Consider the following 57,671-nt stretch of genomic DNA (forward strand, 5'->3'; position numbering starts at 1 on the left):
GTGCTGGCGCGTGTGCATTCAGAATGCTTAACCGGCGATGCTTTATTTAGCCAACGCTGCGATTGTGGCCCGCAACTTGAAGCGGCAATGCGCAAAATCGCCAATGAAGGCCGCGGCATTATCGTATATCTGCGTCAAGAAGGCCGTGGTATTGGTTTACTAAATAAAATTCGTGCATACGCTGAGCAAGATAAAGGTCTCGATACAGTAGAGGCTAACGAGATCCTGGGTTTTGTGGCCGATGCTCGGGAATATGATATCGCCGCAGGCATGTTGGCCGAGTTGGGGGTGCAATCAATTCGCTTGATGACAAACAACCCCAAGAAACTAGAAAAACTAGCTGAGTGTGGCGTTAAAGTTGTAGAGCGTATTCCTCACCGCACTGAAGGTACACCGCACAACGAGTACTATCTTGCCACAAAAACGAAGAAATTCGGCCACCTGCTGTAATTTGCGACCAACACGCCGTGAGTGCGGCGTGAGAACTTTGCCAAAGTACCCTGAAAGCCTTAAACTGTATGTGTTGTAACACTCTTATTACATAATTTAGGTGGATACGAAATGAAGAAGGTAACTTTGGTAGCCGCAAGCATTGCCTTGGCATTAGGCCTAGTAGCTTGCTCACCAGCAGAACAACCGCAAAATAACGCTCAGCAGAACCAGCAGGAAAATCAACAACAGAGCCAACAAGCTGAACAACAGCTCACCTCTGGCTTAATGCTTGAAGATTTCGATATGGACGTGCGTCCGCAAGACGATTTGTTCATGTTCGTAAATGGTACTTGGTACAACAATACCGAAATCCCTTCAGATCGCTCCACTTATGGTGCGTTCAATATGCTCGCCGAAGAAAATGAAATACGGCTACGTAGCATCATTGAAGATGCCGCAGCCACCTCGGCCGAGCCAGGTTCAAACGAACAAAAAATTGGTGATTTCTTCGCCAGCTTCATGAATGAAGATCGCATTGAAGAGCTAGGTATAACACCAGTTCAGCCTATGCTAGACCGTATTGCTGGTATCAAAAGCCACGCTGAATTAACGACAACCATGGCAGATATGCGCCGCAGTGGTTTAGGTGGGCCTTTTGGGTTTTACGTTTCAACCGATGCCAAGAACCCAGAAATCTATGCCCTTCACCTAAGCCAAGCCGGTTTAGGTTTACCCGATCGTGATTATTATTTCCGCGATAGCGAAGATTTCGAGAATATTCGTCAAAAATACGTGCAATACATGAGCGACATGCTCACTGCAGCCGGCCACACTGATGCCGAAGCCGCAGCACAACGCATATATGATTTAGAATACACGCTAGCCGGACATCATTGGACCCGTGCGGAAATCCGCGACGCAGAAGCCCGCTACAACAAAATGACCATCGACGAAGTACGAGAGTTAATGGGTAGCGTAGACTACGACGCCATGGCCGAAGTAGCCGGTATCGATCATGCCGAATACGTGATTGTAAATACACCATCATACATTGAAGCGCTCGGCGAACTTTACACCGAAACCGATCTGCAAACCTGGAAAGATTACCTGCAAGTTCGCTTAATGGGTTCGTTCGCATCGCGATTACACAAAGAAGTGGCTGATATCCAATTTGATTTTTATGCCACAACACTAAACGGTACGCCAGAACAACAAGAGCGTTGGAAGCGTGGCGTACAAGCCACAAATGGGGCCCTCGGTGAAGTATTAGGCCAAGAATACGTTGCTCGTCATTTCCCACCAGCAGCCAAAGAACGCATGGGTGAGCTAATCGATAATCTTCTCGAAGCTATGGAAGAATCTATCGAAGGCCTCGAGTGGATGACCGCCGAAACGAAAGAAAAAGCGCTCGACAAGTTAAACAACTTTACGCCGAAAATCGGTTATCCCGATGAGTGGAAAGATTATTCAGCACTGCAAGTTTCCGCCGACGATTTAATCGGCAACACAATTCGTGTATCGCAATTTAGCTACGACGAAAATATCGCGGATTTAGGCCAGCCAGTAGATCGCACACGTTGGGGTATGACGCCGCAAACCGTAAATGCTTACTACAGCCCAACCGCGAACGAAATTGTGTTCCCAGCCGGTATTCTGCAACCACCGTTCTTTGATATGAACGCAGAAGACGCCGTAAATTACGGCGGCATCGGCGCCGTAATCGGCCACGAAATTGGCCACGGCTTTGATGATCAAGGCTCTCGTTACGACGGCGGTGGCAACCTAGCCAACTGGTGGACCGAGCAAGACCGCGAACAGTTCGAAGCCAAAGCCAACATCCTCGTTGAGCAATATTCGCAATTCGAGCCGCTTCCAGGTATGAACGTCGACGGCCGCGTATCGCTCGGTGAGAACATTGGCGATCACGTAGGCCTCCTAAGTGCCTATCGTGCTTATCAGAAATCGTTAGACGGCGAATCATCACCAGTAATGGACGGTTTCACCGGTGAACAACGGTTCTTCATCAGCTGGGCACAAATCTGGAAAATCAAGTTCCGCGACGACGCCATGCGCGCGCAATTAGCCCGCGGCCCGCACTCACCAGGCAAATATCGCGCCCTAGGTGCACCGCGTAACATCCCAGGCTTCTACGAAGCGTTTGATGTGCAGGAAGGTGATGGGATGTATTTGGCTCCAGAAGAGCGTGTAATCCTCTGGTAGGAGGCTTGCCAGAATCAACGCTAGCGGCGTTATAATCGAAGCTCAATCGGTCACGTACTATTTGTACGCTCCCTCAATCGCTTCAATTATGCCTTGCTAGCCCCGATTCTGGCTGCGCCCTCGGGTGTGAGAAATCGACGCTAGCGGCGTTATAATCGAAGCTCAATCGGTCACGTACTGCATGTACGCTCCCTCAATCGCTTCGATTATGCCTTGCTAGCTCCGATTCTGGCTGCGCCCCTCGGGTGTGAGAAATCGAACAAATAAAAAAGGCCCCGCGGGGCCTTTTTCAGTGGGTGAGGGGAAGTTTAACTCTCCATCGCCCGATTGATCATCATGCGAAGATAATCGTAATGTGCAGTAGCTTCGAAATCCGAGCGACGCGGCGCGCGCATTGCTTTAATACGATTCAATTGCGCAGTTGCCGCAACCTTACTCATATTATCGTAGCTTGAGCTACCCTCAATACCAGCAACAGCGAGCAAGCGAGTGACATACTCGATTTGTAAGTTCTTCGCTGTTGTGGAGAGCGCTTTATCAGCTTGGAATACTGCATCGGTAAGATCACCCATCACTTCATGCAATGGATATTCATTGCCGTAACGCGTGGAATCAGTAATCCGTTGCAACACCGCCGGGTGCAACAAGTGATTAAAGGTATTGCGCTGCATATTCAAGATCATTTCATGGAATTGTGGATCTTCATTATTGCCATAATGGCTGAAACCACGGCGCTGGCGCTGCATGTATGCCAACACAGGTTCCATGTTAGTGAGTACATCAGGCGAATATACATAATCTTTCAGCGCTTGAATGGCCGCTTTTTGGCGTTCACGTGGTACCGGTGTAAATGGTTTCACATCATCCGCTTGTCCTACTACAGCACGTTCAATATAAACACCACCAACCTGGCGCGTAATCACACCCGCTTGGCTTGCGTACTGGCCAAACAAGCGGCTTGCTGAAGTAGCTGTACGCTGATGTGATTCGCCTTCTACGCGTGAACGCTCTAGCAAGTTACTCAGCGTATCATTTACCACAGCAAAACGGCCCACAGCGTAAGCCACTGGGTTCGAAGACATATCACCAATCATAATGTTCGGATCGATGTGGCGGCCCGGTGCACGCATATCATCGGCATCATTACCAAAGGCTAACGCATGCTCATGAGAACGGCTCAAAATTGCCTCTAAGCGCGCTTCTTCCGCTTCTGGATCATCCAGACCTTGTGAGTAACCATATTCGATAGCCCACTCATCATAAGGCCCCACTACGTATTGATAATAATCACCTTGCTCAGTGCCCGGCGGTGCAATATTCACTGGGGCATAATCCATCACTGAACCGGTAAGCACACCTTGGGTTAGTTCAGCATCATGAACTTCATTTTCATCCCAAAGGATAGAGGCCTTCATGTTGTGGTTTAAGCCCAGCGTGTGGCCCACTTCATGCAAAATCACATGAATCATACCTTGGCGAAGTAATTCATTTTCTTCAATTGATTCTGCGCCTAATAAATCCGCCATTGCGCTGCCAGCGATTAGGTTTTGATGAATCAAGTGGCCTTGGCTACAGTAAAGTTCTTGGCCTTGATGGTTGTGCTCTGCTTCACCGTGAAGTTGATCTTCTAACCAACGGTTCGTCATGTACACGTATTCCATCATGATATCAGCGCCAATTAGCTGGCCTGTTAATGGGTTTGCCAATGATGGGCCGTAACCGCCAAACGGTGGGCGTGGGGAAGAAGTCCAGCGCACAACATTATAGTTAATGTCGCCAGCATCCCATTCGGCATCGTCAGGTTGTACACGTACTTCAATGGCGTTTAGGAAACCAGCGGTTTCGAATGCTTTATTCCAAGCCAAAATACCTTCAGCCACTACATCGCGCCACTCTTCTGGCGTAGTGTTTTCAATCCACCAAACAATAGGTTCCACCGGCTCAGATAGCTCGGCAGAAGGATCTTTTTTCACTAAGTGCCAACGATTAATCACATCGTTAAAGGGGGCCCAATCGGCAGTGGTCATATTCGTGAACTGCTGACCAAAGTAGCCTACGCGAGCGTCATCACGGCGAGGTTGGAAATCGTTTTCTGGGATTTCAATAAAGGAATGTTGTAGTTTAATGGAGATAGAACGCGGATCGGTAACCCCACCGCTGCCCCAAACCACAGGATTAGGATTATTGAAAACATAATCCACTACGATATCCATATTATCTTCGTAAGCGCGTTGATTCACAATGCGTGATTGGCCTTGGCTTAAGCTACCTAGCGAAAACGATGGGCCTTGGCTATTTGGATTCGCCCATGGCGCTACCCGATGCAAAGCTTCACTCACGAATAATTCGTTACCATCGAGCAAAATCCGGCCTTCGCTTTCTTCTTTAATTTTTAAGCTAGCTACGGTGGCTTCGCTGATATTGGCATCTTTAGCGCGATATAAAGCGCTCTCGTCGTTGAAGTAGAAATTGTTGTTGAGCACTACCACATCAATGCGATCAAAATAACGGCGAAACTCAATCAGTTTGGTATCGCGATAGTTTCCCCGGAAATGTCCGGCTTCTACTACACCATCTACAGTGGCGGCGAAATAGATGAATGGCTTATCTAACTGCTCTTCTGAAATCGAAAACTGCATTGCGCCAGTTTCTTCATCTTGATAAAAGTTAAATAAACCTTCAGCTTTAGTTAAATCTTGTACGATTTCACTATACGTTTTGTCTTCTTCTTCAGCTTCCTTTGCTTCTTCAGCGTAAGTAAGCGATGAAAAAAGAATGGCAGCTAGGCTGCTTGCGATCAGTGTTTTTTTCATGATTAAGGGTTCCCTGATTAGTTAACACTCTGATTCTATCTATTCTTACGGAAAATTAACAAAGTGAAAACGGAAAAAAGTGTGTATTTGCGATAAAAGGGTACGTAAAACCCACAAATAACGGGTTAAAGCTAAAACAAATATAGCTAAAGATTTATTTTCAAGGCTTAGCCAAGCAAGCTACACTGAGCGCATGATTTCATTGCGCGCCATGCCTCGACATATTTTAGCGGCGATTCGGTATCACCGAAGGCCATTACTCGCGTTCCATTTATACTTCGCACTCCTTTCTATTTTGCTGTTGGCACCTTTTAGTGCTTGGCTACTGGCAGGTTTAATCCATTTAACCGGTAGCGATATGATCGGCAACGAAGAGTTACTGCTTTTTGCCATAAACCCAGTAGGTGTGTTGTGGCTATTGCTCTCTGCCACCTTGGCAGCCATGCTTATTTTTTTGCAACACGCCGGTATGATGTTAATCGCCACACGGGATGCTAGGGGGCGCTTTCACACCGCAGCGGGCGCCTTATGGGTGATTTGTAAGCGGTTACCGCAGCTCTTGAAACTCTCTGGCATGCAAGTGGCCGCGCACCTTGCGCTGTTGGCGCCGGTGCTCTTGTTATTAGCTTGGGCGTTCGAACAATTGCTTGGCGGCTATGATATTTATTTTGTGGTGAATAACTATCCACCAGAACTCTGGCAGTTTTTAGCCCTGTTAATAATTGCCGGCATTGTTGTAGCTCTAGTGAATGGTAGCCTGTATCTGCGGTGGATTTTAGCGTTACCCGTAATGCTTCTGGAAAACCTCAAACCCATTGCAGCCTTAAAAAGAAGCGCCGAACTCACTTGTGGTGCGCGCCGAAAAATAGCTTTCACGGTTCTCAGCATCGCTGGTGTAGTAGCAACTATTCCGCTACTCGTATCGTTTTTATTCGATAATCTTGGTTGGCTTATATTTCAATTTTTACCCCCTCAGCATCTGTTGGTGCTCGCTGTGATTGTGGGCCTTTTATTCAGTTATGCTTTGGTGAATTTAGCGGCGGGTTTCTTAGGTGTTAGCGTGAATAGTTTGCTGATTCTTAAGCTTTATCATCGCCGTTGTAAACGAAATCGCGGTGTTACCATAGACGATGAACCGAGGCATGTAGGTTATTTCGCTGTTGGTATTGAAGCGGTATTAGTGATATTTGCTGTGGTTCAGGTGGTTGTTGCCTTGCAGGTGTTTTCGCCACAAGATGATGTACTGAATATTGCCCATCGCGGTAATGCATGGGATACGCCCGAGAACACCGAATTTGCAATTAAACGTGCAATTGCCGATGGCGCACACTATGTTGAATTAGATGTGCGCCATACGGCGGATGGTGAATTGGTTATTTTGCATGATCGGGATCTCTTACGAATTGCCGGCGATAGGCGGCCGATTTGGCAAATACAGAGTAATGAATTAGCGGATCTAGATGTGGGGAGTTGGTTTCGCGATGATTTTCGTGCCGCTCGTATTCTCACCCTGGCCGAGGCGGTGGAACTACTGCGTGGTAGGGCGGGTCTGTATTTAGAGATAAAGGGCGCACCACAAATGCCCAATTTAGTAGCAAAAGTAATGGCGGAGTTGGATCGCTTAGAATTTACTGAAGAAACCGTGATCGCTTCGTTAGCGGGCACTGATTTACTGCAAGCGAAAGCGATAAATGCCGATATTCGCACCAGTTTATTAGTGCATACCTCGGTAGGGCGGGTTGAGGGGCAACCGTTTAATACGCTGGCGCTGCGCCAAGCTTTGGTGACACCGAGCAGGTTAAACAGAATTCGCCAATATGATCATGAGCTTCATGTATGGACATTGAATGATAGTGCAAGCATGGCCCGCATGGTTGATTTTGGGGTAGATGGTATTATTACCGATAGGCCCGATCTACTTGCCGCTGTGTTGGAAGAACGGGCTGAAATGAGTACGGTTGAGAGATGGTTATATCGTTTAAAACATTGGATTTGGTAGTTTAGTGGTTTGGGCGTGTTTCAATAACAGGGAAATGTATCATGATTACACAAGCTGAACGTTATATTCGCAGCCCAATTGGCACGCTGCACCTGCAGGCCAATCAAGAAGGGATTTTGGCGGTAAACTTTGTGAAAGTAATGCCGCAAGTAAACCATGGTTACCATACTCACAATCAAGCAAATCAGTGGCTTGATTCGCTAGAGCAGCAATTAAGCGAGTATTTTTCTGGTGATTTAGAAATATTTGAGTTGCCTTTAGTTGTTTCCGGTACTGAGTTTCAACAACGCGTTTGGGCGGCTTTAAGGGAAATACCTTATGGCGCCACTTGGTCTTATCGGCAACTTGCCGAACGCGTAGAAAGGCCTCGCGGCTATCAAGCTGTAGGGCAAGCGAATGGCCGTAATCCTCATGCCATTGTTGTACCCTGCCACAGAGTGGTACAAGCAAATGGCAGTATTGGCGGTTACGCCGGCGGTATCGAACGGAAAAAATGGTTATTAGCACATGAAGCAAACTGAATCTTGTTATTTATTGCCCTTGTTAGTGGGTGTTGCGGTATTGAGTTTAACGGGGTGTAGTGAGGCACCAAACAGGGCTGAATCGAATTGGCCCGAGGGTGAACTGCCCACCATTCAGCATCAGTTAGCGGCACTTACTGAGTTGCAAATGTCGGATTGGGATGGCTGTAATACTGATTTTGAAACTGGGCAAATTCTCGGTTCTCAAGGCTATCAAAATTATTGGGTGTGTTGGGGTACCACATCCTCAGAACACCGTTATGCTTTTACGCTATTAGCGGCTCCGGGGAATGAAACCGGTGGTCAATTAACACTTGAGTTTTTGCGTGGCCATGAGCAGGGTATGAACGCTTTGATTGGCACATATCTGGAGATGGCGGGCGTAGATGATGCGGATCAACGGCTGCGCATGCGCTCGGATATTAGCCGCTATTTAATTACGCCGCCGGATGTACGAACCATGATTCAGGCAAGCATGACACCGAACCGGTTACCGTTAGATATGGGCTATAATATGCCGCGCTCAGGTTACACCACCTTGCAGATTACCGCTCGTATGCAAAATAGCGAGCAACCAGAGCCGCCAGCCCATGAAGAATTGGGAGAACAAGAGCTGCGGCAACAAGAGCTGCCAGCAGCTGATGAGGGCGAAGAAACCAACGAATAGCACCGTTTCGGGTGCTATTTGCTGTACTCCGATTTGCGCATGATTAGGCTATACATTACAGGCACCACAATCAGCGTAAGCAGGGTGGCAAAGCCCAAACCGAACATGATAGTAACCGCCATACTGGCAAAAAACTCATCAAACAGCAGCGGAATCATGCCCAAAATAGTGGTTACCGCCGCCATACCTACCGGCCGTACCCGGCTTACCGAAGCATCAACTAAAGCCTGATACCCTGATTTACCACTTCGCTCTTCGGTAAGCACTTGCTCGAGCAAAACGATACCATTTTTAATGAGCATGCCGCTGAGGCTTAAAATTCCCAGCAGTGCCATAAAACTGAACGCTTGATTAGTGAGCAGTAAGCCCATAGTAACGCCGATAATCGAAAGCGGCACCGTTGTCCAAATTACCGCTGCGCGGCGCACTGAGCTAAATAACAGTACGGTAATAATAAACATGGCCAAATAGCCAAGCGGTAAGGTTTTAAACACCGCGGCTTTGGCATCACCAGACGCTTCATGCTCACCGCCCCAAGCCATTTCATAACCTGGAGGTAGTTCAATGGCGCTAATATCCATGGCAATGTTGGCAAATATCTGTGCGGGCGTGCCAGAAAAAAGCGGATCTGGATCTGCCATAACCGTTAACGTGCGCTTTCGATCGCGGCGATGAATAATTTGATCTTCCCACTCCAAAGGCATGGCATCCACCACTTGTGGCATGGGCACATAACGATTCAATGAATTACTGAACACCTGAATATCCTGCCATTGCTCTAAAAACACCCGTTCATTTTCCGGTGCACGAACAAGAATCGGCAGTAGCTCAGTGCCATCACGATAAATGCCAACGCGTTTTCCGCGGAAATTAGCAAGCAATAAATCATCAACATCTTGCTTGCTGATACCCACACGGCGGGCATGGGTTTCATTAAATTGGGGGCGCAATACTTTGGCGCGCTCGCGCCAGTTATCGCGCACATAGGCGAGCGCTGGTTCAGCGTTCAGAATCTCCTGTGCTTGTGCGGAAAGTTGGCGCAGAATATCCGGATCGGCACCACTAAAACGCACTTCAATCGCGGCCTTCACAGGCGGCCCTATTTCCATTCGCCGAATTTTCGAACCCGCATCGGGGTGAGCATTCGCCAAATAATCACCGGTTTTCCCCATTAAGCTCGGCAAAATATCGGTATTTTCCGTGCGCACAATTAACTGCCCATAGTTTTCATATTGCATTTCTACAATGTAAGGCAAGGTAAATCGAGGGGCACCTTGGCCAATGGTGGCAGCCACTTGGGTAATACCCTCTTGGCTACGCAACCATTCTTCTGCGCGCGCCATATCTTCCGCGGTTGCCCGAATATCGGTGCCTTGGGGGTACCATAAATCAACATAAAACACAGGGGTGTTCGAACTTGGGAAAAAGCTCTGTTTAACTTGCGTAAAACCAAACACAGAAACAACCAGCAATACAGCCATTAAGCCCATAGTAATGAAGCGAAAACGTAAGGCGGTTTTCAGTAAGCGCCGATACCCCGCATAAACTGGATTACTATATAAATCATTATCACTTTCAGCTTGCTTCACACTTTTTCGGAACAGGCGGTCGCCAAGAAACGGAATAAGCAACAATGCCGTGAGCCAACTTAAACTGAGCGAAATTAATAGCACCCAAAATAATGAACCGGCAAACTCGCCTGTGGCATCACTTGATAAACCAATTGGTGCAAACGCCAAGATGGCGATTAGCGTAGCGCCGAGTAAAGGCCAAGCATTTTGCCGTAATACGTTTTGTGCTGCCCGTAACCGTGTTTGCCCGCGCTGTACTCCAACGAGCATACCTTCAGTAATCACTATGGCGTTATCAACCAACATACCAAGCGCGATAATCAGTGCCCCGAGGGAAACCCGATGTAAATTAATGCCGGCCATGGCCATAAAGATAAAGGTGCCGAGCACGGTGAGCAGCAACACTAAGCCGATTAAAAAACCACTGCGCATACCCATAGTGAGCAATAAGGCCACAATTACTATCACAACGGCTTGCGCAAGATTATTCAAAAAGCCCGATACCGAGTTTTCCACTTCGGCAGGTTGATCGTAAATGGCATTTAGCTCCATACCAACGGGCGTGGCATAGGTAAGCTCGTAGATACGTTCGCGCAGTAGGGCTCCCACCTCAACCACGTTAACATCCCGAGTGAAGGAAACGCCGAGCCAAAGCGAGGCTTCGCCATCAAAACGGAGCATGTGGTTGGGAATGGGCTCTTGTTGCCGGTAGATATTGGCTACATCGCCCAAATAAATTTGTTCGCGAGCGCCGGGGTTGCTAATGATTAACGTATTGAGTTGCTCTACTGAGGTAAATTCACCACTGGTAGCAAAGCGCACGGCATCGTTTCCCAAGCGAACACGGCCCGCGTTGGAAATGGTGTTTTGGGTAGAAAGAAGATTATAAATACGTTCCGGTGGAATGCCTAAATTAGCCAAGCGAGCACGTGAAACTTCGGCAACAACTTGCTCTTGTTGCTTGCCGCTAATCACAACCTTGGCAACTCCAGGCACAAGCGCCAGTTCACGGCGCAAATATTTGGCATGATCATAGAGGGCAGGCAGGCTATAACCATCGCCAGTGAGTGCCAACAATACCCCATACACATCGGAGAAATCATCTTGCACCATGGCAGGGCCCGCGCCAGGCGGCAAATTGCGAGATTGATCGTTCACTTTCCGGCGCAGTTCATCCCAAATTTGCGGTAAGGCATCGGAGCGATAGGTTTCCCGCACCTCAACCATGATCTGCGAACGCCCGGGCATTGAACTTGAAGTAATATGCTTAATGTAAGGGAGTTCGTGGAGCGCGTTCTCCATTAATACCGTTACTTCTTCTTCTACTTGTTGGGCGGAAGCACCGGGATAAGGGGTGATCACTAAGGCTTGTTTAATGGTGAATTCAGGGTCTTCTAATCGCCCTAAACTCTGCAACGCCAAAAAGCCACCGATGAGCAGAACCAATAGTAAAATCCAAGAGCTAGTAGGGCGCTCAATGCTATAACGCGCAATATTCATGGGTTAAAGGCCCCGCTCACGAATCCAAGGGCGCACTTGCTCACCTTCTTCGAGCTGATGAACACCGGCGATAACCACGTGCTCGCCGATATTTAAACCATCTAAAATAGAAATGCTCGATGAACTCGCAGCACCAATGGTAACCTGTCTTGCTGTGAGCTCACCTCGGCTGCCTTCTGCCGCTGGTTCATACACCCAAACCATGCGGATATCTTCAGCTAGTGCACGATCAGGTGGCGTAAATACTGCGCCAATAGGAATATTTATTGAGTTTCCGTTCGTTGGCAACACTTGGTTACTATCGATCATCACTGAGGCGGTCATGCCGGGTAGAATATTGCCCGTTTCTGGTTTTGGCAGGGTAAATACAACGCGGTAAGTATTGGTTGCTGAATCTGCGATACGATCCCACTCGCGAATTTGGCCTTTAAAAACTTGGTTGGGTAAGCTTTCGAAGGTTATGTCTGGTTGATAGTTCAAATCCCGGCGTACTTGGGCGAAAAGCTGTTCCGGCACCTGAATGCGCACGTCCACCATATCGTCTACTTGCAGGGTGATAATCGGTTGTTGCGGGCCGATGTTTTCGTAGAGCTCAACATGTAAGTTGGCAATCACACCGGCAAAGGGCGCGTGCAATTCGGTGTAGCTCAAATTTGTTTCAGCGGTATTTAAATTCGCTTGAGCAACCTGTAATTCCGCTTTTGCTTCATCAAATTGGGAACGTGAGATGATATTTTGCTCCGCGAGTTGGGCGATACGATCGTATTGAGCTTGAGCGAGCTCCGCACGTGCTTTTGCTTGCTCTGCAGTTAGCCGATAATCAGTGGGGTCTAAGGCCGCAATTAAATCGCCTTTTTCTACCACATGGCCCGGGCGCCAAGGCAGCTCTATCAGCTCACCACCAACACGGAAAGTTAAATCAGCGGTTTGTGTAGCCTCAACAACGGCGGGAAAACTGCGAATATCTGCGTTGTGATCACTTCCCACGGTAATCAACTTCACCGGCCGTAAAGGTTTCTCGGTTTTTTCGGCTGTGGGCTCACTACAAGCGGAAAGGCCGAGTGTTGCGATAAGCAAAACGGCGATTGCGAATGGCCGGAAACAACGTGTAGAGAACTGCATGAGCAACAACCTTCCAACTAGTTAAGAAATCACCTACAGTGTAGTTTATTTATTTGTAAAGGAATATTTAAATTAACTTGCTATAATGTTAAGAAATACTGAATAAGTTTCTTTGTGTAATGAGTTTAGAAATATTAATTAAGCCATTAGGTATCGAATCGTTAAGGTAAGTAGGTGCATTCTTGAAGATATGGCCGTTAAAAGTATTGTTTACTGTGCTTGAGAAAGGTAGCTTGCATGAAGCCGCAAAAGTTTTGCACCGTACAGCACCTGCGCTCAGTATGACACTACAAAAACTCGAGGATGAAGTGGGGTTTGCCATTTTAGATCGCAGTGGTTACCGCTTGCAGCTCACCGCTCAAGGCACCCAGTTTAAGCGGCATGCAGAAGAGCTGATGCGGCAACACGAACGCTTAAACTCGGCAATAGGCCAGCTTCGTGAGGGCGCAGAGCCGCAATTACGCATCGCCTATGATTACACCTGTAACCCAGAACTATTAATCGAGGCACTGCGTGAAGTGCAGCAACACTTTCCTTTCACAGAAGTCATTGTATCCGGCCATTCGCAGTTAGAATCACTACAAGATATTCAATCGGAACGGGCTGATTTAGCTCTCACACCATGGTTGCCTACATTTCAGCAATTAGCAGATTTTGAAAGCTTGCGCATTGGCGATTTTCAGCTGGTGGTAGTGATGGCGCAAAGTTTAATCAACGAACATGGGCTACCAAGAACACGAGATGCGTTGAGTGCGTTGCCCTATATTCTGCCGAAAGAACTGAACATGGGTATCAACCCAGAACAGATTTACCGTGTTTCGGGTAGTTCGCGATTACGGGTAAACGATGCGCATACCTTGGTACAGTACGTTAAGGCCGGCATGGGTTGGGGCGTGGTGCCGAGGGATTTAATTAGCCGTGAGTTGAAAAATAAAAAATTAGTGGAAATTGATATTCCCGGCTTTCTTGATCATATTCATGCGGAGATTCATGTGGTAAAAATGGCCGCAAAACTTCTAGGCCCAGCGGGCCAGTTAGTTTGGGATACGTTCGCCCAACAGCACAGGCGCTAGGTTACTAAAAACGGAGATACAGCAGGCCAAGCAGTAAACTGTAAAGGAGGCCTGCTAAGGTGTGAGTTACGGTATAAACCGCGATAAAGATGAAATAGATATGAATTTTAGGGCATAAACAATGAGTGTAGCGAGTAACGAAAGCAAGGCGCCGGAAAAGAATTCAAATCAAGCTCATGCCATTCCATTTGCTGAGGCCTTAGCGATTTGGTGGCGTATCGGCTTACTTAGTTTCGGTGGGCCAGCGGGGCAAATTGCTTTGATGCACCGGATGATTGTCGAAGAAAAAAAATGGCTCGATGAATCACGTTTCTTGCATGCACTGAACTACTGCATGTTATTGCCCGGCCCAGAGGCGCAACAGCTTGCAACCTACGTGGGTTGGCTGCTGCATGGAGTGAAAGGTGGTTTGGTTGCCGGTATTTTGTTCATTTTACCGGGCGCGGCGATGATTTTGGCGCTTTCTTGGGCTTATGTGTTATTGGGTGATGTGAGCTTGGTGGCGGGCCTTTTGTTTGGCCTGAAAGCAGCGGTGTTGGCGATTGTATTTCAAGCTATGATCAAACTCAGCCAACGGGCACTAAAAACCCCGATTGCAGGTGTGCTCGCGGTAGCCGGCTTTTTGGCACTCTTCGTTTTTGATGTAGCTTTCCCTTTTGTAGTGCTGGGAGCCGCACTAGTAGGCTGGCTGTTCGCCAGTAAAATTAACGCCCAAACAGCCGCTCCGAATGATGTGCTCAGCACTGATATCCGCCCCGGCACTAAACGCGCAGCATTTATTTGCGCTGGACTTTGGTTGTTATCGGTTGTTGCCTTAATCGCGCTGTTTGGCGATAGCTCGGTATGGGCGCAAATCGCGTTGTTTTTCTCAAAGCTTGCAGTGGTAACCTTTGGTGGGGCCTATGCCGTGCTGGCTTATGTGGCGCAGCAAGCTGTTGAACTCTACGGCTGGTTACAGCCGGGTGAAATGCTCGATGGCTTAGGGTTGGCGGAAACAACACCGGGGCCACTTATTTTGGTTACCCAGTTTGTTGGATTTTTAGCAGGGTTTCGCGAAGCCACCGGCATGCATCCGCTACTCGGCGGAACATTGGCAGCGCTACTGACCACTTGGGTAACCTTTTTACCCTGTTTTGTATGGATTTTTGCCGGTGCACCCTATGTTGAAAAGCTCCGTGGTATGCCGCGTTTAAGCGCCGCTTTATCTGCGGTAACCGCTGCGGTAGTGGGGGTTATTGCAAATTTGGCCCTTTGGTTTGCTTTAAATTATTTGTTCGCCACTACGTTTACTTGGGAAACCGCAGGTATTTCCATTCTCCTACCTGAAGTTTCTTCTTGGGTTGCTGGGGCTTGGGCACTTACCGCTTTTGCATTTTTGTGTATGTTTGCGTTTAAACTGGGGTTGTTCTCGCTACTCGGTTTATTGTGTGCAAGTGGTATCCTTTTGCAGTGGTTGATATAAAACCGTTATGTTCGCATCCATGATTAACTTGGTTATGTATTAGATCAAATTAACACAATATTTTTGTGGTAAATTCAACGTTTCGAAATCAGTATGATCCTGATAGATATCTTCAATACAAAAGCACACTTAGGGGATAAACAATGTTAGAAGCGGTATGGATAGGGTTTGCTTTCGTTGTTGGCCTAATGGTGCGTGCGGTGGGCTTGCCAACGTTAGTTGGCTACTTGGCTGCTGGTTTTGCGATAGCTGCGGTTTCCCCTTATTTGGACCTTCCCGATAATAGCCAAAACATTATTGACCATGTAGCGCATCTAGGGGTATTGCTGCTGTTATTTACTGTTGGTTTGAAATTGAATGTTCGCAGTTTAGCGAAGCCAGAAGTGCTCGGTGTCGGCTTAGTTCACTTCATTATTACGGTTGCCATTATGTTTATGGCAACTCGTTGGATTTTTGGCGTTGAATTCTACAATGCCATTTTACTGGCGATTGCCCTTGGGTTTTCAAGTACAGTACTCGCCGCTAAAGTTCTTGAGGGTAAACGCGAGCTGGGTGCTTTTCACGGCCGAGTGGCTATTGGCATTTTAATTGTCCAAGATCTTATCGCTCTGGTGGTAATGACAATTGCAAACGGCGAATTACCCTCAATTTGGGCACTTTCGGTGTTTGCCTTACCGTTGCTGAGGCCATTACTTTATAAACTGCTCGATGCCACCGGGCACGATGATTTATTGATCCTATTCGGCCTGTTGTTAGCACTTGTGATTGGCGGCTACGGTTTTGAGTTGGTGGGCTTGAGCTCAGAATTAGGCGCTTTGGCATTTGGCGCAGTGTTGGCAAAACATCCCAGAGCGGGTGAGCTTTCAAAAGCACTTTGGGGCATTAAAGAATTCTTCCTCGTTGGTTTCTTCCTAAGTATCGGTATGGGTGGCTTGCCCGATTTAAGTGATTGGGCTTTTGCGGGCTTTATGCTGTTATTGATACCGGTGAAGATCGCCTTATTTTTCTTCCTGCTAATTCTTTTCAAGCTACGAGCCCGAAGCTCCTTTTTAGCGGGTTTAAGTTTAGGTAACTACTCCGAATTTGGCTTAATTGTGGCCAGCGTGGTATTGCCGCAGTATTTGATTCCGCTGGCACTTCTGGTGGCACTTTCCTTTGTGATTTCAGCACCATTGAATGCCATGGCGCATACACTCTATGAGCGTTTTAGTGATTATTTGATCAAATATGAACGCAATACGCGGCATCCGGATGAGCAGCCAGTAGAGCTTGGCGATGCCGAGGTATTAGTTATGGGCATGGGGCGAACTGGCACTGCCGCCTATCGTTATCTGCAGCATAATCACCGAGTTGTAGCCATGGATGCCGACCCTGTTAAAGTTGAAAAACACAAGGGTGATAATCTCAACATTTTCTATGCAGATGCGGAAGATAGAATGTTTTGGCAAAGCCTTGATTATGGCGAGATAAAGGCCGCCATTTTATGCTTGAGCGATTGTGATGCGAATGTAACAGCGGTTACCAAGTTGCGTAAGTTTGGATTCACCGGATTAATTGTTGCTCACAGTTTGCACGATGATGAAGCGGAACGAGTTTTGAACGCGGGCGCTGATCAAGCTTACTTAACAATGTCAGAAGCTGGTGCTGGCTTAGCTGAGCACGTTCGGCAACGGTTGGAGAACTAACATGTTATTCTTTTTTCACGGCCTTGAAAGTGGCCCTCATGGCTCGAAATATCAACTGATTAAACGGGCGTTCCCCGAGCTCATTTCTCCTGATTTTCAGGGTATGGATTTGCCCCAACGCATAGAAAAAGCTACGGCAGAAACCGAGGGCCTCACTGGAGTAACCTTGGTGGGCTCCTCCTTCGGTGGGTTGCTGGCGGCGCGCTTGTATTCATTGTACCCAGAGCGTTTCAAAAGTTTGGTATTGTTAGCTCCCGCGGTACATACGGAAGAAGGCGATAAGGTGAGTGAGTTACCGCCAGCCTCACGCATTCGTGTTATTCATGGCAACGCTGATGAAGTAGTGCCCCATGCAAAAGTGGCGGCATTTTGTAAGCGTTTCGGCATCCCCCTAATCACAGTTGAAGATGAACATCGCTTATCTTCCGAAACCTCACAGCAAGCTATGCTCGCCGCACTCGATGAAGTGTATACCGGTGTTTAAGGCATTGGCGCCACCATAACTGAGCATTACTCGAACCATAAATACTGTGAATGGCTGAAATAGCCTTTATTATCCGCGTTGAAATTCATTTTTAAGTGAATTTGGCGTATAATTCGCCCGTTTTCAAATCGCCCACGCCGCTTTCATATCGAACCGAGCGGGGGCTTTTATTAAGAGGAATTATTTGTGTTAGAACAATACCGTGCACATGTGGCCGAACGCGCCGCGGAAGGAATTCCACCCAAGCCACTTTCTCCAGAGCAGGTTTCTGAATTAGTAGAGCTTTTGAAAAATCCACCTGCAGGTGAAGAAGATTTCTTACTTGAGCTGTTGAGTGAACGCGTGCCTCCTGGCGTAGATGAAGCCGCTTATGTGAAAGCGGGCTTCTTGGCAGCGATTACCAAAGGCGAAGTAACGAGCCCAGTTATTGATAAGCAACGTGCCGTAAAGCTTTTAGGCAACATGCACGGCGGTTACAACATTGTAACCTTAGTTGAGTTGCTTGATGATGCAGAACTTGCCGAGCTTGCCGGCGCCGAGCTAAAAGAAACGATTTTGATGTTTGATGCTTTCCATGATGTGGAAGAGCGCATGAAAAACGGCAACGCGGTAGCGAAAGATGTTGTGGAATCTTGGGCGAAAGCTGAATGGTTTACTAACCGCCCAGAAATGCCAGAAAAAATCACCACAACGGTATTTAAAGTTACTGGCGAAACTAACACTGATGATCTCTCACCGGCACCAGATGCATGGTCGCGCCCAGATATCCCATTACATGCCAAAGCCATGTATAAAATGCCACGCGAAGGCATTACGAATGCGGCAGAGCAAATTGAAGAACTGAAGCAAAAAGGCCACCCAATCTCTTTCGTCGGTGATGTGGTTGGTACCGGCTCTTCACGTAAATCAGCTACTAACTCGGTGCTTTGGTACATCGGTGAAGATATGCCAGGCACTCCGAACAAGCGCTCTGGTGGTATTTGCATTGGTGGTAAAGTGGCGCCAATTTTCTTCAACACCATGAAAGATACTGGAACCTTGGTATTTGAAGCGGATGTAGAGAAAATGAATATGGGTGATGTGATTCACATTTATCCATACGCTGGCAAGATCGAAAATGAAGCCGGTGAAGTGATTGCCGAATACGAATATGCTTCTGATGTGATTATCGATGAAGTACGCGCTGGTGGCCGTATTAATTTGATTATCGGCCGCGGCTTAACTACGAAAGCGCGCGAATCGCTTGGTTTAGGCCATCATGATTTATTCCGTGCACCAGAGCAGCCAAATGATACCGGTAAAGGGTACACCTTAGCTCAGAAGATGGTAGGAAAAGCATGTGGCATTGAAGGCGTGCGCCCTGGCACCTACTGTGAACCGCGCATGACAACCGTAGGCTCGCAAGATACTACCGGGCCGATGACTCGGGATGAGCTGAAAGATTTGGCATGCTTAGGGTTTAACTCTGATTTGGTAATGCAATCATTCTGCCACACGGCCGCATATCCGAAGCCAGTAGATATCGATACTCAGCACACTCTACCTGATTTCATTATGAACCGTGGCGGCGTATCGCTTCGCCCTGGCGATGGCATTATTCACAGCTGGTTAAACCGTATGTTGTTGCCAGATACCGTAGGTACGGGTGGCGATTCCCATACGCGTTTCCCATTGGGTATTTCGTTCCCTGCCGGTTCAGGCTTAGTAGCATTCGCGGCGGCTACCGGTGTAATGCCATTAGATATGCCAGAATCCGTATTGGTGCGCTTCAAAGGCAAAATGCAGCCGGGCGTTACCCTGCGTGATTTAGTACATGCCATTCCTTTATACGGTATCAAGCAAGGCCTACTTACGGTTGAAAAACGTGGTAAGAAAAATGCCTTCTCTGGCCGAATCCTAGAAATCGAAGGCCTAGATAACTTAACCGTTGAGCAGGCGTTTGAACTTTCTGATGCCTCAGCAGAGCGTTCAGCTGCCGGTTGTACTATTAAGCTTTCAGAAGAATCGATTGCTGAATATTTGCGTTCAAACATCACCATGCTTCGTTGGATGATTGCCGAAGGTTACGGCGATGTGCGCACGCTTGAGCGCCGCGCGAAGAAAATGGAAGAGTGGTTGGCGAATCCTGAATTAATGGAAGCCGACAAAGATGCAGAGTATGCCGAAGTTGTAGAAATCGATTTGAACGAAATCGTTGAACCAATTCTTTGCTGCCCGAACGATCCGGATGATGCAAAAACCTTATCCGATGTTGCCGGCAATAAAGTAGATGAAGTATTCATCGGCTCTTGCATGACCAACATTGGCCACTTCCGTGCGGCGGGTAAATTGCTTGAGCAAAACACTAAGCCACTGAACACGCAATTGTGGATCGCGCCACCAACGAAGATGGACGAAGCGCAATTGATGGAAGAAGGTTACTACAACATCTACGGCCGCAACGGTGTACGCACTGAAATGCCAGGTTGTTCATTGTGTATGGGTAACCAAGCGCGTGTGAAAGCAGGTGCAACGGTGCTTTCTACCTCTACGCGTAACTTCCCGAACCGTTTAGGTGATGGTGCGAACGTGTACTTGGCTTCTGCTGAACTTTCAGCAGTAGGCGCGATTTTGGGCAAAATCCCAACCCGTGAAGAGTATATGGAATACGCGCAAAACATCGATGCGATGGCGGGTGAAGTGTATAAGTATCTGAACTTCGATCAAATGCCTGATTTTATGGCTGCTGAACAAAAAGCAAAAGATACAATTATTCCAACCATCAGTGTTGCCTAAAGAATATTGTTTAAGGAATGCTGCGCAAGAAGTGTTGCTAAAGCAAAGCGATTAAGGCTGATGTAAATTTACATGAGTAAGAATAAAGCCCAGTACTTATTTAAGTGCTGGGCTTTTTATCTATTGGTACCCCGGTATATCGAATCGAATCAGAGGCGAATGCAATTGCCCGCGGGTTCGTTTTAGCCACACAAAGCAAGTTAGCCACTAGCCCGAGGCAGCTTCCGGTGTGCCCAGAGCTTGAAATGCTCGGCATTACTGATTACCGTCAGGTAACCTATAATAAATACAAAGTGTTATTTCGATTGGATGACAACAAGCAGGAGGCTTACGTGATGGCGTTTATGCGCCAGAATCAGAGCGCGCAACGGTTATTGATTGATTATGTAATCAAAGCGCCCACCTAACCATAAGCTGGAGAACACCATGCCCTCATTTGTGCAAAAGGCAGCCGTTGCTGCTATTACCGCCGGCCTAGCTGTAGCAGCCGCAATTACTCCAATCTACACCGCCACCGCCGCCGATAGAATTACCGGACATCACTTTGCCACCCGTTCGGAGGTAATGGCACCTGAAGCGATGGCAGCAACTAGCCAAGGGTTGGCTACTCAAGCCGCTTTAGATGTGATGAAGGCCGGTGGCAATGCCATTGATGCGGCTATTGCCGCAAACGCCGTGCTCGGCTTGGTTGAACCCACGGGCAACGGCATTGGTGGCGATCTGTATGCCATTATTTGGCATGCAGAAAGCGAGCAGCTATATGGGCTCAATGCATCTGGCCGCTCGCCAATGAGCCTTTCTTTAGATTATTTTCAAGAAAACGGTTACGAAAGTATTCCTGCTCGGGGCTTGTTGCCGCTCTCGGTGCCCGGCGCTGTTGATGGGTGGTTTGAAATGCATGAACGTTTCGGCTCAATGCCGATGCCGAATGTTCTAGCCCCGGCTATCCATTATGCCGAAAGCGGGTTTCCAGTAACTGAAGTAATTGCTTATTACTTTGAGCGCAACGCCGAAGTATTGCAGGATTTTCCAGGTTTTCGCGAAGTATTTATGAAAAGCGGCCATCCACCGCGTAAAGGCGAAATATTTCGTAATCCCGATTTAGCCAATACCTATAAGAAGCTAGCTAGCGATGGCAGAGATGCGTTCTACGAAGGTGAAATTGCTCGAACTATTGGTAACTTTGTGCAAGAACATGGTGGGTTTTTAAGCTACGAAGATCTAGCTGCGCATGAATCAGAGTGGGTGGAGCCGGTATCTACAAATTATCGTGGTTATGATTTGTGGGAATTGCCGCCAAATACGCAAGGTATTGCCGCGTTGCAAATTCTGAATATTCTCGAGCACTTTGATATTGCGAAAATGGGCTTCGATAGCCCGGAGTATATTCACCATTTTGTAGAAGCAAAAAAATTAGCCTTTGAAGACCGCGCGAAATTCTACTCCGATACGGCATTTAACGACATTCCAGTTGATTGGTTGATCTCCAAAGAATATGCCCAAGAGCGGGTGCAACTGATTAATCCAGAACGAGCTGGCCGCAGCTATGAGCCAGGTAACCCGCCCACAACCGGCGATACCATTTATCTCACCACCGCCGATAAATACGGCAATATGGTTTCGTTGATTCAGAGTAATTATCGCGGCATGGGCTCAGGCGTTACACCGGAAGGCTTGGGTTTTGTATTGCAGAATCGGGGTGAATTATTTGCTCTTGAAGAAGGCCATATGAACGTGTTTGAACCGGGTAAGCGTCCGTTCCAAACCATTATCCCAGCCTTTGTGACCAAAGATGGGAAGCCACTCATGAGTTATGGCGTGATGGGCGGCGCAACACAACCACAGATGCATGCCCAAATTCTGATTAACATGATCGATTTTGGCATGAACTTACAAGAAGCCGGTGATGCCCCGCGCATCTTACACACGGGATCAAGCCAACCTACTGGCGAAATCATGGTTGATGGCGGTGCCGTAAGTTTAGAAAATGGCTTTTCTGATCATACCCGGCGTGAGTTGATAAAAATGGGCCATCGCCTGCAAGAATCAGTTGGCCCCTATGGAGGTTATCAAGCCATTTGGTTTGATGCTGAGCAGGGAGTTTACATAGGCGCATCGGAAAGCCGCAAAGATGGATACGCGGCCGGTTATTAATATCTAAACGTCCGTTTTGATGGTGGTTAGCTCTGCATCAAGGCTGCTTGGTTGTGTTAGAGCGTGATGCTCACCGCAGCGAAGAGTGCGGTTACCGAATGTGGCGTAACTTTGCTCGATTCATGGCTGATTTTTTGCCAACATGGTGTGTGCTGAGTCGATAAGCAGCGATTGCCTGTGTGTATCGACGATGATCACCTAAGCTGATCACCGTAAATGAATACGGCGCGAAATTCTTTACACCCGTAATTAAAGATATGTTTTTGGAACTGTAAGTTTGCCGAACCGGTGATAACCATAAAAAAGATAAATGGGAATATTATGAACATACTAAAGAAAGGCGTGTTAGTGCTAACGCTTGCCACTCTGCCACTTGGGCTCATTTCCTATGCAAATACTGCACAAGCGAATGAAGAGCATCGCCGCAGCATCGATGTGGAATCCGTTGTGGTAACTGAACATCGCGCGCGGATTAACGGCTCGCGAATTGAATACAAAGCATATGCGGGCACAATGCCAGTATGGAATGATGAAGGCCATCCTACAGCAACGTTGCAATACACCTATTACGAACGCCAAGGTGTGAGTAATCAAGAAAAGCGGCCGTTATTGATTTCCTTTAACGGTGGCCCCGGCTCAGCATCGGTTTGGATGCACGTAGCCTATACCGGCCCGAAAACCTTGTTACTTGATGAGGAAGGTTTTCCAACCCAACCATATGGCGTGCAAGAAAACCCTTATTCAGTGCTCGATGTGGCCGATATTGTGTTTGTTAATCCGGTAAACACGGGGTATTCCCGAGTATTGCCTGGCCCTGATGGCAACATGCCTTCTCGTGCAGAACAGCAAAAAATGTTTTTTGGCGTGAATGAAGATATTCGCTATCTCTCTGAGTGGGTGAATACTTTTGTAACACGTTATGAGCGCTGGCGTTCGCCAAAGTTTTTAATTGGTGAAAGTTACGGTACTACCCGTGTAGCGGGCATGGCGCTGGCCTTGCAAAATAATCACTGGATGTATCTGAATGGTGTGATTTTGGTTTCGCCTACGGATATGGGAATCGATCGTGATGGCCCAGTTAAAGCAGCAAACCGCTTGCCCTATTTCGCAGCAGCGGCTTGGTATCACGATGCGCTTGATGAAGAACTGCAAAATGGCGATCTCTACGATTTATTGCCTGAAGTAGAGGCCTTTACCATAAATGAATATCTGCCGGCCCTAGCAAAAGGCGCTTGGCTTCCGGCTGCAGAAAAGCAAGCCATTGCTGAACAGGTGGCGCGTTTTTCTGGCCTTTCGGTTGAAGCGGTACTACGCAGTAATTTAGATGTTGATACGGCGTTTTTCTGGAAAGAGCTATTGCGCGATGAAGGCTATACCATTGGCCGCTTAGATTCACGCTATAAAGGCATCGATCGCAATGATGTGGGTGCCCGCCCTGATTTTAACTCAGAACTTACTTCGTGGTTACATTCGTTCACGCCAGCGATAAACTATTACTTACGTGAAGAGCTCGGCTTTGAAACCGATGTGAGCTACAACATGTTTGGCCCGGTGCACCCTTGGGATCGCAGTGGCAACAATACGGGTGAAAATCTCCGCCAAGCCATGGCACAGAACCCATTCTTAAATGTGCTTTATCAAGCGGGTTACTATGATGGCGCTACGAACTATTTCGATGCCAAATATAGTATGTGGCAAATGGATCCGAGTGGAAAAATGAAAGATCGCTTGTTCTTTGAAGGCTATCGGAGCGGACATATGATGTATCTTCGCCGCCATGATCTTGAGCTTTCGAATGAGCATTTACGCGAGTTCATTTTAAACGCGTTACCTGCGGAAGGCACACCTGCTAAATATTAATTTGCGGGTGGTTTCGTAAGGATTTGAACGCTATTAAGGATTTGAACGCTATTAAGGATTTGAACGCTATTAAGGTTTTGAATGCTAGTGAGGATTTGCATTCTAGATAAAGGAACCGCAGATAGATGAAACCCGTGCCTCGATGGTGTAGCATCGTTGCACGGGTTTTTTATTGCACGCGCTCGCAGAAACGTGTTTTATGGATACGTGCACTTATTATACGGCCGATTTTGGTTAACGAGAGAAAACAGATGCAAGCAATTTCAGCGCGGGTAGCACCGCAACGTTGGTATCGGGGTATACAGGGGCAGCTGGCTCGATTAGCAGTGAGCGGTGTGTTGCCAATTCGTTGGGCGTATCCAAAACCACAGAAAGAATATGCTGGGAAAACCGGTAAGCTCCATTTAGAAATTGTTAGCCATTGTTGGCAGTATGCGCATTTGCAAGCCTATCAGTTGAGTTCGCTGGCGCAATATGCGCCAAAAGATATTAGCGTTACTATGACAGTGTATTACAGCGAGGAAGATGATAAATCTTCTGAGTTACTCGAGTTTTTTGCGCAACAAAAGGTTGAAAATGTTCAGTGGCAATGGCGTGCAATGCCAAAAGAACAATTATTTCGCCGCGGTATTGGCCGCAATCATGCGGCCTTGAATAGTAACGCTGATTGGGTATGGTTTACCGATTGTGATGTGGTGTTCCATGAAGGCGCGCTTGATAAGCTGGCAGCTGAGCTACAAGGTTGCCGCGAACCTTTGGTTTACCCACACGAAGAACGGGTTACTTCACTCTTGGCAGAGGATGATCCGCTACTGCAAAAGGCAGCAAAGCCGCAAGTGGTGAGTTTAGATGGCACCGAATTTATTACCAAAACACTTACGAAAGCTACTGGGCCGATGCAAATTACGCATGGTGATGTGGCCCGTGAAATGGGCTATTGTGCTGCCATGTCGGTATATCAAACCCCCGCGGAAAGCTGGCAGAAATGCTATGAGGATCGCGCCTTCCGTTGGCTATTAAAAAGCCAAGGTAAAGCAATAACAGTGCCCGGTGTTTATCGGATTCGCCATATTTTTAAAGGCCGATATACAGGCTCACAAACGAACACATCGGTAAGAAGCGCGATTCGGCAAATACAAACTTGGTGGCGTGATCGCAAAGATAAAGCTTAGTGTTCAACCTAAATAAAGGTATAACTAACGTGTAGCCTTTGCATATTCGGGCACTCGTTTTCATTCTCAGGGAAGTTCATCAATATGGGCCAAATCATTCGTGCACAATCGGGAGTTTGCGCAGAAGCCAGTTTGCATGGCTTAGTTTTGCTATTGCATGTTGTGTCTGAAGATGTAGCCAAGATTCGGCACAAGCTGGCGCGATATCCCGAGCAAGTAGGAAGCCTTGAGGATCGTTTCTCCGAGAGTATGTTGAGTGTTGTGTTGGCCATTGGCGAGCCTTATTGGGATGTGCTCTCGCCCGATGAACGGCCTGATGCCCTGAAAAGCATTCCAGATTATGCGCGTAGTGAGCACCCACTACCGATAACTCCTTATGATATTGCGATTGTTATTCGCTCAGATCGAGTGGATGCCAACTATTTAGCTGGTTTACACCTAGTTCAGTGGCTGGGAGATTTAGTAACACTAGCAGAACAAAATCAACCATTCCGTTGTTTAGATGGCCGTGATTTGTTTGGCTTTAAATATACCAATGAGAGCATTGCCGGCGCGATGAGGCGGCAACGGGCGCTCATCACAGAAGAGAACGATCCAACATTTGCCGGCGGCAGCCATTTTTGGTTATTGCAAAGTAAGCTCGATGTGCAGCGTTTCCACCTGCTAACTCAAGCCGAGCAGGAGCGCATTATGGGGCGAGAAAAAGTATCAGGCCGGCGGTTAAAAACAACTCAGAGCGCAACGCACGCAGATAAAACTGCGGGTGATATTTGGCGCTTGCATATGCCCTATGGTTCGCTATTAAGGCCGCAAGAAGTGAGCTTATTATTTTCCAATCAGGTGAATTTACTGGATTTATGGATTCGCAATCGATTTTTAGCTGATGACGATGGGCAAAGCGATCCGTTGCTTGAATATGTGCATGTTGAGCATGCCAGCGCCTATTTTATTCCTGCGCTAAATTGGTTTAACCGGCTTTAATTCTAGGCTTTTCATTTAGTGCTTATAACCTAATGCCCCTAAGCCTATGCTCCCAAATTCATGCTCCCAACTTAATGCTTCTAGTTCAGCCCATGCAAAAGCTTATAGTTGAAGATATTGACGTTTAGTGATTTTCAAACAAACGCTGAATATTCGCTAAGGTTTCATCGATGTTGCTCACTTTTACCGGTGCAATGAAAATTGTATCATCACCGGCAATCGTGCCGAGCACACCCTCTTTCTTACCCACTGAATCAAGCAGGCGAGCGATAAGTTGAGCAGCCCCCGGCGTAGTGCGGATAATCACCATAACATCGTTGTGCTCAACATCGAGTACGAGCTGGCGCACAGAGCTGCGAGCCGACGGCATAGAAAGTTCAGGTGGTAAACAATACACCATATCTTCCCGGGCATTGCGCGCACGCACAGCACCAAATTTACTCAACATGCGCGATACTTTCGATTGATTCATACCATTAAAGCCACGTTCTTGCAGCGCTTCAACGATTTCCGCTTGCGATGAGTAAGATTCTTCTTTTAATAATTCGCGAAATGCTTCAATGAGCAAATCTTGCTGTAAAGAGGCCATACGATCGTCTAATTGTTTACCAAGATTAAGAGATAGATAGTGTATCGGAAATTTACAACAACACCTAGTTTTGTAAATAAATGCCCCCATATAGAAAAGCAGTTAAACGAGCGTTTTATTGTTTTTTTAGGGCTGATCGGCTAAGGTTTAGCCCCCGCAACAGATTGATTGGAGTGCAATATGAAAGTAACAGTATTAGGCGCCGCTGGCGGTATCGGCCAGGCGTTATCTTTGCTATTGAAAACTCAGCTTCCAGCCGGAACTGATCTCGCCTTGTTCGACCTTGCACCAGTAACGCCAGGTGTTGCTGTTGATTTAAGCCATATTCCAACCTCGGTAAGCGTAAAAGGTTATGGCAAAGAGAATTTAACAGAAGCACTTGCAGGCGCAGATGTTGTATTGATTCCAGCAGGTGTTCCGCGTAAGCCAGGCATGGATCGTTCAGATTTGTTCAACATGAACGCCGGCATTATCAAAAATCTCGTTGAGAATATTGCAGATACTTGCCCGAAAGCATGTATTGGCATTATCACCAACCCAGTAAACACAACAGTAGCCATTGCTGCTGAAGTATTAAAAGCCAAGGGTGTTTACGATAAGAACCGCTTGTTCGGCGTAACGACACTTGATGTGATTCGTGCCGAAACCTTCGTGGGTGAACTCAAAGGTATTCCAGTAGAAGATGTGCATGTACCGGTAATTGGTGGCCATAGCGGCACTACTATTTTGCCACTGCTTTCACAGGTGAAAACTGCGCAATTTACCCAAGAGGAAATTGAATCACTTACCCACCGCATTCAAAACGCGGGCACCGAAGTGGTTGAAGCAAAAGCTGGCGGCGGCTCTGCAACCCTTTCAATGGGCCAGGCAGCAGCACGTTTCTGCTTATCAGTAGTGAAAGGCCTGCAAGGCGTTCACGTTACTGAATATGCTTATGTTGAAGGCGACGGCAGCGATGCACAGTACTTTGCGCAAGCGGTAGTATTAGGCGCCAACGGTATCGAAGAAATCTTACCATACGGCGAGCTAAGTGATTTCGAAGCAAAAGCCAAAGCCGATATGCTTGATGGCCTGAAAAAAGACATCCAAATGGGTATCGATTTCGCCAATCAGTAAACCCTACTGATTGAATTAAAAAAACCGCGCGAGGTGCAAACCAGCGCGGTTTTTTGATCTTAGCTATTGGCTGTGGGCGTCCCGCAACGGGGAAGCCTCAACCCGCACGAAAAGCTCAACCCCCGCACCCGAACTTAAACGCTTAACTCTCTCACGCCACCCGCTCTACTGCGAGGTTGGCTAGTGCAATGAGTGCTTCTTTGTGGTCGTTTTCGGGGAAAGGAGCGAGTGCTGCGATGGCTAAATCGCGTTGCTCTAGGGCTTTGTTGCGGGTGTATTCAAGAGCGCCGGTGCTGTGCATCACGTTTAGGATTGTTTTAAGCGAATCACGTTTCCCACCTTCTTCAATAGCGCTGCGAATCAAAGACGCGTGTTCCGCATCGGTGTTCCACATCGCATATAAGAGTGGCAGTGTCGGTTTACCTTCGGCTAAATCATCGCCAGCATCTTTGCCCATAGTTTCCGCATCAGAAGTGTAATCGAGTAAATCATCTACTAATTGGAAAGCGTTTCCTAAATAACGGCCGTAATCAGCAGCCGCTTGTTCCAGTTCTGCACTTTTCCCCGCAAGTACGGCACCAAGTTGAGTTGCCGCTTCAAAAAGTTTTGCCGTTTTACTGTAAATAACTTGGAAGTATGATTCTTCGGTAGTAGTGGGATCGTTGCAGTTCATTAGCTGCAACACTTCGCCCTCAGCAATAATGTTTGTGGCATCAGCGAGCACTTCGAGAACGCGCATACTTTCGGTTTTTACCATTAGCTGGAATGCGCGGGTGTAAAGAAAATCACCTACTAATACGCTGGCTTCGTTGCCAAATAAGGCATTTGCAGTTTCTTGGCCGCGGCGGGTAAGTGATTCATCTACAACGTCATCGTGCAGCAAAGTAGCGGTATGAATGAATTCTACGATAGCCGCAAGGAGATGGTGTTTATCACCTTCATAACCAAGCGCGCGAGCTGCAATAACCGCCAATTGTGGGCGCAGGCGCTTGCCACCACTGTTAATGATGTAAAAGCCTAACTGATTAATCAACGCGACATCTGAGCTTAACTGTGCTGTAATAATCTCATTCACAGCATGCATATCATTTTCGCTAAGCGTGCGTACAGCAGATAAATCCATGGTAAAGCGGCTCTTTGTTTACATAAAATTTGCGGTTGATTTTACCTGAATTGTAGATTTCTGCCAGTTTGATGATTTTTATATTTTTCGCTTGCGCTGCGCGATGTTTTTACGTAAAATCCGCGGCCTAAATTAAAGTTTGTAGCGCCTTGTAAAAGGCAATTGGAGAAGAATATGTACGCGGTTTTTCAAAGTGGCGGTAAACAACACCGTGTCACCGAGGGCCAGACCGTTCGCCTGGAAAAGCTCGAAGCAGCTACCGGTGATACCGTTGAGTTTGAGCAAGTGCTCATGCTCTCTGATGGTGAAAACGTGACAATTGGTGCACCTTTCGTTGAAGGTGGCAAGATTAAAGCAGAAGTAGTGACCCATGGTCGTGGCGATAAAGTAACTATCGTTAAGTTCCGTCGTCGGAAGCACTCACGCAAGCAACAGGGTCATCGTCAGTGGTTCACGGAAGTGAAAATCACTGGTATTGGCGCTTAAGAGGAGTAGAGACACATGGCACACAAAAAAGCAGGTGGTTCAACACGTAACGGTCGCGATTCAGAAAGTAAACGTCTGGGCGTTAAACGTTATGGCGGTGAAACTGTACTAGCCGGAAACATTCTGGTTCGTCAACGGGGCACCAAATTCCATGCAGGCGATAACGTAGGTATTGGTCGTGACCATACCTTGTTTGCGAAAGTAGATGGTAAAGTTACCTTCGAACAGCGTGGACCGCAAAACCGGAAGTTCATCAGCGTAAACGCTGAATAATACGAACACCGAATCCGGAAAACCCCGCCTTAGTGCGGGGTTTTTTGTATCTTTACCTTACCTTCGGGTAAGTATATTCTTGAATAATTGGCGTGTGAGCGTCGGGCAAAACAGGCAAAACCATGAAATTCGTTGATGAAATTGATATTCGCGTAGAAGCTGGCGATGGCGGCAATGGCTGCATTGGCTTTCGGCGCGAGAAATACATACCGAAAGGCGGCCCAGATGGCGGCGACGGCGGCGATGGTGGTGATGTTTGGTTGGAAGCCGATGAGAACCTCAATACCCTTATTGATTATCGTTTTGAACGCACCCATCGTGCGCAACGAGGCGAAAACGGTAAAAGTAGCAACTGTACCGGCCGCCGGGGTGAAGATAAAACCTTGAAGGTTCCGGTAGGTACACGCGTTAAGGATATGGATACCGGTGAAATTATTGGTGATTTAACCCGCCATGGCCAACGCCAGCTAGTTGCGAAAGGCGGTTTCCATGGTTTAGGGAATACTCGCTTTAAGAGCAGCACCAACCGTGCGCCGCGGCAAAAAACCGATGGCACCAAAGGTGAACACCGTATTCTCTTACTCGAGTTATTGTTGTTAGCGGATGTAGGCTTACTGGGTATGCCGAACGCCGGTAAATCAACGTTGATTCGCTCTGTTTCAGCCGCCAAGCCAAAAGTGGCTGATTATCCGTTTACTACTATCACGCCGAATTTGGGCGTGGTACGTTTGAACGCGAGCCAAAGTTTTGTAATCGCTGATATCCCTGGCCTAATCGAGGGTGCTTCTGATGGCGCCGGTTTAGGTATTCAGTTCCTAAAACATCTTGAGCGCTGTGGCTTGTTGTTGCACTTGGTCGATATTGCACCATTTGATGAGAGCAGTCCTGCGGACACCGCAGAAACCATTATTCAAGAACTTGCACAATACAGCCCTGCACTAGCAGCGAAACCACGTTGGTTAGTGTTGAATAAAACCGATTTAGTAGACGAAGAAACATTGGCTGAACGCCGTGCCGAAATCGTAGAGCGCTTGGATTGGCAAGGTCCGGTGTTTGAACTTTCCGCGATTACTGGTAAAGCCTGTAACGAGCTAATGCGTGAAATCATGCAATACTTGGAAGCACTGCCGAAACCCGATGCAGAAGCTGAAGGTAATGATGAGCCGGTTGAGTTTAAATGGACAAGTTACCACGATGAACAGATGCAAAAAGCGGAAGAAGAGTGGGGCGATGATCTGGAAGATGATTTAGATGACGACGATGATGATTGGGAAGAAGAGCCCGATGATGGTCATGTGATTTATAAACCATAAACACAGATAGCAACAAAGGTATAAATGCTATGGAAATTTCTTTAATTGCAGCAATGGCCGATAATCGTGTAATCGGCAACGAGGGTGAAATGCCTTGGCATTTACCAAGCGAACTGCAGTATTTTAAAGAATTAACCATGGGTAAACCAATCATCATGGGGCGCAATACCTTTGTTTCCATTGGCCGGCCACTCCCGGGCCGGCACAACATTGTAATCACCAGCAAACCTGAGCTCTTGCCCGAAGGGGTTACCACTGCAAGCAACCCACAACAAGCTATAGCGGCGGCGGAAGCCTACGCGGCTGCTAACGGCCACAAGTTGCATGAGATTATGGTCATTGGTGGTGGGCAGGTGTATGAGGCATTTTTGCCCGAGGCTACTCGGTTGTATCTTACTCACATTGATTTGAATGTACCTGGCGATACTTTTTTTCCAGCGTTTTACCCTGACGAGTGGGAAAGAACTTTACTACGTGAACATAAAGCCGATAACCAAAACCCACTTACCTACCGCGGTTATCTGTATAAGCGCATTCTGCGTAATTAGTGCTGAAAAACCTGCCAATTGTTTAATTTTTTGTTACCAAATGTTAACAGCCCTTGCAGTAACCAAAAAATCTAGGTAAAACTCTCACGCTAGCTAGCGCATAAAAAAGAGAGAATAATAATGAAAACCTTGAAAATGGTTAACCTTGGGTTTGCCTTTGCCGTTTGTGCTGCGTTCAACACGCAAGCAATAGGCGCGCAAGAAAACACCTCAGATAGCTCAAGCGGCACGAGTGAGCCTGCAGCGCTCAATCAACTTACCCTTGAATCTTGCCACCTTAGAGGCTTATCGGAGCAGGTTGAATGTGGTTATTTGGAAGTACCCGAGAATCACGATACACCCAATGGCACCACTATTGATCTGCATATCGTTCGCATGCCAGCGGTGAGCTCAGGCGCTGCCAGTGATCCCTTGTTCTTTTTAGCCGGCGGCCCCGGGCAAGCGGCTACCGAACTGGCACCAATTATCGATAGAGTATTTCAGGATGTGCGGCAGCGCCGCGATATCATTCTTGTTGATCAGCGTGGCACCGGTAAATCGGGGGCGTTGCAATGTGAGATCTCGGCGCTTGATGAACTCTTAGTACCTGATGATCAAATCGATTTGCGTGGTGCCATGGCTCGATGTGCAGAAAAATTTGATGTTGATTTGCAGCAATACAGCACAGTGAACGCCATACGTGACTTCGAAATGGTGCGAACGGCGCTGGGCTATCAGCAAATTAACTTGTACGGCGGTTCATATGGTACTCGAGCCGCCTTAGTGTGGATGCGGGAAGCGCCAACTGCGCTACGAAGTGTAGTGCTTGATGGTGTTGCGCCTACGCAGGTTGTGGTAGGCCCGTTCGGAACCTACAGCCAGCGCGCGTTTGATTTAATGGTAAGCGATTGTAATCGCTCGGAAGCCTGCGTTGAAAGATTCGGCGCTATTGATGAAAAATACTATGCGCTAAGGGAACGCTTGTTGGCGGAACCTGAGCAAGTGGTGATGCAAGATCCGCGCAGTGATGAAACACGAGAAGTGTTAATGACGGCGAAGCGGCTTGCTGGAATTTTGCGCAATGCGCTTTACTCACCGCGTTCGCGCCAACTTATTCCAATTGTGGTGAGTGAGGCTGATGCCGGCAACTGGCGGCCACTGGCAGGCCTGATCGGCGCGTTTGATGCGGAATCTCCAATTTACACCGGGTTACTGGTTTCAGTGTTGTGCCAAGAAGATATGCCGCGCGCTGATGCCGAATTATTGGCACGGGATGGTGATAACCGCTTCATTGGCAGCAGTGTGGGGGATGATTTTGTAGAAATGTGTAGCGGGTGGCCGGTAGCACCTCTTCCAGACAACAGCCATGCCGAACCTGTGGTAAGTGATATTCCAGCCTTATTGTTATCTGGCGAGCAAGATCCGGTAACGCCGCCCGAATGGGCTGAAATCGCTGCCGAAACGCTTTCCAATTCACAACACTTGGTGGCTGAGTTTGGTGGCCACACGATTATGAGCCACACTTGTGCGAATCGTTTAATTGCACAGTTTTTAGATGAGCCAAGTGCAACAATCGATGCTTCATGCCTTGAGCGAACCCGCATGTTGCCTTTCTTACGTAACGTTAACGCAGCGGGGATGTGAGCCATGATTGTAACCAACGGACTAGCGAAAGCATATAAAGATGTAAAAGCGTTAAAGGGCCTCTCGTTCCAAGCCAATGATGGTGAAATTACTGGCTTATTGGGCCCTAACGGTGCGGGAAAAACCACCTGCTTGCGCAGTATTTACGGGTTGATACATCCAGATATTGGCAGCGCTGAAGTGGATAGCATTGATGCTTCGAAATCACCCCTTGAGGTGCGTAAGCGCATTGGTATCTTTCCTGATAAATTTGGTTTGCAGGAACGTTTAACTGCCCGTGAGCACATTGCTTATTTCGCCGGCTTGCACGGGCTGCACGGTGAGGCAAGAAAAGCAGCAGTGCAACAGGTGATCGACGATTTAGATATGAATGATATCGCTGATCGCCGCACCGGCGGCTTTTCCCAAGGCCAGCGAATGAAAGTGGCGCTTGGGCAAGCTATTGTGCATCAACCGCAAAACTTAATCTTAGATGAACCTAGCCGCGGCCTTGATGTAATGAGTACGCGCATTTTGCGTGAGCTTCTGTTTCGTTTGAAAGGGCAAGGGCGTTGCATTCTGTTTTCCAGCCATGTGATGCAAGAGGTGGCTGCATTGTGTGATCGTGTGGTGATTATGGTTGCTGGGCAAGTAGTAGCTGAAGGTAGCCCAGCAGAGCTGTGCGCAAGAACTGGGCAAGAAAGCTTTGAAGAAGCCTTCGTGCAGTTAATCGGAACTGAAGAGGGTATCATGCTATGAAATCAGTATTTATCACAGTTTGGCTAAAAGAAATGACCGATGCGCTGCGTGATAAACGCTCGTTGATGGCCGCCATGAGTTACGCATTTTTCGGGCCTATCATGATGGCGGTTGCTTTCATGATGGTAATTAAAGATGCGGTTTCTGAGCGCGATGTTTATGTTCATATTGATGGCGCGCAGTATGCGCCTGCTTTGGTGGATTTTCTCGGTGATCGGCGAATTTTTGCCGGCGATGAGGAAAACGCTGCGCGGGAAATTTACTTAGAAATACCCGAAAACTACGAAGAAAATTTAGCGAGCGCAAAGCCCGTGTATATTACGGTGCGTTCTGATTATTCTGAGCGTAGCGATGGTAGCTATCGAAGTAGAGTAGAAAGTGCTTTGCGGGAATATAACAACACCATTGTCAGCCATCGGCTTACTTTACGAGGTATCAGTACCGATGTGATTTCGCCGATTCGCATTGATAAACAAGATACCGCTACTAAAGAAGCGCGAGCTGCTATGATTTTGGGTACGGTAATGGTGTTCGTACTCATGGCGATCTTCTTTTCAGGCATGAACGTGGCCATTGATGGTAGCGCTGGTGAACGGGAGCGGAACTCGCTGGAGTTTCTCTTGGCCCAGCCGGTTGCCACTCATTGGCTGGTAATGGCGAAAGCAGCCGCAGCCGGCACCTTTGCACTCTTCGGCGGTGTGTTGAGTATTCTTTTGATACCGCTGGTGTTTATTTTCGTGCCCCTAGAAAAATTGGGTATCGATTTTAGTATGAGCATGTTGGATCAGCTTGGCATTATATTGGTGTTGATTCCTTTGGCAGCATTTGCCAGTATTTTGCAGCTATTTGTTAGCTTTCGGGCAAAATCGTTTAAGGAAGCACAAACTTATATTTCTCTCGTGATGTTCATTCCGGTTGCGGTAATATTCGCCGTTGAATTTACCCGCTTTGAGCATCCAGCGCTTTCCGTATTACCGGTAACCTCGCAGCATCAAGTTCTTTTGGCCACTATTGGTGGGCAAGAAATCAACTGGTTGATGGTGTTAGGTGGTGCAGGTGTAACGGTAGTGGTTACGGCGCTGCTTGTTGCTGTGGTGACGAAAATGTTACGCAGCGAAAAAGTGGTTTTTGGCCTCTAGGAGGCAATTTTGTACGATCCTCTTAAAAGCCGGGGTATCCCGGCTTTTCACGAATTTGGCACGGCTTCCTACTGGGCGGCCGTAACGCCTTTCCCTGATACCAATGCTATCGCGCTGCCAAGCTCAGCAGAAGTTGTTGTGATCGGCGCCGGTTATACTGGTTTGAATGCGGCGATTGAAGTTGCGCAAGCACAGCAGCGAGAGGTTGTTCTCATTGATGCAGGTGGTGTTGGCGCCGGTGCAAGTAGCCGTAATGCGGGGTTCTTATTGCCGGGAACAGGGCGCCTTGGTTATCGTGATTATGCGAAAAAATTTGGCGAACAAATAGCGCAAGGCGTACAAAACGAATTTGCCGCGAGTATTGAGCATGTTAAAAATGCGGCTGCTGATTCTTCTTGGCCCTGTGAGCTTATTCCAGCCCGCTACCTGCGCCTTGGCCACAGTGAAAAAGCAGCAAGTGTGTTGCGCGAACAACAACCGGCGTACGGCAATACCTTGCTAACAGCGGAATGGCTGAGCCCAGAACAGCAACAGGCAGAGCTGCCAGGCCTGCCGTGGAAATATGGCGGGCTTTCGCTTACTCCGGCTGCGGCGGTTAACCCGAGAGCATTAACGGCCGCTTATCTAAGTTTAGCGCAACAGGCTGGCGTTAAAATTGTAACTGGCCATCCCGTAACTGCATGGCGGTCAAATCATGGTAAACATCAGCTAACCGCGGGCGGCCGCGAAATTCAATGTCATCAGGTTTTGCTCTGTAGTAATGGTTACCTGCCGCAGCAACCCTTTCCTGACATAAGTAAGCGCCAGTTTCCAGTGCTCTCGAGTATTGTTGTATCACGGCCTCTAAACGCCGCTGAACAGCAATACTGCGGCTTAACAGTGAATGATTTAGTGATGGATACGCGAACACTGAAATACTATTACCGGCTTCTACCTGATGGCCGTATTTTATTTGGGGGGCGCGGGGCCGTAGCGGGTAAAAATGCTGATAATAAGGTGCATAGACACCGGCTAGAGCAAGCGTTAGCGGCTACGTTTCCGCAGTTAAAGGATTTGTACGTTGATTATTTCTGGAGTGGTTGGATAAGCGTAGCATTGGATGCAATGCCGCGAATATTTAGCCCAGCACTGGGGGTTTTTACCAGTGCAGGGTATTGCGGTGCCGGGGTGGCCTTTGCAAGTTTAGCGGGAAAACGGCTCGCGCAATTGAGCTTTGGCGAACGTATGCCGGCATTACCGTTTTATCAATCGCCCTTACCACGTTACCCTCTCGCTCCGGCACGGCGAGTAGGATTACGTGCGCTGTATACTTGGCATCGCTGGCGAGGTTAAAAACGCAACAGCATTTCAGCGGCGGTGCAGTAACAATCACCATCGCAAACGGGGCAATAATAGCCACCTTCCAATGAGAATTGTAGCCACCGTTTACCGTGATCTGCGATAAGTTCGCCACCACAACGAGAAAAATATTCAAAGGCGCTGTTATTTGGACTCTGCCGCCAAATATGTGCCAAACCACCTTTGCAGCCAGCCCCTTGGGCCTCAATGATTGAATGCATCAGTAAGGATTTACCGATACCGCCACCTTGTACCTCATGATCCACCGCAGAACATTTGAAATAGCACAGTTCTTCTGCGGGGAAGGGCCAAGCACCGGGTGTGCAATACTGATCAATATCCCAATTCCCTGGCGCGAACGTGAGGCGAATGCCTGCTAAGTTATCATCGCTGAAGGCTAACCAATGCAGGTTACGGCCATTTTCGGTTTGCCCGCGCTGAAAGTAATCGGCTAGGTTTTCGGGGGTAAGGTAGTTATCGCCATGAACTTTATTGCCAAGCGCGATAACGGCATCGAAATCAGCTTCGGTGAGTTGCCGAAAGGTAAGGCGAGGGTTAGCGTGCTTCATAACAAACATCCTTGAAAGTGAGGGCGCATTATAACGCGCATAAAAAAAGGTGAGCAACTAGGTGCTCACCTTTTTTCTATCTGCCACCTTCTCTTGGCCGCCACCTTCAATTGGCTCTCATCCTCACTTGGCTCACGCCTTCACTTAAAGGCTTCTGAGCTTAGTAGCGGTACTCGTCAGGCTTGAATGGGCCTTCAACCGGAACGCCAATGTACTCTGATTGTTGGCTGGTCATTTTCGTAATTACACCACCAAAACCTTCTACCATGTAGCGCGCTACTTCTTCATCGAGCTGTTTCGGCAATACTTCTACCGTTAAATTCGCTTGCTTGTCGGCATCCGACATAGCCGCGTATTTCTTCTCGAACAAGTGAATTTGCGCTAATACTTGGTTTGCGAAAGAACCATCCATAATGCGGCTCGGGTGGCCTGTTGCATTGCCTAGGTTTACCAAGCGGCCTTCTGATAACAAAATGAGGTAATCATCTTTGGCATCAGAGCGGAATACCGTGTGTACCTGTGCTTTCACTTCTTCCCAGCGCCAATTTTTGCGCATGAATGCGGTATCGATTTCGTTATCGAAATGGCCAATATTTGATACCACAGCACCATTTTTCAGCGCAGAAAGAATGTATTGATCACATACATTCACGTTGCCCGTGGTGGTAACGATTAAATCAGTGTTGCCCAACAACTCTTTATCGATAGTTGAACCGTCACCAGCATTCACACCACCGATATATGGGGAAACAACTTCGTAACCATCCATGCAAGCTTGCATGGCACAAATCGGATCGATTTCAGTTACTTTAACAATCATGCCTTCTTGGCGTAATGATGCAGCAGAGCCTTTGCCCACATCGCCGTAGCCAATAACCAAAGCTTTCTTACCTGATAACAAGTGATCGGTAGCGCGTTTAATCGCATCATTTAGCGAGTGGCGGCAGCCATATTTGTTATCATTCTTTGATTTGGTTACTGAATCATTTACGTTGATGGCAGGAACTTTCAATGTGCCTTTTTTCAACATCTCTAATAAACGGTGAACACCAGTTGTCGTTTCTTCGGTAATGCCGTGAATTTTTTCTAGCATTTCCGGGAATTGATCATGAATGAGTAGGGTTAAATCACCACCATCGTCCAAAATCATGTTGGCGTCCCAAAGTTCACCATCTTTCTTACATGTTTGCTCTAAGCACCATTCATATTCTTCTTCCGTTTCGCCTTTCCACGCGAACACCGGAATACCAGCAGCAGCCATAGCTGCAGCCGCGTGATCTTGCGTAGAGAAAATATTGCACGACGACCAGCGCACTTCAGCACCAAGCTCAATAAGGGTTTCAATCAGAACCGCTGTTTGAATCGTCATGTGAATGCAGCCGATAATCCGCGCATCTTTCAATGGCTTTGCGGCTGAATACTTACGGCGAATCGCCATTAATGCAGGCATTTCTGATTCTGCAATTTGAATCTCTTTACGGCCGTAATCCGCAAGGTTGATATCAGCTACTTTGTAATCTTGAAAAGAAGTCATTCTACTCTCTCGTATCTGCAAATTTGAATTTATGCTGAAAGGTGTTCAGCAAGATTTAATTCTTGCAAAATTTGCTGTTGCGTTTCGGTACTCAAACGAGGCCCGTAATTGCTCACAATTTCTGCTGCCGAACGGCTCGCAAGTGTGCCAGCCTGTGCAGGTGTTAGCCCCTGCGTAATGCCAAATAAATAAGCGCCGGCGAACATATCGCCCGCACCATTGGTATCAATTGCTGTAACTTTAAAACCAGGTACTTGAATACGGTGCTCGCGGGTGCCAATAATAGCACCCTCTTTGCCGCGGGTGATCACCACCTGCTTGGCTACATCGAGTAACGCATTCATAGCTGGCTCTAAACCTTCACATCCGGTGTAGATTTCTGCTTCTTCTTGGTTGCAGAAAAGGATATCTACCCCGGGTGTTAGAAACTCATCTAAGCCTTCTTTAAAATATTTCACCATGGATGAATCTGAAAAAGTAAGGGCAATGCGAGTATCATTTTGTTCTGCTACTTCACGCGCCTCGCGAACGGCAGCGCGAGCAATTTCCGAAGTAGCTAAATAACCTTCAATGTACAAATATTTCGAGTCAGCCACTTTTTCAGGCTCTAACTCTTCACTTGAAAAATCAATGGTAATACCCAAAAACGTGCACATAGTGCGTTCAGCATCAGGTGTAACCATCACCACACACTTGCCCGTGTGGCCATCGTTATCTTGCTTTACCAAATGGGTGCTTACTCCAGCGCGCTCGAGGTCAGCTTGATAAAAGTTACCGTCGTCGTCATTGGCTACTTTACAACAATAAAAGGCCTTGCCACCGAATTGGCTAAAGGCTACTAAACTGTTGGCAGCTGAACCGCCACCCACGCGCTTTTCGAGAGTGAACTCTTTATGTAGCTCACTCAATAGCAACTGCTGCTGAGCTTCATCAAGCAACGTCATGATGCTTTTTTCAATTTTATGGCGTGCCAAGAATTCGTCGGTTACTTTAAATTCTTGATCTACCAAGGCGTTTCCCACGCCAATTACATCGTAAGATTTCATTACGCTTATTTCACGCTAGCTGAGTTAAAATTAGACGCAAGATTATACAGGATTTTGCGCACGATATCCGCCAGTATTTTTTTCTGCTGCTATGCCGCCAAAGAAGCTGATCGGAGTAAAAGCGTAAACCAATCTGTGTGGGCATCGGCGTTGGCTTGTAGTACAGTAAATGCCTCACGAAAACTTATGTTACCTCCGCTACGAGCACAGATGATTACGTAGCAAAAGAAGGATTTGGATTGCATGACGACAAGAAATTCTAACGAAATCGATTGGGCATTGTTGCAGCAGTATCAGCAAATTTTGGGGATTCAGGGCATAGCCGATAGCTTCACAATGTTTTTGCAGGTTTTACCGGATTATCAGGCTGAACTAGAACGCCTGGTGGCTACTCGCGATGAAGCGGCTGTTCGTTCCCATGCCCATAAAATAAAGGGTAGTTGTCGTTCGCTTGGCTTTCAGCGTTTAGGTGAGGAAATGCAATTTATCGAGAAAGAACCTTGGCAATGGGGGCAAGTTGAGAGCCTGATAGCAGAATGGCCGCACCACTATTCAGCGGATACGACCATGGTAGAAAACTGGCTTGCGGGTTTACGCAAGGATTCCTAAGTTTTCGCTTTAGCAAATATCTGGGCAGCTAATTAAGAAGCAACCTTAATATCCACATCGCCTACAAAACGATAACCTTCACCATGAATCGTGGTAATTAGGTTTGGTGTTTCTGGATGAGCCTCGAAATGCCGGCGGATACGGCGAATAGCAACATCCACTGTGCGATCGTTCGGGCGTAGCTCGCGATCTAACATTTTGCGAACTAATGTATCACGGTCATGAATTTTGCCAGGCTGGGTTAAAAATAGTTCCAATGCCCGGTACTCACTTTTCGGCAAACGGAACATTTTCTTATCTGGGGCAAATAAACAACGGCTATCGCAATCTAGTATCCAGCCGCTGAAGTGATATTGTTTACTGCCGTCAACCTGATTTTCTCGCGGCTCGTTAATTTGCTCTATGCGGCGCGCTAGGTTGCGCACTCGCACCGTAAGTTCGCGAGGGTTATAAGGTTTGATCAGATAATCATCAGCGCCAAGTTCTAACGCTAGCAAGCGATCTTCATCGCTATCACGGCCGGTAAGGAATACCAAACCGATGTTGTTCTGCTCGCGCAAGGATTCAGCAAGTTCTAAACCGCTTTGGCCCGGTAAATTAACATCCATAATAATGATATCAATTTGCTGTTGCGCCATGATGTGTTCCATCTGGCGGCCATCGGCAGCATCAAATACTTCATAGCCTTCTTGCTGGAATAAGCGTGTGAGTGTTTGGCGGGTTACCACCTCATCTTCCACAATCAGAAGTTTCACGTTCGTTGTTTGTTCCATGGTGTTTTCTGAACTCCGCGTTCGATTGCTAATGAAATAGAACTGCTGATAAATATGCTTGAATGTATAAGGATAAGTTTTTCAAGTTAATAAAAGCAAGTAAGTTCGTATATTTTTAACAAAACTTAATCAGATTGTATATTAATTATTCGAGGTGGGGATTTTTATTGTAAATTGAGTTCCATGTTCAGCGTTATGGTTGTCATTATCTTCAGTGCTAGTAAGCGGTAAGCTTTGGCATTCGATATCACCATTGAGCAACTGGGTAACCCAGTTAAATACCTGATATAACGCTAATCCCGCGTTGTTCTGTTCGGGCGCACTCAAAACGAAAGGCTGGAATATCTTAGTTCTTAATGCTGGCTCAATGCCTGCGCCGTTATCGGCCACCTGCACTAAAAGCATGTTGTTTTTCAACTCAAAAGCCACTTCAATAAGTAATGGTTGATAAGTGCCGGAAGCATCTTTGTAAGCCCCATGCGCGATAGCATGATCAATAATCTCGAGTAGTACTTGTTCAAGCGTTAATACCCGCAGCTTAAGAGTATCTTTGCTGTTACCAGTATGGCTCTGCAAAACACGGGTTATGCCAGAACCCGTTTTGTTTGCAGTATCAGTGATGTTGCGAAAAACAAGCTGTACATGTTCTGGCAACTTCCGGCCGGTATGAACCGCATGTTCCATGCGTTGAATAAAGGCGTAGAGAGTTATCGTTCTTGGTTTATCGTTGCGGTTTAACACCACAATTTCTTGGTAATGGCGAATTAAATCTGCACACTTACTTAGGTTTGCCATGATTGCGCGCAAACTTGCCTGCTCTTTCACTAAATATTCACTTAGCTTCATTTCTGTGAGAGCTTTTGTGGAAAGCGATTTCTGAACGGTTTCCTGTTGCTCTTGCACAAGTCTGGTAGCGGCCATGCTGGCATCAATAGGCGTGGCTAACTCGTGTGCAATTCTATTAATTAGATCGCTAAATGAAGCCAGCTTGTCTCGTTCAAACTGCTGTTGTTGGTGGCTATGTAGAGTTTCTAACGCTACTGTAAGCTTGTTGTTTAATGCTGATAAACGCTCAGTACGCGCCGTTACTTCGGCTTCCAATTCATCATTCGCTTTTTGCGCTTGTGCTGCACTATGTTCAGCGTAACGCTTTTCATGCCGATACTTCTCTAAAACTCGTTTTACCTGCAGGCGAACATCCGTAAACTCTTCGGGGAAATCTCGATCTTCATCAAGGTTAAAGGATTGGTCTTGGCTTGCTTTAGCTATGGTTCTGCTCAAGCGCTCTAGGCTCGATGCCATAGTGCGGGCAAAGAATTTAACACTTAGTGAAACACTCAACATCACAGCAATGAAAGCAACAACGCTGGTAAATACTTGCCGCCGATGCGCACTTTGTACTTGCGCTAACGAAGCACGAAGATAAATGTAGCCGGCTAAATCACTGTCACTTTGCCATTGGTTGTTCCAATCTTGGCTTTTAAATATTGGTTGCACAATCTCCAAATAATCAGCGGTAAATTGAAAATTGGGTAAGGTTTTGATGCGTGCACTTTGTGAGTTCAGGGCAGAGCGGCCAGTGGCTGTATACGTATTTAGGAGTTGCGGTTCAGCAGCGGGTGAGCTCAAAGTATAGAGATGAACATGTTCAAGAAAATCGTGTGCGGCTAAACCACGGAAAAGCAGCTCCATTTGCTCACGAGTGAGTGCATTACTCATTAAATTACTGGACGGTGAATTGTTCTGTGCTGAGCTATCCGGCGAGTTGTTCGCTAAGTTGTGCGCTATCGCAGCGCTCGGTGGTGTTGCTAAATTACTTGCCTGCAGTGCGAGTTGTTGCGCTAACGCTTCGGCTCGATTCGCTAAGCCTCGGCGCTCAGAATCGGAAACCAAAAGAATAGCAACAGCCGAAAATAACAACATGGCTAAGGCAACAATGCCCGCAATGATGATATTCAGGCGGCTACTTAACGACCACTTTTGCGTGTTTTCAGGCATTTTCAATCGCTCTTTTGATCAGTATTTGCGCTTTATTTGTTGAAACATGCTTGTGAACCCTCAACGCTCGCCTTAACTTATCCTGTTATAATGCACGGTTGCTGGCATGCCAAACGGTGAATTTAGGTGTGTGCGCTAAAATATTCACATATTTAAAGTTTTCACTTAACGCCTCGCGATAGGGCAAAAAGGTATTAGCAACGATTAGTAGCGAACCATCGGCTTTGAGTTTATTGCGGCTCTCGCGAATAAAATCCTGGGTGATTTTATAATCAGTTTGTTTACCAGAGTGGAAGGGCGGGTTACTAATAATCCACTGATAGTGTCCATGAACATGAGCCAAGCCATCACTGGCAAAAATTTCAGCGTGAACACCTAAGTTCTCTAATGTCGATTTCGTTGCTTCCAGCGCGAGTACATTAATATCCACAGCGCTGATTTCGATTGGCGAAAACCGTTTTGCCAAATACGCGCTAATCACCCCGGCACCACAACCGAAATCAAGCACTTTACCGCTGATTTTCTCGGGCAGGTTTTCCAATAATAACTGCGTGCCCAAATCGAGGTGGCCGCTGCTGAATACACCGGGTAGATTGGTGATCGCTAAGCTTTCTTGGTTATTTTGTTGATTGCTTTTGAGCTGCTTACTGGCAGTTGCAGAGGGCAGCATTACGTTATAGGTGCTAAGGAACTCGGCTAGTTGAAAAGGGGCTGTGCTCAAAAGAGCGCCGCTCAAAAGCTGGCAATGATTGCCGCTCGCTAATTTAGCAAATTTTTGCCAACCGGCATGCTCTTGTTTTAAGTAAGAGCGGATACCTGTTTCGTTATGGCCCACAAGCCAGATTGGTGTGCCTACCGGCACCACAGCTCGCAAATTGGCTAGGAGCATCCGAGAAAGTTGTTTCTCTTTCGGAATGTTAAGAATTACGCCAGCTACCTGCTGTTTAGCGGTTAGGTACGCCTGAAATAGCGAGGAACTATACCCGATGCTATCTGCACCACTTGCTGGCTGTGTTTCCTGTTCAGTGGGCGGTTCATTGGCACCGCTGAAAACCGCTTGTGCAACTTTATCAGCGCCTAGAGCTTGTGCGTTCAGCACCCAGCTGGTGCAGTTGAAGCCCGCATGGGCAAGTTGTTCAGCCATACCCACACTTGGGTTTACGAGGAGAACTCTGGCGCCGCGCTCGCTCCCAAGTTGAGCATGTATCAAATCAGCTTGGCGAATTAATAATTTTGTGGCTGCTCCCGACATGGTGGCCCTTTTAAAATCTTTTTATTTATGTTTTTCAATAATTCTTCGCATAACGCTCTGCGCAACTTTCGCATGGTCCTTCGCATGATCCTTCGCATGATCCTTCGCATGATCCTTCGCATGGCTCTTCGCATGGTGATGCGCGTGGTCTTGTGCATAGCTTTCTGCGAAAATGCCGGCTCACGCTTCTCAACCTGTTCACGCTACTCAACCTGTTCACGGTATTGACGCTGCTTGCCCCGATTAGCTGGGCCGATCTGGGTAGGCTTCAACAAACATATCCACCATCTCGGAGGCGTTAGGAATTTCAGTGGCATCAAAGCAGGCAATATGAAATAGCGCCTCGCCCTCATTACTTACTGGAATATTACTAATACCAATCACAATGCCGCTCACTATTGAGTAAATACAGGTATGCTCACCACCATGAGGCGGCGCTACATGCGCCAAAAGCTGGCCCCGATGCACCGTTTGCCCAAGCTCAACTTTAGCCAGAACTAAACCATCACCCTCACTGCGCACCCAAACCGAACGCTGAGCAAAAACCGGCGTTACTTTTTTCCGAGTGCGGCGGCCTTTCATCATTTTCAGCATTTTCATTACATTGGTCACGCCATTTACACCGGCTCGAATCGCCGAGTAATCAAAGCGTAATGCTTCGCCTGCTTCATAAAGAATAAGCGGAATATTTAATTCAGAGGCTTGTGAGCGCAGCGAGCCATCGCGATCTTTTGAATTCATAATCACTGGGCTGTTAAACGCCTCGGCCATTTCTACCGCTTTTTCATTATCCATGTTCACGCGAATTTGCGGCAGGTTGCTGCGATGAATAGCCCCGGTATGTAAATCGATAATGTAGTTAGCACGTTCAACTAACAAAGTGCGAAATAAGTAGGCTAAGCGGCTGCCTAAGGCACCGCGTTCCGAGCCTGGGAAGCACCGGTTCAAATCTCGCCGATCAGGCAAATAACGGGTTTGTTGGATAAAGCCGAACATGTTAACCACGGGAACAATCAATAGTGTTCCGGTGAGTTCTTGCGGATCCACACTTTGAATAAGGCGTCGGCAGATTTCAATGCCATTAAGTTCATCGCCATGAATTGCGGCACACACAAGAAGTACTGGCCCAGGTTTAGTGCCATGTAACACTTCTACATGCAAATCAAGAGGTGTATCGGAATATAAACGCGCTGCAGGGAGGAGAACACGTTCTTGGGTTCCTGGGGCTACCGAAATCTCGCCCAACAAAAACGGCTTACTAGGTTTACGTGCCATAAAGGTTAGACCTTAAAAATCGGCCACGGTTTAACCGTGACCTTTAGTTCGAGTTTTGTGTGCTTTTGCTGTTTTTTCGATAAAACTAATAATTTGTGCGGCCACATCTTTATCCGTTGCCATTTCAATGCCTTCAAGCCCCGGCGATGAGTTCACTTCCATAACTAAAGGGCCATGATTTGAACGCAAGAGATCCACACCTGCCACGTTCAAGCCCATAGTTTTTGCGGCTTTAACTGCGGTTGCCCGTTCCGCTGGGCTAAGTTTTACCAAGGTAGCACTACCACCGCGATGCAGGTTAGAGCGAAACTCGCCCGGTTTCGCTTGCCGCTTCATTGCTGCAATCACTTTATCGCCAATTACAAAGCAGCGAAGGTCGGCGCCACCGGCCTCTTTAATGTATTCCTGCACCATAAAGTGAGCATTTAGCCCCATAAACGCTTCGATTACGCTTTCCGCGGCCTTCCGCGTTTCGGCTAACACCACACCAATACCTTGCGTGCCTTCGAGCAACTTGATAACCAATGGTGCGCCGCCAACCATATCGATAAGATCCGGAATATCGTTCGGTTTACTGGCAAAACCCGTTACTGGCAAGCCAATCCCCTTGCGTGATAATAGTTGCAAGGACCGCAATTTATCGCGGCTCCGGCTAATGGCAACAGATTCATTTAACGGGTAAGTGCCCATCATTTCGAATTGGCGCAGCACGGCAGCGCCGTAAAAAGTAATTGAGGCACCAATTCGCGGAATCACGGCATCAAATTGGGGTAACTCTTTACCGCGCATATGAATCTCGGGCTCTTTGGCATTGATATTCATATAGCAGCGGAGCGGGTCGAGCACATGCATCTCATGGCCTTTAGCTTCACCTGCCTCAATTAAACGCCGTGTTGAGTACAAGTTTTTGTTCCGCGATATAATAGCGATTCTCATGCCGGTTTTCCTTGTAGGTAGGAGGCTTCTGGATTTACTAAGTAGCGGCCATTCAGAGCTTGGCGGCCAAGTAGCATTCTGAATTTCATTGTATCACGATTTGTCAGGGTGAATTCTGCTGAAAATTCTTCGGCTTCATTGCCGAACCCAACTTGCACTCGAGTACGAATAACATAGCGAACTTCAGTGTGGCCACCTGAATCGGTTACCGCCCGTTGCTCAAGAATAGGCGCTTCACATACATGCTCAGTGCTATCATCTTGAATAGGGTGCACCCAAATACGCAGCCAATCTTCACCATTTTTAGCAAATGGTTCAATGTGAAAGGCGTGCAAACAAGAGGTTTTAGCGCCTGTATCAACTTTAGCTTTAATGGCCTCAATACCTAAATCAGGCAAAGCCAACCATTCGCGCCAACCGGTAACTTTTAATTGTGCATCGTTTATCACGGTTCTTTTTATCCCAAAAAGTGAGTGAATTCGCATTCACATAAATTCGTTAAGACAACCACTGCTAAACCAAGGTTTCCGCCACCTATGTGTTTATTTTTGGCTTTGTGGTAGCTCTAAGCCTAGCCCCTCAGCGAGAATTTGCTGAGTAAATTGTTTTTTTAAGTAATATCCGCGGGGCAAAGTTTGAATTAATTCACCATGCGGGCCAATTGCGCTAGTAAGTGCTTTACTATTGGCTGCTTTTGGCCGTAATTGTAATGCCATTCCAGTACGAGCGGTAATGCTTTCTACTTGCCCGAGAACAATCGCTTCGGTAATTTCTTCCCAATCCTGTTTTAACATCTGTTCTTGCGTAGGCGAGGGCTGCCACAATAAGGGTAAACCTACACTGCGCTCACCAATGGGTACTTCGCGGCGGCCATCGATTGGAATCCAAAGAACCTTACTCAGTTTGTTACGCACATTACTCTGCTCCCAGCTTACACCGGTTAAACCGGTAAGCGGCGCAATACACACGTAGGTTGTTTCCAGTGGCATGGCCTGTAAATTCACCGGAATTGTTTTTAGCTCTACACCGATCTCGGGAAAATCTTGCTCGGCACGAGAGCCTGCGCTAGCGCCGAGAAAAAGCTCCAGAAGTTGCCCAGCCCAGCCCTTGGCATGGCGCATGCTGCTGGGCACGGCAACCCCGGCAATATCCGCCAATTGTTGAAAACTACAACCAATCAGTTGCTCAGCGCGAGCAAGTAATTCTTTTTCAGTAGCGGGTGGGGCGCTGGCTAAGGTTGCAGCGCTTTGTTTATTTATCTGAACCAAATTACTTTTTCCCCTTCGAAGCAAATGCTCGTTGTTTAAAAGCTATAGTAAAAGCCTAAGATATTTGCCGCAAGCGAGGGTTTGTGGAAGAATCAAGAAAAGCTTTATTAAGAGGATGCTCGCGTGATTGATGCCGAGGGATATAGATCGAATGTCGGCATAGTGATATGTAACGAGCAGGGGCAAGTATTTTGGGCACGGCGCTTTGGCCAGCAAAGCTGGCAATTTCCTCAAGGTGGTATCGATGATGGTGAAACACCTGAACAAGCAATGTTCCGTGAATTGTATGAAGAAGTAGGTTTAAAACCTGAGCAAGTCGAGCTCGTGTATACCAGTAGAACTTGGTATCGCTATCGGCTCCCAAAACGCCTCGTGCGAAAAGGTTCCAAGCCGGTTTGTATAGGTCAGAAACAAAAATGGTTTTTGTTGAAACTAACCTGTGCAGAAGCGGAAGTGGACGTGTTGCAATCAGGCCACCCAGAATTCGATGGCTGGCGCTGGGTTTCATATTGGTACCCGGTGCGCCAAGTTGTTGCTTTTAAGAGGGATGTGTATCGGCGTGTGATGAAAGAATTTGCTGCAGTGGTGATGCCCTTTCGCCACAAGGCGCGCCCTAAACGATTTAAACGTAAGCGATAACCCATGCTAACCGTATTACAGCGAATAGTTGAAGCAGTTAATCAAGCACCGGATCTGGATTCGGCGCTTGCTTTAATTGTGCAAAAAGCAAGGTCGGCCTTGGGTAGCGATGTGTGCAGTGTGTACCTTGCCGATCATGATGCCCAGCAGTTCATTTTAATGGCTACAGAGGGCCTTAATTTAGATGCGAACGATCGGGTTACCCTAAACTTCGGCGAAGGCTTAATTAGTTTGGCGGCGCAACGAGAAGAGCCACTGAACATTGCCAATGCGAGCGAACACCCGAATTTCAAACTTGTGGAATCGGTAGGTGAAGAAGCTTACCGAGCAATGCTTGTTGCGCCCATTATTCATCAGCGTAAAGTGCTAGGTGTGCTGGCAGCGCAACAACGAAAAGCCCGTGCTTTCTCGGCCGAAGAAGAGGCCTTTGTGGTTACCTTGGCGGCACAGCTTGCAACTGTAATTGCGCACGCTGAAGCTCGCGGGTTAGTGAGTGGTCACTATTCCCCTTGGTTGAGAAATTTAACCGGTTTGCCGGGCGCTCCCGGTGTTGCTATTGGTGAAGCCTTCATTGGCAAACCCGCGGCTACCCTTGGTTCAGTGGTGCCGAGGCGCACCGAATTTCCCTGGCGCGAAATTCATAAATTCCGCAAAGCGGTATTACAAACGCGTATGGAGCTTCGTGCGCTTGCTGAGCAAGTGGCGGAGTATGTGGCCGAAGATACGCTCGCCATTTTCGATGTATACCAAAGTTTGCTCGATGCCTCGAGCTTAGGCGATGCGGTTGAGAGCAAGATCAAAGAAGGCTGGATGGCACAAACCTCGGTAAAAATGGCCGTTGAAGATTTTGTAGCTAAATTTGAAGATCTTGATGATTCATACCTGCGTGAGCGTGCTGTGGATGTGCGTGATCTTGGCCAGCGTATTTTATCGTTTTTGCAGGATAAAAATGGCGGTAAGCCAAATTTCCCTGATGCGTGCATTTTAATTGCCGAGGAAGTCACGGCAAGCATGCTCGCTGGAGTACCGAGAGATAAGTTACAAGGCCTAGTTTCTCTGCAAGGTTCAGCTAACTCCCATGCGGCGATTATGGCCCGAAGTATGGGTATCCCCGCGGTATTTGGTGTGAACCAAGTGCCGCTTGGCTATTTAGCTGATCAGCATTTAATTGTGGATGGTTACAGCGGTGAGATCTTTGTGAATCCACCGCAACAATTAATGCAAGAATATGAAATTCTTCGCGATGAAGAATTTGAGTTAGCAGAAATGGTGGCGGATCATCGCGAAGATGAGGCGTGCACCTTAGATGGTATTTCAGTTTCTTTGCAAATCAACGCGGGCATGAACGTTGAGCATGATCAGCAGCGCCTTGGGCATTACGAGGGCATAGGGTTATACCGAACGGAAATACCCTTTATGATGCGCGAGCGTTTTCCTACCGAGAAAGAGCAATATGATTTATATCGGCCAGTACTCGAAAGTACCGGTTCGCTGCCTGTTGTAATGCGTACACTCGATGTGGGTGGCGATAAGCCCTTACCCTATTTTCCTATTCATGAGGAGAATCCGTTTTTGGGCTGGCGCGGTATCCGCATGACACTGGATCATCCAGAGATCTTTCTTGTGCAAGTGCGAGCCATGCTGCGGGCAAACATAGGCCTCGATAACCTGCAAATATTGCTGCCGATGATTACTACTTTAGATGAGGTAGATGAATCCATACGGTTAATAAATCAAGCTTATTTTGAGGTTCGGAACGAGCTGTTACAGAATCAGCCTGGTGCGGTTGTAAACCGGCCGAAAATCGGTGTGATGATTGAAGTGCCTGCGCTGCTTTATCAACTTGAAGCTGTTGCGAAAAAAGTAGATTTCTTCTCAGTGGGCACCAACGATTTAACTCAATATTTGCTGGCGGTTGACCGCAACAATTCTCGCGTAGCCGGCCTGTACGATTCGTTCCACCCGGCGCTTCTACATGCGCTACAATTTATTGTGAAGCGCTGCCGGGAGTTAAACAAACCGGTGAGCATTTGCGGGGAAATGGCCGGTGACCCGGGTGGTGCTCTGTTGTTAGTGGCCATGGGGTATCGTAGTTTATCAATGAGTACCCATAATCTGGATAAAACACGTTGGATTCTTCGTCATTTGGATAGCGAAATCATGCAAACACTATTGAGCAAGGTGATGCAGTGTACGCACCCCGATCAAGTGCGCCGAATTGTTCGGTTGAAGCTTGAAGCGCTCGGCCTCGGTGGTTTTGTTCGGGCAGGTAAATAGTGCTATTCAGTTTACTTATTTGCTTAGCGGGCGGCATTGCCGCTGGCTTGCTTTCCGGTATGTTGGGAATTGGTGGTGGTATATTGATCGTGCCACTGCTCATTTATTTGTTGCCAATTATGGGGTTACCTGCCGAGATTGTAGTGCCTACCGCAATTGGCACTAGCCTGGCCACCATAATGCTTACAACTCTTTCGAGTGCTCGCGCTCATGCTAAGCGGGGCTATGTGTTGTGGCATTGGGTTCGGTTAATTTCACCCACGCTGATTTTCGGCGGCTTGCTCGGTGCCTATTTGGGCACTCGGCTGCCACCGGAATTATTACAACGAATTTTTGCCGTAATGCTTTTATTCTTAGCAGTGCACATGATTTGGAAGCATCGGCCACGCTCGGAAGATCGCACCGTAAGTACGCTTGGTGTGCAATCTTTCTCGGGTGCCATAGGTGTTATTTCCGCGTTGGTGGGTATTGGTGGTGGCGCTCTTGTGGTGCCCTTATTACATTTTTACCAAGTGGCCATGCGCAATGCGGTTGCAGTTGCTGCGGTGTGTAGCGTATTGCTCTCTGGTTTTGGCATGTTTACCTATATGTTTGCCGGGCCACCTATTGGTATGGCGGCCATATCAGGATTAATCGGTTACGTGTATATTCCCGCTTGGTTGGCGATTGCGGCCACCTCAATGATTTTTGCCCGAGTGGGTGCGGCAATAGCACATCGGTTGCCAGTGCGTTATTTACAGCGAGGCTTTGCTATTTTACTCATCACAGTATCGGTACACTTATTTTTTGGTAGTTAGGGCATGTTTTGCTGCGTAAACTTATGGAAAGCCAATGTTTGAAAAGGCAATGTTTGGGAAGCCAATGTTGGCTCGGTTGCAGCGCGTATAATTTTTCGGCTAGTGTGTTTGCTTTTAAATTTTAGGACGATTCATGAATTCTGATTTTCTGCAATTCCCCAATTGGGACCCCGTGGCTATTTCCATTGGCCCTCTCAGCGTTCACTGGTATGGCATCATGTATTTGGTGGGCGCAGTGTTTGCCTATTGGTGGGGCAGCAAACGGGCCGCAAAAATACCTGGCTGGGAACCAGAGGAGTGGCAGGATTTGCTCTTCTGGGGCTTTTTAGCGCTGATACTCGGTGGCCGCTTAGGTTACTTTTTGTTTTATCAATCGGCGAGCTTTTTCAGTAACCCGCTTGTTTTCTTCCAATTCAGCCAAGGCGGAATGTCGTTTCACGGTGGCTTACTTGGCGTATTAATCGCACTATTCCTGTTTGCTATCAAACATAACCGAGGGTTTTTACAGGTAGGTGATTTTGTGGCGCCACTGGTACCGGTTGGGCTTGGTGCAGGCCGTATTGGTAATTTTATTAATGGCGAGCTTTGGGGCCGAGTAACCGATGTGCCTTGGGCAATGGTTTTTCCTAACCCAGCTTCAGGCTTAGTGCCGCGCCACCCTTCGCAGCTTTATCAAGCCGCTACTGAGGGGCTGTTGCTATTCTTGTTGCTCTGGGCATTCAGCCGGAAGCCGCGGCCAGTGGGTGCGATATCAGGCTTGTTTTTGTTGGGCTACGGAAGCGCCCGTATGACCACGGAGTTTTTCCGCGAGCCGGATGCTCATTTGGGTATTTTGGGTATTATGAGCATGGGGCAGTGGTTATCTTTGCCGATGATAATTGTGGGTGCTGGGTTGATGATATTGGCTTACCAAGGCAAATTTGGTGGCATGCAGCCGTTGCCGGAAAAGCCAAAAGAAAGCAGCCCTGCAGGCAAATCTGGTAAAAAACCGAGCCGAAGCAAGAAGAAAAAATAAAATAATTAAAATACACTGAAGCATGGGTTTTAATAGCGCCATGATGTTGAGAAGAGCAAGATAATGAGGCTGCCGATATGCGCGAATATTTAGATTTAATGCGCCATGTAATGGAACATGGAACCGTAAAAGAAGATCGCACCGGCACCGGTACCAAAAGTGTTTTCGGTTATCAAATGCGGTTCGATTTGAGTGCCGGATTTCCGCTGGTAACCACAAAAAAGTGCCATCTGCGTTCGATTATTCATGAGCTACTGTGGTTTTTAAAAGGTGAAACGAATATCGCCTATTTAAAAGAAAATGGCGTAAGCATTTGGGATGAATGGGCTACTGAAACTGGTGAGCTTGGCCCTGTGTATGGCGCCATGTGGCGCAGTTGGCCAGCTGCTGAAGGCAAAACTATAGATCAAATCAGTGCACTAATTAACGAAATTAAGCACAACCCAGATTCACGCCGCCTTTTGGTGAGCGCGTGGAACCCAGCGCTATTGCCAGATACACAAAAATCACCAAAGGAAAATGCGGCAGCAGGTTTGCAGGCGCTGCCCCCCTGCCACACCTTGTTCCAGTTTTATGTGGCCGATGGCAAACTCAGTTGCCAACTTTACCAGCGCAGCGCTGATATCTTCTTGGGTGTGCCGTTTAATATTGCCAGCTATGCTTTGTTCACGCTGATGATCGCCCAAGTATGTGATTTAGAACCAGGTGATTTTATTCACACATTGGGTGATGCTCATTTGTATTCGAATCACATGGAGCAAGCGAAATTGCAACTGAGCCGTGAGCCGCGGCCACTACCAAAAATGACGCTAAACCCGAATGTGAGGGATATTTTTGCGTTCAACTTTGCTGATTTTGAACTCAGTGGCTATGATCCGCACCCGCACATTAAAGCGCCAGTGGCGATTTAACAGGAATTTGAATGAGTGCAATAACTGAATGGCAGCGCCGGTTTAGCGGTATTGAGCGCTTGTATGGCGTGAACCAAGCCGCGCAAATAGCAAAACTGCATATTACTGTTATTGGCCTTGGTGGCGTAGGTTCATGGGCCGCCGAGGCACTAGTACGAACCGGTATTGGTGAAATCACGTTAATTGATTTAGATGAAGTGTGTTTGAGTAACGTGAATCGTCAATCACATGCGCTGAGCGATACGGTGGGGCAGCTGAAAACCGAGGTGTTAGCCCAGCGGCTGCTTGCCATTAACCCAGCTCTTAAAGTGCACGTGGTCGATGATTTCATTAATCAAGATAACCTTGCTGCATGTTTAACGCCTGCTCCTGATGGAGTGCTAGATGCGATCGATAGTTTGCAAGCGAAAGTAGCACTTTTGGCGTGGTGTAAGCGGCAAAAACTTCCGGTGGTTACAACCGGCGGCGCGGGTGGGCAAATCGATCCAACAAAAATTGCGCTAACCGATGTAGCAAAGGTAATCCAAGACCCACTCATGGCCAAGGTGCGTAACCAACTACGCCGAGATTATGGGTTTAGCCGCAATCCGAAACGAAAATTTGGCATTGATTGTGTGTATTCCACTGAGCAATTGCGTTACCCAGATGCCCAAGGCTGTGTTTCTTACGCAAAACCGGGTGAAACTAATGTGCGAATCGATTGCAGCACGGGTTTCGGCGCAAGCATGATGGTAACAGCCAGCTTTGGTATGTTCGCTGCGGCCCGGCTACTGGAAAAACTATTACCAAAAACAACACCCAGTTCTTAATTTCCAAGTGCCGGCCCCTATAAAATAAGCGCATAAATGCAACGCTTACAGTTACCAGAGAATGAGTAACAGGCAACACCTCGATAAAAATATGGGCGGTTCAAAGTAAGGCTTCGGCACTAGTTTTTGCATGTTGGCAAATATGAAACAAACCATTGCTGCGAGAAGGGGTAAGTTGTTGCTGTAAACCACAGGAACGCAACCAATCTTCAAAAGAAAATGCTACCATATGTTCCGGCGATTGGTTCTGCACCGGAGCAAAGAGAATCACGAGTAAGCCACGAATCAAACGTGAACTACTATCGGTATAATAACGTAGTGTATTTTCGGCGGTTGTTTCTATACGCAGCCACACGGGCGCCTCGCAGCCGCGCACCGCATGGCTTTGATTATGTTCAACAGCATCCGGTGTTACTGTTTTTGCCAGCTCCAGCACATATCGATACCGCTGCTCCCAACCCGGCATGTGCTGCAGGCTATTGAGAATTTCGGTAGCACTCGGCGCGCCTAGGTTAGGCGTTGAGCCATCTTTGATTGTATTGTGCGTATTTGAATGCATATATTCAGCCGGCGTTGTGAGGGTATTGGCCCTCTTTACTGTTGGTAAGTAGAATAAGCTAGTTCGGTTATACCGTTTGCAGTGCGAATTTGAACAGGGTGCCAGCTTCAGTTGACACCTCAACACTTATAAATTTTGGTCATTATAACCAGAACACTTGTTTCATGCAGGTTGCTTTTACATAATGCAGCCTGAAATCGGTTTCGATACAGAAATTATCAGAAGGAAGATGTTATGAAAATCTTGGTCGCGGTGAAGCGCGTGATTGACTACAACGTCAAAGTACGTGTAAAAGCTGATCAATCAGATGTTGATTTGAACAACGTGAAAATGGCGTTGAATCCATTCTGCGAAATCGCGGTTGAAGAAGCCGTGCGCTTGAAAGAAAAGGGCGTTGCGGAAGAAGTAGTAGTTGTTTCGATTGGGCCAAAAGCCTGCCAAGAGCAGATTCGCACAGCGCTAGCTCTAGGGGCAGATCGCGGGATTCATGTAGAATCCGAGAAAATGCCTGATTCTTTAGCAGTTGCTAAAATCCTCAACAAAATTGTATCCGAAGAAGCGCCACAACTCGTAATTCTTGGCAAGCAATCGATTGATTCTGATAACAACCAAACTGGGCAAATGTTAGCTGCCTTGGCAGATATGCCGCAAGGCACCTTCGCCTCTGAAGTTGTGGTAGATGGTGATAAAGTGCAAGTAACCCGAGAAGTAGATGGCGGTTTGCAAACCGTAGAACTTACATTACCTGCAATTGTTACTACTGATTTACGCTTGAACGAGCCGCGCTATGCATCGTTGCCGAATATCATGAAAGCAAAACGCAAACCGTTAGATGTGAAAACACCAGAAGATCTAGGTGTTAGCTTGGATAGCAAAATCTCGGTGTTAAAAGTAGAAGCGCCCGCTGAACGCAGCGCCGGAGTGAAAGTTGCCGATATCGCAGAATTAGTTGAGAAATTGAAAAACGAGGCGAAAGTATTATGAGCATCTTAGTTGTTGCGGAACACGATAATAAAGCCCTGAATCCAGCTACGCTGAAAACGCTTACAGCAGCGCAAGCCATGGGCGATGACATTCATGTTTTGGTAGCCGGTGAGGGCTCTGCAGATGTAGCCGCGGAAGCTGCAAAAGTGGCTGGTGTTGCCAAAGTTCTCCATGCGGATAATGCCGCTTATGGCCATCAGTTAGCCGAAAACTTGAGTGCGCTAGTTGTTAGTATTGGCAAAAACTACAGCCACATCGTTGCGCCTGCTACTACAACGGGCAAAAACTTTATGCCGCGTGTAGCTGTGTTGCTTGATGTTGCTCAAGTGTCTGACATCATTGCGGTTGAATCGGCCGATACGTTCCGCCGGCCAATTTATGCTGGTAATGCAATTGCCACAGTGCAGTGTGCAGAAGATATAAAAGTAATTACCGTTCGCGCTACCGCTTTTGATGCGGCATCTGCTGAAGGTGGTTCTGCGGAGATTGAAACCTTAGACGATGTATTTGCTTCGGATAAAGCAAGCTTCGTTGGTGAGCAAGTAGCTGCTTCAGAACGCCCTGATTTATCGGCGGCGAGCGTGGTTATCTCCGGTGGCCGTGGTATGCAAAACGGTGAAAACTTTGTATTGTTAGAAAAAGTAGCGGATAAATTAGGTGCTGCAATTGGTGCTTCTCGGGCCGCAGTGGATGCTGGGTTCGTACCAAACGATATGCAAGTAGGGCAAACAGGGAAGATCGTTGCACCTGATCTCTACATCGCAGTGGGCATCAGTGGTGCGATTCAACATCTGGCTGGCATGAAGGATTCAAAAATCATTGTAGCCATTAATAAAGATGAAGAAGCGCCGATATTCCAAGTGGCTGATTATGGTTTGGTGGCGGATTTATTTGATGCCCTACCAGAACTTGAAAGTGCTCTGTAGTAACTGCGTGACAAGCAGGTTAAAGTTCTGCTAACCTGCTTGTTAAAGATTTATTATAAAAAAGTTGGAAAAATGATAGGAAACACTTGCTTAAATGCGAGTAATCATACATGATTTTTCCAAAGTCATTAGCCAGGGACTCCCGATTCGGGGTACGCAGGATAGGTGGCAACAACAATGAAAAGAAGAATAACTATGTTTAAAAAACTTCCATTAGCCTCTGCAATAGCCGTTGCAATTGCAGCCGTACCAGTACAAGCCGCAGATTTTGATTTGGGGCCGTTCGCCGTTAAATTTGATTCCACATTCTCACTCGGTGCAGTTGTGCGTACCGGTTCTCGTGATGCGCGTGTATTGCATCCGGGTAACTTTGAAGGTGGACAAGGCCAATCAGGTGTTGCCGATGATGGTAACTTAAACTTTGATAAAGGCGACATGACATCATTAGTATTCAAAGGCATTCATGACCTTGATATTAATGCCGGCGAATACGGTGGTTTCTTCACTCGCTTCAACTATTGGTACGATGGAGTGATCGAACGTGAAGGCGTTGCTCACGGCCATAATGGTACTAATTATACACCGAATGCTCGCCTCGATGGCGATGCTTTTGATGATTACTCAAAAGGAAAAGGCTTCAACGTTCTTGATGCCTTTTACTATACCCAGTTTGATGTGGGCTCAACTCCATTCGATCTACGTATCGGCCGTCAGGTT

50 protein-coding genes (2 of these 50 cut by a window edge) are annotated in these 57,671 nt (G+C 47.4%); 34 read left to right on the top strand and 16 right to left on the bottom strand.

Annotated elements, in window-relative coordinates; all coding sequences use genetic code 11:
• Both ribA and CWE08_RS02635 read left to right on the top strand, forming a co-directional pair.
• Positions 1-450: the 3' portion of a GTP cyclohydrolase II gene (gene ribA / locus CWE08_RS02630; protein ID WP_126765311.1), read on the top strand. Its footprint begins 144 nt before the window's first position; 450 of the gene's 594 nt are visible here — the last part of the coding sequence; its start codon lies beyond the left edge, outside the window; its stop codon occupies positions 448-450.
• A 111-nt stretch (positions 451-561) separates the two neighbouring features.
• The gene (locus tag CWE08_RS02635) at positions 562-2,652 is read left to right on the top strand and encodes a M13 family metallopeptidase (protein WP_126765313.1); all 2,091 of its coding nucleotides are present in this window, start codon (positions 562-564) and stop codon (positions 2,650-2,652) included.
• A 308-nt stretch (positions 2,653-2,960) separates the two neighbouring features.
• On the opposite strand, the gene CWE08_RS02640 is transcribed toward CWE08_RS02635, so the two are convergent.
• The gene (locus CWE08_RS02640) at positions 2,961-5,465 is read right to left on the bottom strand and encodes a zinc-dependent metalloprotease (protein ID WP_126765315.1); all 2,505 of its coding nucleotides are present in this window, start codon (positions 5,463-5,465) and stop codon (positions 2,961-2,963) included.
• 211 nt (positions 5,466-5,676) lie between these two features.
• On the opposite strand from CWE08_RS02640, the gene CWE08_RS02645 reads away from it, so the two are divergent.
• The 3 genes from CWE08_RS02645 to CWE08_RS02655 are packed head-to-tail and all read left to right on the top strand — an operon-like array spanning position 5,677 to position 8,652.
• A complete protein-coding gene (locus CWE08_RS02645) occupies positions 5,677-7,464 on the top strand; it encodes a glycerophosphodiester phosphodiesterase family protein (protein ID WP_198677035.1) in 1,788 nt (595 codons plus the stop codon).
• A 41-nt stretch (positions 7,465-7,505) separates the two neighbouring features.
• Entirely contained in the window at positions 7,506-7,985 is a 480-nt protein-coding gene (locus CWE08_RS02650) for a methylated-DNA--[protein]-cysteine S-methyltransferase (RefSeq protein WP_126765319.1), read from the top strand.
• Positions 7,972-8,652 (top strand): hypothetical protein, encoded by a 681-nt coding sequence (locus CWE08_RS02655; RefSeq protein WP_126765320.1) that lies wholly within the window; start codon positions 7,972-7,974, stop codon positions 8,650-8,652. Before CWE08_RS02650 ends, CWE08_RS02655 begins: the two co-directional genes overlap by 14 nt.
• 14 nt (positions 8,653-8,666) lie before the next feature.
• On the opposite strand, the gene CWE08_RS02660 is transcribed toward CWE08_RS02655, so the two are convergent.
• Both CWE08_RS02660 and CWE08_RS02665 read right to left on the bottom strand, forming a co-directional pair.
• A complete protein-coding gene (locus CWE08_RS02660) occupies positions 8,667-11,723 on the bottom strand; it encodes an efflux RND transporter permease subunit (RefSeq protein WP_126765322.1) in 3,057 nt (1,018 codons plus the stop codon).
• Between the two features lie 3 nt (positions 11,724-11,726).
• Complete coding sequence (locus CWE08_RS02665) at positions 11,727-12,845, bottom strand: efflux RND transporter periplasmic adaptor subunit (RefSeq protein ID WP_126765324.1); 1,119 nt, start codon at positions 12,843-12,845, stop codon at positions 11,727-11,729.
• A 182-nt stretch (positions 12,846-13,027) separates the two neighbouring features.
• On the opposite strand from CWE08_RS02665, the gene CWE08_RS02670 reads away from it, so the two are divergent.
• The 10 genes from CWE08_RS02670 to CWE08_RS02715 all read left to right on the top strand — a co-directional run bounded on the left by CWE08_RS02670 (position 13,028) and on the right by CWE08_RS02715 (position 26,491).
• Positions 13,028-13,918 carry a LysR family transcriptional regulator gene (locus CWE08_RS02670; protein ID WP_126765326.1) on the top strand — a complete coding sequence of 297 codons (891 nt, stop codon included), beginning with the start codon at positions 13,028-13,030 and terminating at the stop codon, positions 13,916-13,918.
• A gap of 121 nt (positions 13,919-14,039) precedes the next feature.
• A complete protein-coding gene (gene chrA, locus CWE08_RS02675) occupies positions 14,040-15,380 on the top strand; it encodes a chromate efflux transporter (RefSeq protein ID WP_126765328.1) in 1,341 nt (446 codons plus the stop codon).
• A gap of 143 nt (positions 15,381-15,523) precedes the next feature.
• Entirely contained in the window at positions 15,524-17,065 is a 1,542-nt protein-coding gene (locus CWE08_RS02680; RefSeq protein WP_126765330.1) for a cation:proton antiporter family protein, read from the top strand.
• Position 17,066: 1 nt separating this feature from the next.
• Entirely contained in the window at positions 17,067-17,549 is a 483-nt protein-coding gene (locus tag CWE08_RS02685; RefSeq protein WP_126765332.1) for an alpha/beta hydrolase, read from the top strand.
• A 186-nt stretch (positions 17,550-17,735) separates the two neighbouring features.
• Positions 17,736-20,324: a bifunctional aconitate hydratase 2/2-methylisocitrate dehydratase gene (acnB, locus tag CWE08_RS02690; protein ID WP_126765334.1), complete on the top strand. Its 2,589-nt coding sequence runs from the start codon at positions 17,736-17,738 to the stop codon at positions 20,322-20,324.
• A 104-nt stretch (positions 20,325-20,428) separates the two neighbouring features.
• Positions 20,429-20,731: a hypothetical protein gene (locus CWE08_RS02695; protein WP_126765336.1), complete on the top strand. Its 303-nt coding sequence runs from the start codon at positions 20,429-20,431 to the stop codon at positions 20,729-20,731.
• Positions 20,732-20,750: 19 nt separating this feature from the next.
• Positions 20,751-22,478: a gamma-glutamyltransferase gene (ggt, locus tag CWE08_RS02700; protein ID WP_241973810.1), complete on the top strand. Its 1,728-nt coding sequence runs from the start codon at positions 20,751-20,753 to the stop codon at positions 22,476-22,478.
• Between the two features lie 321 nt (positions 22,479-22,799).
• Entirely contained in the window at positions 22,800-24,338 is a 1,539-nt protein-coding gene (locus CWE08_RS02705; RefSeq protein ID WP_126765338.1) for a S10 family peptidase, read from the top strand.
• Positions 24,339-24,589: 251 nt separating this feature from the next.
• Positions 24,590-25,510, top strand: a complete 921-nt coding sequence (locus CWE08_RS02710; protein ID WP_126765340.1) for a glycosyltransferase family A protein — start codon at positions 24,590-24,592, stop codon at positions 25,508-25,510.
• Between the two features lie 84 nt (positions 25,511-25,594).
• On the top strand, positions 25,595-26,491 hold the full coding sequence (locus CWE08_RS02715) for a Dyp-type peroxidase (protein ID WP_126765342.1): 897 nt from the start codon (positions 25,595-25,597) through the stop codon (positions 26,489-26,491).
• 124 nt (positions 26,492-26,615) lie between these two features.
• Here CWE08_RS02715 and argR read toward each other — a convergent pair whose 3' ends face one another.
• On the bottom strand, positions 26,616-27,080 hold the full coding sequence (argR, locus tag CWE08_RS02720; RefSeq protein WP_126765344.1) for a transcriptional regulator ArgR: 465 nt from the start codon (positions 27,078-27,080) through the stop codon (positions 26,616-26,618).
• 180 nt (positions 27,081-27,260) lie between these two features.
• On the opposite strand from argR, the gene mdh reads away from it, so the two are divergent.
• Positions 27,261-28,196 carry a malate dehydrogenase gene (mdh, locus tag CWE08_RS02725; protein WP_126765345.1) on the top strand — a complete coding sequence of 312 codons (936 nt, stop codon included), beginning with the start codon at positions 27,261-27,263 and terminating at the stop codon, positions 28,194-28,196.
• Between the two features lie 151 nt (positions 28,197-28,347).
• On the opposite strand, the gene ispB is transcribed toward mdh, so the two are convergent.
• A complete protein-coding gene (ispB, locus tag CWE08_RS02730) occupies positions 28,348-29,319 on the bottom strand; it encodes an octaprenyl diphosphate synthase (protein WP_126765346.1) in 972 nt (323 codons plus the stop codon).
• 174 nt (positions 29,320-29,493) lie between these two features.
• On the opposite strand from ispB, the gene rplU reads away from it, so the two are divergent.
• The 8 genes from rplU to CWE08_RS02770 all read left to right on the top strand — a co-directional run bounded on the left by rplU (position 29,494) and on the right by CWE08_RS02770 (position 36,771).
• Positions 29,494-29,805 carry a 50S ribosomal protein L21 gene (gene rplU, locus CWE08_RS02735; protein ID WP_126765347.1) on the top strand — a complete coding sequence of 104 codons (312 nt, stop codon included), beginning with the start codon at positions 29,494-29,496 and terminating at the stop codon, positions 29,803-29,805.
• 15 nt (positions 29,806-29,820) lie between these two features.
• Positions 29,821-30,078, top strand: a complete 258-nt coding sequence (gene rpmA / locus CWE08_RS02740) for a 50S ribosomal protein L27 (protein ID WP_126765349.1) — start codon at positions 29,821-29,823, stop codon at positions 30,076-30,078.
• Positions 30,079-30,200: 122 nt separating this feature from the next.
• Positions 30,201-31,391: an Obg family GTPase CgtA gene (cgtA, locus tag CWE08_RS02745; protein ID WP_126765351.1), complete on the top strand. Its 1,191-nt coding sequence runs from the start codon at positions 30,201-30,203 to the stop codon at positions 31,389-31,391.
• 29 nt (positions 31,392-31,420) lie between these two features.
• Positions 31,421-31,939 carry a type 3 dihydrofolate reductase gene (folA, locus tag CWE08_RS02750; protein WP_126765353.1) on the top strand — a complete coding sequence of 173 codons (519 nt, stop codon included), beginning with the start codon at positions 31,421-31,423 and terminating at the stop codon, positions 31,937-31,939.
• 120 nt (positions 31,940-32,059) lie between these two features.
• Positions 32,060-33,562, top strand: a complete 1,503-nt coding sequence (locus CWE08_RS02755; protein ID WP_126765355.1) for an alpha/beta hydrolase — start codon at positions 32,060-32,062, stop codon at positions 33,560-33,562.
• 3 nt (positions 33,563-33,565) lie between these two features.
• Positions 33,566-34,300, top strand: coding sequence for an ABC transporter ATP-binding protein (locus CWE08_RS02760; protein ID WP_126765357.1), 735 nt, complete (start codon positions 33,566-33,568; stop codon positions 34,298-34,300).
• Positions 34,297-35,439 (top strand): ABC transporter permease, encoded by a 1,143-nt coding sequence (locus CWE08_RS02765; RefSeq protein WP_126765359.1) that lies wholly within the window; start codon positions 34,297-34,299, stop codon positions 35,437-35,439. The genes CWE08_RS02760 and CWE08_RS02765 overlap by 4 nt, the downstream gene beginning before the upstream one ends.
• A 9-nt stretch (positions 35,440-35,448) precedes the next feature.
• The gene (locus CWE08_RS02770) at positions 35,449-36,771 is read left to right on the top strand and encodes an NAD(P)/FAD-dependent oxidoreductase (RefSeq protein ID WP_157981216.1); all 1,323 of its coding nucleotides are present in this window, start codon (positions 35,449-35,451) and stop codon (positions 36,769-36,771) included.
• Here CWE08_RS02770 and CWE08_RS02775 read toward each other — a convergent pair.
• The 3 genes from CWE08_RS02775 to CWE08_RS02785 all read right to left on the bottom strand — a co-directional run bounded on the left by CWE08_RS02775 (position 36,768) and on the right by CWE08_RS02785 (position 39,926).
• Positions 36,768-37,346 carry a GNAT family N-acetyltransferase gene (locus CWE08_RS02775; protein ID WP_126765362.1) on the bottom strand — a complete coding sequence of 193 codons (579 nt, stop codon included), beginning with the start codon at positions 37,344-37,346 and terminating at the stop codon, positions 36,768-36,770. The two genes, CWE08_RS02770 and CWE08_RS02775, sit on opposite strands and share 4 nt — an antisense overlap.
• 160 nt (positions 37,347-37,506) lie before the next feature.
• Positions 37,507-38,880: an adenosylhomocysteinase gene (gene ahcY, locus CWE08_RS02780; protein WP_126765364.1), complete on the bottom strand. Its 1,374-nt coding sequence runs from the start codon at positions 38,878-38,880 to the stop codon at positions 37,507-37,509.
• 29 nt (positions 38,881-38,909) lie between these two features.
• Entirely contained in the window at positions 38,910-39,926 is a 1,017-nt protein-coding gene (locus tag CWE08_RS02785; protein WP_126765366.1) for an adenosine kinase, read from the bottom strand.
• 243 nt (positions 39,927-40,169) lie between these two features.
• On the opposite strand from CWE08_RS02785, the gene CWE08_RS02790 reads away from it, so the two are divergent.
• Positions 40,170-40,535 carry an Hpt domain-containing protein gene (locus tag CWE08_RS02790; RefSeq protein WP_126765367.1) on the top strand — a complete coding sequence of 122 codons (366 nt, stop codon included), beginning with the start codon at positions 40,170-40,172 and terminating at the stop codon, positions 40,533-40,535.
• 32 nt (positions 40,536-40,567) lie between these two features.
• Here the strand turns inward: CWE08_RS02790 and arcA are convergent, their stop codons facing one another.
• From arcA to mutH, 7 genes are all read right to left on the bottom strand, one after another.
• Positions 40,568-41,308 (bottom strand): two-component system response regulator ArcA, encoded by a 741-nt coding sequence (gene arcA, locus CWE08_RS02795; RefSeq protein ID WP_126765369.1) that lies wholly within the window; start codon positions 41,306-41,308, stop codon positions 40,568-40,570.
• A 141-nt stretch (positions 41,309-41,449) separates the two neighbouring features.
• Positions 41,450-43,306 carry an ATP-binding protein gene (locus CWE08_RS02800; RefSeq protein WP_126765371.1) on the bottom strand — a complete coding sequence of 619 codons (1,857 nt, stop codon included), beginning with the start codon at positions 43,304-43,306 and terminating at the stop codon, positions 41,450-41,452.
• Positions 43,307-43,391: 85 nt separating this feature from the next.
• Positions 43,392-44,558 carry a class I SAM-dependent methyltransferase gene (locus tag CWE08_RS02805; protein ID WP_126765373.1) on the bottom strand — a complete coding sequence of 389 codons (1,167 nt, stop codon included), beginning with the start codon at positions 44,556-44,558 and terminating at the stop codon, positions 43,392-43,394.
• Positions 44,559-44,801: 243 nt separating this feature from the next.
• Positions 44,802-45,833 (bottom strand): succinylglutamate desuccinylase/aspartoacylase family protein, encoded by a 1,032-nt coding sequence (locus CWE08_RS02810; RefSeq protein WP_126765375.1) that lies wholly within the window; start codon positions 45,831-45,833, stop codon positions 44,802-44,804.
• Between the two features lie 30 nt (positions 45,834-45,863).
• Positions 45,864-46,769, bottom strand: a complete 906-nt coding sequence (rimK, locus tag CWE08_RS02815) for a 30S ribosomal protein S6--L-glutamate ligase (RefSeq protein ID WP_126765377.1) — start codon at positions 46,767-46,769, stop codon at positions 45,864-45,866.
• On the bottom strand, positions 46,766-47,218 hold the full coding sequence (locus tag CWE08_RS02820; protein WP_241973811.1) for an ATP-dependent zinc protease family protein: 453 nt from the start codon (positions 47,216-47,218) through the stop codon (positions 46,766-46,768). Before CWE08_RS02820 ends, rimK begins: the two co-directional genes overlap by 4 nt.
• Positions 47,219-47,311: 93 nt before the next feature.
• On the bottom strand, positions 47,312-48,037 hold the full coding sequence (mutH, locus tag CWE08_RS02825; protein WP_420837066.1) for a DNA mismatch repair endonuclease MutH: 726 nt from the start codon (positions 48,035-48,037) through the stop codon (positions 47,312-47,314).
• Positions 48,038-48,160: 123 nt separating this feature from the next.
• On the opposite strand from mutH, the gene rppH reads away from it, so the two are divergent.
• The 6 genes from rppH (at position 48,161) to tcdA (ending at position 54,485) form a co-directional block, all read left to right on the top strand.
• The gene (gene rppH, locus CWE08_RS02830; protein ID WP_126765380.1) at positions 48,161-48,676 is read left to right on the top strand and encodes an RNA pyrophosphohydrolase; all 516 of its coding nucleotides are present in this window, start codon (positions 48,161-48,163) and stop codon (positions 48,674-48,676) included.
• 3 nt (positions 48,677-48,679) lie between these two features.
• Positions 48,680-50,953, top strand: a complete 2,274-nt coding sequence (gene ptsP, locus CWE08_RS02835; RefSeq protein WP_126765382.1) for a phosphoenolpyruvate--protein phosphotransferase — start codon at positions 48,680-48,682, stop codon at positions 50,951-50,953.
• Positions 50,953-51,750 (top strand): sulfite exporter TauE/SafE family protein, encoded by a 798-nt coding sequence (locus tag CWE08_RS02840; protein ID WP_126765384.1) that lies wholly within the window; start codon positions 50,953-50,955, stop codon positions 51,748-51,750. Before ptsP ends, CWE08_RS02840 begins: the two co-directional genes overlap by 1 nt.
• Positions 51,751-51,883: 133 nt before the next feature.
• Positions 51,884-52,765, top strand: a complete 882-nt coding sequence (lgt, locus tag CWE08_RS02845; RefSeq protein WP_126765386.1) for a prolipoprotein diacylglyceryl transferase — start codon at positions 51,884-51,886, stop codon at positions 52,763-52,765.
• A gap of 77 nt (positions 52,766-52,842) precedes the next feature.
• Positions 52,843-53,676 carry a thymidylate synthase gene (locus CWE08_RS02850; protein ID WP_126765388.1) on the top strand — a complete coding sequence of 278 codons (834 nt, stop codon included), beginning with the start codon at positions 52,843-52,845 and terminating at the stop codon, positions 53,674-53,676.
• A gap of 11 nt (positions 53,677-53,687) precedes the next feature.
• On the top strand, positions 53,688-54,485 hold the full coding sequence (gene tcdA / locus CWE08_RS02855) for a tRNA cyclic N6-threonylcarbamoyladenosine(37) synthase TcdA (protein ID WP_126765390.1): 798 nt from the start codon (positions 53,688-53,690) through the stop codon (positions 54,483-54,485).
• A gap of 100 nt (positions 54,486-54,585) precedes the next feature.
• Here the strand turns inward: tcdA and CWE08_RS02860 are convergent, their stop codons facing one another.
• Positions 54,586-55,044 carry a SufE family protein gene (locus tag CWE08_RS02860; RefSeq protein WP_126765392.1) on the bottom strand — a complete coding sequence of 153 codons (459 nt, stop codon included), beginning with the start codon at positions 55,042-55,044 and terminating at the stop codon, positions 54,586-54,588.
• Between the two features lie 234 nt (positions 55,045-55,278).
• Here CWE08_RS02860 and CWE08_RS02865 point away from each other — a divergent pair, with 234 nt between their 5' ends.
• From CWE08_RS02865 to CWE08_RS02875, 3 genes are all read left to right on the top strand, one after another.
• A complete protein-coding gene (locus CWE08_RS02865) occupies positions 55,279-56,028 on the top strand; it encodes an electron transfer flavoprotein subunit beta/FixA family protein (RefSeq protein WP_126765393.1) in 750 nt (249 codons plus the stop codon).
• On the top strand, positions 56,025-56,954 hold the full coding sequence (locus tag CWE08_RS02870; RefSeq protein ID WP_126765395.1) for an electron transfer flavoprotein subunit alpha/FixB family protein: 930 nt from the start codon (positions 56,025-56,027) through the stop codon (positions 56,952-56,954). The genes CWE08_RS02865 and CWE08_RS02870 overlap by 4 nt, the downstream gene beginning before the upstream one ends.
• Before the next feature lie 195 nt (positions 56,955-57,149).
• A protein-coding gene (locus CWE08_RS02875; RefSeq protein ID WP_126765397.1) for a DUF1302 domain-containing protein crosses the window boundary here: on the top strand, positions 57,150-57,671 show its 5' end (the start). 1,281 nt of this gene lie beyond the right edge of the window; 522 of the gene's 1,803 nt are visible here — the first part of the coding sequence; the start codon lies at positions 57,150-57,152; the stop codon falls past the right edge of the window.

It is taken from the genome of Aliidiomarina iranensis (assembly GCF_003987135.1).
In the GTDB taxonomy this organism is placed as follows: Bacteria; Pseudomonadota; Gammaproteobacteria; order Enterobacterales; family Alteromonadaceae; genus Aliidiomarina; species Aliidiomarina iranensis.

Excerpts from the sequence above, each read along its gene's own strand:
- CWE08_RS02640 (WP_126765315.1), bottom strand. The coding sequence starts at position 5,465 with ATGAAAAAAACACTGATCGCAAGCAGCCTAGCTGCCATTCTTTTTTCA.
- CWE08_RS02800 (WP_126765371.1), bottom strand. The coding sequence starts at position 43,306 with ATGCCTGAAAACACGCAAAAGTGGTCGTTAAGTAGCCGCCTGAATATC.
- CWE08_RS02705 (WP_126765338.1), top strand. The coding sequence starts at position 22,800 with ATGAACATACTAAAGAAAGGCGTGTTAGTGCTAACGCTTGCCACTCTG.
- argR (WP_126765344.1), bottom strand. The coding sequence starts at position 27,080 with ATGGCCTCTTTACAGCAAGATTTGCTCATTGAAGCATTTCGCGAATTA.
- CWE08_RS02685 (WP_126765332.1), top strand. The coding sequence starts at position 17,067 with ATGTTATTCTTTTTTCACGGCCTTGAAAGTGGCCCTCATGGCTCGAAA.
- CWE08_RS02775 (WP_126765362.1), bottom strand. The coding sequence starts at position 37,346 with ATGAAGCACGCTAACCCTCGCCTTACCTTTCGGCAACTCACCGAAGCT.
- CWE08_RS02680 (WP_126765330.1), top strand. The coding sequence starts at position 15,524 with ATGTTAGAAGCGGTATGGATAGGGTTTGCTTTCGTTGTTGGCCTAATG.
- CWE08_RS02660 (WP_126765322.1), bottom strand. The coding sequence starts at position 11,723 with ATGAATATTGCGCGTTATAGCATTGAGCGCCCTACTAGCTCTTGGATT.
- ispB (WP_126765346.1), bottom strand. The coding sequence starts at position 29,319 with ATGGATTTATCTGCTGTACGCACGCTTAGCGAAAATGATATGCATGCT.
- CWE08_RS02710 (WP_126765340.1), top strand. The coding sequence starts at position 24,590 with ATGCAAGCAATTTCAGCGCGGGTAGCACCGCAACGTTGGTATCGGGGT.
- CWE08_RS02805 (WP_126765373.1), bottom strand. The coding sequence starts at position 44,558 with ATGTCGGGAGCAGCCACAAAATTATTAATTCGCCAAGCTGATTTGATA.
- rpmA (WP_126765349.1), top strand. The coding sequence starts at position 29,821 with ATGGCACACAAAAAAGCAGGTGGTTCAACACGTAACGGTCGCGATTCA.
- CWE08_RS02860 (WP_126765392.1), bottom strand. The coding sequence starts at position 55,044 with ATGCATTCAAATACGCACAATACAATCAAAGATGGCTCAACGCCTAAC.
- CWE08_RS02810 (WP_126765375.1), bottom strand. The coding sequence starts at position 45,833 with ATGGCACGTAAACCTAGTAAGCCGTTTTTGTTGGGCGAGATTTCGGTA.
- CWE08_RS02645 (WP_198677035.1), top strand. The coding sequence starts at position 5,677 with ATGCCTCGACATATTTTAGCGGCGATTCGGTATCACCGAAGGCCATTA.
- CWE08_RS02760 (WP_126765357.1), top strand. The coding sequence starts at position 33,566 with ATGATTGTAACCAACGGACTAGCGAAAGCATATAAAGATGTAAAAGCG.
- CWE08_RS02790 (WP_126765367.1), top strand. The coding sequence starts at position 40,170 with ATGACGACAAGAAATTCTAACGAAATCGATTGGGCATTGTTGCAGCAG.
- CWE08_RS02785 (WP_126765366.1), bottom strand. The coding sequence starts at position 39,926 with ATGAAATCTTACGATGTAATTGGCGTGGGAAACGCCTTGGTAGATCAA.
- chrA (WP_126765328.1), top strand. The coding sequence starts at position 14,040 with ATGAGTGTAGCGAGTAACGAAAGCAAGGCGCCGGAAAAGAATTCAAAT.
- CWE08_RS02715 (WP_126765342.1), top strand. The coding sequence starts at position 25,595 with ATGGGCCAAATCATTCGTGCACAATCGGGAGTTTGCGCAGAAGCCAGT.
- CWE08_RS02870 (WP_126765395.1), top strand. The coding sequence starts at position 56,025 with ATGAGCATCTTAGTTGTTGCGGAACACGATAATAAAGCCCTGAATCCA.
- ahcY (WP_126765364.1), bottom strand. The coding sequence starts at position 38,880 with ATGACTTCTTTTCAAGATTACAAAGTAGCTGATATCAACCTTGCGGAT.
- tcdA (WP_126765390.1), top strand. The coding sequence starts at position 53,688 with ATGAGTGCAATAACTGAATGGCAGCGCCGGTTTAGCGGTATTGAGCGC.
- mdh (WP_126765345.1), top strand. The coding sequence starts at position 27,261 with ATGAAAGTAACAGTATTAGGCGCCGCTGGCGGTATCGGCCAGGCGTTA.
- CWE08_RS02765 (WP_126765359.1), top strand. The coding sequence starts at position 34,297 with ATGAAATCAGTATTTATCACAGTTTGGCTAAAAGAAATGACCGATGCG.
- CWE08_RS02755 (WP_126765355.1), top strand. The coding sequence starts at position 32,060 with ATGAAAACCTTGAAAATGGTTAACCTTGGGTTTGCCTTTGCCGTTTGT.
- arcA (WP_126765369.1), bottom strand. The coding sequence starts at position 41,308 with ATGGAACAAACAACGAACGTGAAACTTCTGATTGTGGAAGATGAGGTG.
- CWE08_RS02865 (WP_126765393.1), top strand. The coding sequence starts at position 55,279 with ATGAAAATCTTGGTCGCGGTGAAGCGCGTGATTGACTACAACGTCAAA.
- rimK (WP_126765377.1), bottom strand. The coding sequence starts at position 46,769 with ATGAGAATCGCTATTATATCGCGGAACAAAAACTTGTACTCAACACGG.
- CWE08_RS02635 (WP_126765313.1), top strand. The coding sequence starts at position 562 with ATGAAGAAGGTAACTTTGGTAGCCGCAAGCATTGCCTTGGCATTAGGC.
- cgtA (WP_126765351.1), top strand. The coding sequence starts at position 30,201 with ATGAAATTCGTTGATGAAATTGATATTCGCGTAGAAGCTGGCGATGGC.
- rplU (WP_126765347.1), top strand. The coding sequence starts at position 29,494 with ATGTACGCGGTTTTTCAAAGTGGCGGTAAACAACACCGTGTCACCGAG.
- ggt (WP_241973810.1), top strand. The coding sequence starts at position 20,751 with ATGCCCTCATTTGTGCAAAAGGCAGCCGTTGCTGCTATTACCGCCGGC.
- CWE08_RS02665 (WP_126765324.1), bottom strand. The coding sequence starts at position 12,845 with ATGCAGTTCTCTACACGTTGTTTCCGGCCATTCGCAATCGCCGTTTTG.
- ptsP (WP_126765382.1), top strand. The coding sequence starts at position 48,680 with ATGCTAACCGTATTACAGCGAATAGTTGAAGCAGTTAATCAAGCACCG.
- CWE08_RS02850 (WP_126765388.1), top strand. The coding sequence starts at position 52,843 with ATGCGCGAATATTTAGATTTAATGCGCCATGTAATGGAACATGGAACC.
- CWE08_RS02655 (WP_126765320.1), top strand. The coding sequence starts at position 7,972 with ATGAAGCAAACTGAATCTTGTTATTTATTGCCCTTGTTAGTGGGTGTT.
- CWE08_RS02650 (WP_126765319.1), top strand. The coding sequence starts at position 7,506 with ATGATTACACAAGCTGAACGTTATATTCGCAGCCCAATTGGCACGCTG.
- folA (WP_126765353.1), top strand. The coding sequence starts at position 31,421 with ATGGAAATTTCTTTAATTGCAGCAATGGCCGATAATCGTGTAATCGGC.
- lgt (WP_126765386.1), top strand. The coding sequence starts at position 51,884 with ATGAATTCTGATTTTCTGCAATTCCCCAATTGGGACCCCGTGGCTATT.